Annotated in this window: 62 protein-coding genes (1 of these 62 cut by a window edge); 25 read left to right on the forward strand and 37 right to left on the reverse strand. The window is 41.1% G+C overall.

Annotation, left to right across the window (positions count from 1 at the left end):
- Positions 1-117: 117 nt before the first annotated feature.
- From MKO06_RS02860 to MKO06_RS02900, 9 genes are all read right to left on the reverse strand, one after another.
- Complete coding sequence (locus MKO06_RS02860) at positions 118-531, reverse strand: hypothetical protein (RefSeq protein ID WP_241550831.1); 414 nt, start codon at positions 529-531, stop codon at positions 118-120.
- 79 nt (positions 532-610) lie between these two features.
- Positions 611-1,393: an Fpg/Nei family DNA glycosylase gene (locus MKO06_RS02865; RefSeq protein ID WP_241550832.1), complete on the reverse strand. Its 783-nt coding sequence runs from the start codon at positions 1,391-1,393 to the stop codon at positions 611-613.
- A gap of 75 nt (positions 1,394-1,468) precedes the next feature.
- Positions 1,469-1,936 carry a hypothetical protein gene (locus tag MKO06_RS02870; protein WP_241550833.1) on the reverse strand — a complete coding sequence of 156 codons (468 nt, stop codon included), beginning with the start codon at positions 1,934-1,936 and terminating at the stop codon, positions 1,469-1,471.
- A 112-nt stretch (positions 1,937-2,048) separates the two neighbouring features.
- Entirely contained in the window at positions 2,049-2,348 is a 300-nt protein-coding gene (locus MKO06_RS02875) for a DUF1905 domain-containing protein (RefSeq protein ID WP_241550834.1), read from the reverse strand.
- Between the two features lies 1 nt (position 2,349).
- The gene (locus MKO06_RS02880; RefSeq protein ID WP_241550835.1) at positions 2,350-2,853 is read right to left on the reverse strand and encodes a GNAT family N-acetyltransferase; all 504 of its coding nucleotides are present in this window, start codon (positions 2,851-2,853) and stop codon (positions 2,350-2,352) included.
- A 262-nt stretch (positions 2,854-3,115) separates the two neighbouring features.
- Positions 3,116-3,580, reverse strand: a complete 465-nt coding sequence (locus MKO06_RS02885; RefSeq protein WP_241550836.1) for a 2-dehydro-3-deoxyphosphooctonate aldolase — start codon at positions 3,578-3,580, stop codon at positions 3,116-3,118.
- A 121-nt stretch (positions 3,581-3,701) separates the two neighbouring features.
- The gene (locus MKO06_RS02890; protein WP_241550837.1) at positions 3,702-4,307 is read right to left on the reverse strand and encodes a hypothetical protein; all 606 of its coding nucleotides are present in this window, start codon (positions 4,305-4,307) and stop codon (positions 3,702-3,704) included.
- A gap of 104 nt (positions 4,308-4,411) precedes the next feature.
- Entirely contained in the window at positions 4,412-5,140 is a 729-nt protein-coding gene (locus tag MKO06_RS02895) for an ankyrin repeat domain-containing protein (protein WP_241550838.1), read from the reverse strand.
- Positions 5,141-5,333: 193 nt separating this feature from the next.
- Positions 5,334-5,852 carry a hypothetical protein gene (locus tag MKO06_RS02900; RefSeq protein ID WP_241550839.1) on the reverse strand — a complete coding sequence of 173 codons (519 nt, stop codon included), beginning with the start codon at positions 5,850-5,852 and terminating at the stop codon, positions 5,334-5,336.
- Positions 5,853-6,127: 275 nt separating this feature from the next.
- On the opposite strand from MKO06_RS02900, the gene MKO06_RS02905 reads away from it, so the two are divergent.
- The 8 genes from MKO06_RS02905 (at position 6,128) to MKO06_RS02940 (ending at position 15,655) form a co-directional block, all read left to right on the forward strand.
- Positions 6,128-6,808 (forward strand): class I SAM-dependent methyltransferase, encoded by a 681-nt coding sequence (locus MKO06_RS02905; RefSeq protein ID WP_241550840.1) that lies wholly within the window; start codon positions 6,128-6,130, stop codon positions 6,806-6,808.
- Positions 6,809-7,097: 289 nt separating this feature from the next.
- Entirely contained in the window at positions 7,098-9,392 is a 2,295-nt protein-coding gene (locus MKO06_RS02910) for a TonB-dependent receptor (RefSeq protein WP_256946149.1), read from the forward strand.
- 9 nt (positions 9,393-9,401) lie between these two features.
- Positions 9,402-10,637, forward strand: a complete 1,236-nt coding sequence (locus MKO06_RS02915; RefSeq protein ID WP_241550842.1) for a DUF4374 domain-containing protein — start codon at positions 9,402-9,404, stop codon at positions 10,635-10,637.
- Positions 10,638-10,685: 48 nt separating this feature from the next.
- Entirely contained in the window at positions 10,686-11,864 is a 1,179-nt protein-coding gene (locus tag MKO06_RS02920) for a PepSY-associated TM helix domain-containing protein (protein WP_241550843.1), read from the forward strand.
- 139 nt (positions 11,865-12,003) lie between these two features.
- Positions 12,004-12,345, forward strand: coding sequence for a hypothetical protein (locus MKO06_RS02925; protein ID WP_241550844.1), 342 nt, complete (start codon positions 12,004-12,006; stop codon positions 12,343-12,345).
- Positions 12,346-12,412: 67 nt separating this feature from the next.
- Positions 12,413-14,794 carry a TonB-dependent receptor gene (locus MKO06_RS02930; RefSeq protein ID WP_241550845.1) on the forward strand — a complete coding sequence of 794 codons (2,382 nt, stop codon included), beginning with the start codon at positions 12,413-12,415 and terminating at the stop codon, positions 14,792-14,794.
- Positions 14,791-15,120 carry a hypothetical protein gene (locus MKO06_RS02935; protein ID WP_241550846.1) on the forward strand — a complete coding sequence of 110 codons (330 nt, stop codon included), beginning with the start codon at positions 14,791-14,793 and terminating at the stop codon, positions 15,118-15,120. The genes MKO06_RS02930 and MKO06_RS02935 overlap by 4 nt, the downstream gene beginning before the upstream one ends.
- A gap of 52 nt (positions 15,121-15,172) precedes the next feature.
- Positions 15,173-15,655, forward strand: coding sequence for a DUF4625 domain-containing protein (locus MKO06_RS02940; protein ID WP_241550847.1), 483 nt, complete (start codon positions 15,173-15,175; stop codon positions 15,653-15,655).
- A 72-nt stretch (positions 15,656-15,727) separates the two neighbouring features.
- Here the strand turns inward: MKO06_RS02940 and MKO06_RS02945 are convergent, their stop codons facing one another.
- From MKO06_RS02945 to MKO06_RS02990, 10 genes are all read right to left on the reverse strand, one after another.
- Positions 15,728-16,366 carry a hypothetical protein gene (locus MKO06_RS02945; RefSeq protein ID WP_241550848.1) on the reverse strand — a complete coding sequence of 213 codons (639 nt, stop codon included), beginning with the start codon at positions 16,364-16,366 and terminating at the stop codon, positions 15,728-15,730.
- Between the two features lie 14 nt (positions 16,367-16,380).
- Positions 16,381-17,073: a DUF6624 domain-containing protein gene (locus MKO06_RS02950; RefSeq protein WP_241550849.1), complete on the reverse strand. Its 693-nt coding sequence runs from the start codon at positions 17,071-17,073 to the stop codon at positions 16,381-16,383.
- A gap of 14 nt (positions 17,074-17,087) precedes the next feature.
- Complete coding sequence (locus MKO06_RS02955) at positions 17,088-17,873, reverse strand: TlpA family protein disulfide reductase (RefSeq protein ID WP_241550850.1); 786 nt, start codon at positions 17,871-17,873, stop codon at positions 17,088-17,090.
- 39 nt (positions 17,874-17,912) lie between these two features.
- A complete protein-coding gene (locus MKO06_RS02960) occupies positions 17,913-19,286 on the reverse strand; it encodes a hypothetical protein (protein WP_241550851.1) in 1,374 nt (457 codons plus the stop codon).
- Between the two features lie 260 nt (positions 19,287-19,546).
- The gene (locus tag MKO06_RS02965) at positions 19,547-20,284 is read right to left on the reverse strand and encodes a carboxypeptidase-like regulatory domain-containing protein (protein WP_241550852.1); all 738 of its coding nucleotides are present in this window, start codon (positions 20,282-20,284) and stop codon (positions 19,547-19,549) included.
- Positions 20,285-20,324: 40 nt separating this feature from the next.
- On the reverse strand, positions 20,325-20,624 hold the full coding sequence (locus MKO06_RS02970; protein ID WP_241550853.1) for a hypothetical protein: 300 nt from the start codon (positions 20,622-20,624) through the stop codon (positions 20,325-20,327).
- A 209-nt stretch (positions 20,625-20,833) separates the two neighbouring features.
- Complete coding sequence (locus MKO06_RS02975) at positions 20,834-21,637, reverse strand: hypothetical protein (protein ID WP_241550854.1); 804 nt, start codon at positions 21,635-21,637, stop codon at positions 20,834-20,836.
- The gene (locus MKO06_RS02980) at positions 21,567-22,559 is read right to left on the reverse strand and encodes a TlpA disulfide reductase family protein (protein WP_241550855.1); all 993 of its coding nucleotides are present in this window, start codon (positions 22,557-22,559) and stop codon (positions 21,567-21,569) included. The genes MKO06_RS02975 and MKO06_RS02980 overlap by 71 nt, the downstream gene beginning before the upstream one ends.
- Positions 22,560-22,740: 181 nt before the next feature.
- On the reverse strand, positions 22,741-23,586 hold the full coding sequence (locus MKO06_RS02985; RefSeq protein WP_241550856.1) for an alpha/beta hydrolase: 846 nt from the start codon (positions 23,584-23,586) through the stop codon (positions 22,741-22,743).
- 197 nt (positions 23,587-23,783) lie between these two features.
- Entirely contained in the window at positions 23,784-24,134 is a 351-nt protein-coding gene (locus MKO06_RS02990) for a winged helix-turn-helix transcriptional regulator (RefSeq protein ID WP_241550857.1), read from the reverse strand.
- 97 nt (positions 24,135-24,231) lie between these two features.
- On the opposite strand from MKO06_RS02990, the gene MKO06_RS02995 reads away from it, so the two are divergent.
- The gene (locus tag MKO06_RS02995; RefSeq protein WP_241550858.1) at positions 24,232-24,978 is read left to right on the forward strand and encodes an NADPH-dependent F420 reductase; all 747 of its coding nucleotides are present in this window, start codon (positions 24,232-24,234) and stop codon (positions 24,976-24,978) included.
- Positions 24,979-25,225: 247 nt separating this feature from the next.
- Here the strand turns inward: MKO06_RS02995 and MKO06_RS03000 are convergent, their stop codons facing one another.
- Entirely contained in the window at positions 25,226-26,764 is a 1,539-nt protein-coding gene (locus tag MKO06_RS03000) for a rhomboid family intramembrane serine protease (RefSeq protein ID WP_241550859.1), read from the reverse strand.
- 86 nt (positions 26,765-26,850) lie between these two features.
- Positions 26,851-27,864 (reverse strand): tetratricopeptide repeat protein, encoded by a 1,014-nt coding sequence (locus MKO06_RS03005; RefSeq protein WP_241550860.1) that lies wholly within the window; start codon positions 27,862-27,864, stop codon positions 26,851-26,853.
- A gap of 285 nt (positions 27,865-28,149) precedes the next feature.
- On the opposite strand from MKO06_RS03005, the gene MKO06_RS03010 reads away from it, so the two are divergent.
- Positions 28,150-28,635, forward strand: coding sequence for a hypothetical protein (locus MKO06_RS03010; RefSeq protein WP_241550861.1), 486 nt, complete (start codon positions 28,150-28,152; stop codon positions 28,633-28,635).
- 89 nt (positions 28,636-28,724) lie between these two features.
- Positions 28,725-29,441 (forward strand): TerC family protein, encoded by a 717-nt coding sequence (locus MKO06_RS03015; RefSeq protein ID WP_241550862.1) that lies wholly within the window; start codon positions 28,725-28,727, stop codon positions 29,439-29,441.
- Here MKO06_RS03015 and MKO06_RS03020 read toward each other — a convergent pair.
- From MKO06_RS03020 to gntA, 6 genes are read right to left on the reverse strand one after another with little or no spacing between them, the layout of a single operon-like run.
- Positions 29,438-30,019, reverse strand: coding sequence for a DUF1989 domain-containing protein (locus tag MKO06_RS03020; RefSeq protein ID WP_241550863.1), 582 nt, complete (start codon positions 30,017-30,019; stop codon positions 29,438-29,440). The genes MKO06_RS03015 and MKO06_RS03020 overlap by 4 nt on opposite strands.
- Complete coding sequence (ligD, locus tag MKO06_RS03025; RefSeq protein WP_241550864.1) at positions 30,016-30,948, reverse strand: non-homologous end-joining DNA ligase; 933 nt, start codon at positions 30,946-30,948, stop codon at positions 30,016-30,018. Before ligD (MKO06_RS03025) ends, MKO06_RS03020 begins: the two co-directional genes overlap by 4 nt.
- On the reverse strand, positions 30,945-31,943 hold the full coding sequence (gene ligD, locus MKO06_RS03030; protein ID WP_241550865.1) for a non-homologous end-joining DNA ligase: 999 nt from the start codon (positions 31,941-31,943) through the stop codon (positions 30,945-30,947). The genes ligD (MKO06_RS03025) and ligD (MKO06_RS03030) overlap by 4 nt, the downstream gene beginning before the upstream one ends.
- Positions 31,936-32,544 (reverse strand): DNA polymerase ligase N-terminal domain-containing protein, encoded by a 609-nt coding sequence (locus MKO06_RS03035; RefSeq protein WP_241550866.1) that lies wholly within the window; start codon positions 32,542-32,544, stop codon positions 31,936-31,938. Before MKO06_RS03035 ends, ligD (MKO06_RS03030) begins: the two co-directional genes overlap by 8 nt.
- A 3-nt stretch (positions 32,545-32,547) precedes the next feature.
- A complete protein-coding gene (locus MKO06_RS03040; protein ID WP_241550867.1) occupies positions 32,548-33,159 on the reverse strand; it encodes an FMN-binding negative transcriptional regulator in 612 nt (203 codons plus the stop codon).
- Positions 33,159-33,824 (reverse strand): guanitoxin biosynthesis heme-dependent pre-guanitoxin N-hydroxylase GntA, encoded by a 666-nt coding sequence (gntA, locus tag MKO06_RS03045; RefSeq protein ID WP_241550868.1) that lies wholly within the window; start codon positions 33,822-33,824, stop codon positions 33,159-33,161. Before gntA ends, MKO06_RS03040 begins: the two co-directional genes overlap by 1 nt.
- Before the next feature lie 88 nt (positions 33,825-33,912).
- Here gntA and MKO06_RS03050 point away from each other — a divergent pair, with 88 nt between their 5' ends.
- Positions 33,913-34,344, forward strand: coding sequence for a hypothetical protein (locus tag MKO06_RS03050; RefSeq protein ID WP_241550869.1), 432 nt, complete (start codon positions 33,913-33,915; stop codon positions 34,342-34,344).
- Here MKO06_RS03050 and MKO06_RS03055 read toward each other — a convergent pair whose 3' ends face one another.
- Genes MKO06_RS03055 through MKO06_RS03065 form a run of 3 tightly spaced genes read right to left on the reverse strand, consistent with a single transcriptional unit; the run spans position 34,345 to position 35,996 of the window.
- A complete protein-coding gene (locus MKO06_RS03055; RefSeq protein WP_241550870.1) occupies positions 34,345-34,611 on the reverse strand; it encodes a SemiSWEET family sugar transporter in 267 nt (88 codons plus the stop codon).
- Between the two features lie 5 nt (positions 34,612-34,616).
- Complete coding sequence (locus MKO06_RS03060; RefSeq protein WP_241550871.1) at positions 34,617-35,138, reverse strand: DUF421 domain-containing protein; 522 nt, start codon at positions 35,136-35,138, stop codon at positions 34,617-34,619.
- Positions 35,139-35,147: 9 nt separating this feature from the next.
- Entirely contained in the window at positions 35,148-35,996 is an 849-nt protein-coding gene (locus tag MKO06_RS03065; protein WP_241550872.1) for an SDR family oxidoreductase, read from the reverse strand.
- A 146-nt stretch (positions 35,997-36,142) separates the two neighbouring features.
- Here MKO06_RS03065 and MKO06_RS03070 point away from each other — a divergent pair, with 146 nt between their 5' ends.
- Both MKO06_RS03070 and MKO06_RS03075 read left to right on the forward strand, forming a co-directional pair.
- On the forward strand, positions 36,143-36,856 hold the full coding sequence (locus MKO06_RS03070) for a glycerophosphodiester phosphodiesterase (RefSeq protein ID WP_241550873.1): 714 nt from the start codon (positions 36,143-36,145) through the stop codon (positions 36,854-36,856).
- Positions 36,857-36,909: 53 nt separating this feature from the next.
- On the forward strand, positions 36,910-38,139 hold the full coding sequence (locus MKO06_RS03075) for a BaiN/RdsA family NAD(P)/FAD-dependent oxidoreductase (RefSeq protein WP_241550874.1): 1,230 nt from the start codon (positions 36,910-36,912) through the stop codon (positions 38,137-38,139).
- On the opposite strand, the gene MKO06_RS03080 is transcribed toward MKO06_RS03075, so the two are convergent.
- Positions 38,108-38,587 carry a TspO/MBR family protein gene (locus tag MKO06_RS03080; protein ID WP_241550875.1) on the reverse strand — a complete coding sequence of 160 codons (480 nt, stop codon included), beginning with the start codon at positions 38,585-38,587 and terminating at the stop codon, positions 38,108-38,110. The genes MKO06_RS03075 and MKO06_RS03080 overlap by 32 nt on opposite strands.
- Before the next feature lie 97 nt (positions 38,588-38,684).
- On the opposite strand from MKO06_RS03080, the gene mvaD reads away from it, so the two are divergent.
- From mvaD to MKO06_RS03125, 9 genes are all read left to right on the forward strand, one after another.
- Positions 38,685-39,785, forward strand: coding sequence for a diphosphomevalonate decarboxylase (gene mvaD / locus MKO06_RS03085; RefSeq protein ID WP_241550876.1), 1,101 nt, complete (start codon positions 38,685-38,687; stop codon positions 39,783-39,785).
- 9 nt (positions 39,786-39,794) lie between these two features.
- Positions 39,795-40,148, forward strand: a complete 354-nt coding sequence (locus tag MKO06_RS03090; protein ID WP_241550877.1) for a four helix bundle protein — start codon at positions 39,795-39,797, stop codon at positions 40,146-40,148.
- A gap of 38 nt (positions 40,149-40,186) precedes the next feature.
- The gene (locus MKO06_RS03095; protein WP_241550878.1) at positions 40,187-41,125 is read left to right on the forward strand and encodes a mevalonate kinase family protein; all 939 of its coding nucleotides are present in this window, start codon (positions 40,187-40,189) and stop codon (positions 41,123-41,125) included.
- Between the two features lie 9 nt (positions 41,126-41,134).
- The gene (locus MKO06_RS03100) at positions 41,135-42,040 is read left to right on the forward strand and encodes a geranylgeranylglycerol-phosphate geranylgeranyltransferase (protein WP_241550879.1); all 906 of its coding nucleotides are present in this window, start codon (positions 41,135-41,137) and stop codon (positions 42,038-42,040) included.
- Positions 42,041-42,118: 78 nt separating this feature from the next.
- Positions 42,119-43,006 carry a pseudouridine synthase gene (locus MKO06_RS03105; protein WP_241550880.1) on the forward strand — a complete coding sequence of 296 codons (888 nt, stop codon included), beginning with the start codon at positions 42,119-42,121 and terminating at the stop codon, positions 43,004-43,006.
- Between the two features lie 275 nt (positions 43,007-43,281).
- Entirely contained in the window at positions 43,282-44,685 is a 1,404-nt protein-coding gene (locus tag MKO06_RS03110; protein WP_241550881.1) for an arginine decarboxylase, read from the forward strand.
- Positions 44,686-44,722: 37 nt separating this feature from the next.
- Positions 44,723-45,598, forward strand: coding sequence for an agmatinase (gene speB / locus MKO06_RS03115; protein ID WP_241550882.1), 876 nt, complete (start codon positions 44,723-44,725; stop codon positions 45,596-45,598).
- The gene (locus tag MKO06_RS03120) at positions 45,591-46,562 is read left to right on the forward strand and encodes a deoxyhypusine synthase family protein (protein ID WP_241550883.1); all 972 of its coding nucleotides are present in this window, start codon (positions 45,591-45,593) and stop codon (positions 46,560-46,562) included. The genes speB and MKO06_RS03120 overlap by 8 nt, the downstream gene beginning before the upstream one ends.
- A 44-nt stretch (positions 46,563-46,606) precedes the next feature.
- A complete protein-coding gene (locus tag MKO06_RS03125) occupies positions 46,607-47,284 on the forward strand; it encodes a lipid-A-disaccharide synthase N-terminal domain-containing protein (RefSeq protein ID WP_341849942.1) in 678 nt (225 codons plus the stop codon).
- 43 nt (positions 47,285-47,327) lie between these two features.
- Here the strand turns inward: MKO06_RS03125 and MKO06_RS03130 are convergent, their stop codons facing one another.
- The 6 genes from MKO06_RS03130 to MKO06_RS03155 form a co-directional block, all read right to left on the reverse strand.
- On the reverse strand, positions 47,328-48,902 hold the full coding sequence (locus MKO06_RS03130; RefSeq protein ID WP_241550885.1) for an MptA/MptB family glycosyltransferase: 1,575 nt from the start codon (positions 48,900-48,902) through the stop codon (positions 47,328-47,330).
- Between the two features lie 28 nt (positions 48,903-48,930).
- The gene (locus MKO06_RS03135; protein WP_241550886.1) at positions 48,931-50,403 is read right to left on the reverse strand and encodes a cellulose synthase family protein; all 1,473 of its coding nucleotides are present in this window, start codon (positions 50,401-50,403) and stop codon (positions 48,931-48,933) included.
- The gene (locus MKO06_RS03140; RefSeq protein ID WP_241550887.1) at positions 50,400-51,092 is read right to left on the reverse strand and encodes a glycosyltransferase family 2 protein; all 693 of its coding nucleotides are present in this window, start codon (positions 51,090-51,092) and stop codon (positions 50,400-50,402) included. Before MKO06_RS03140 ends, MKO06_RS03135 begins: the two co-directional genes overlap by 4 nt.
- A 48-nt stretch (positions 51,093-51,140) precedes the next feature.
- The gene (locus tag MKO06_RS03145) at positions 51,141-52,724 is read right to left on the reverse strand and encodes a 4Fe-4S binding protein (protein WP_241550888.1); all 1,584 of its coding nucleotides are present in this window, start codon (positions 52,722-52,724) and stop codon (positions 51,141-51,143) included.
- Between the two features lie 69 nt (positions 52,725-52,793).
- Positions 52,794-53,354 (reverse strand): transposase, encoded by a 561-nt coding sequence (locus MKO06_RS03150; protein WP_241550889.1) that lies wholly within the window; start codon positions 53,352-53,354, stop codon positions 52,794-52,796.
- 54 nt (positions 53,355-53,408) lie between these two features.
- Positions 53,409-54,695 carry an NAD(P)/FAD-dependent oxidoreductase gene (locus tag MKO06_RS03155; RefSeq protein WP_241550890.1) on the reverse strand — a complete coding sequence of 429 codons (1,287 nt, stop codon included), beginning with the start codon at positions 54,693-54,695 and terminating at the stop codon, positions 53,409-53,411.
- Between the two features lie 238 nt (positions 54,696-54,933).
- On the opposite strand from MKO06_RS03155, the gene MKO06_RS03160 reads away from it, so the two are divergent.
- Both MKO06_RS03160 and MKO06_RS03165 read left to right on the forward strand, forming a co-directional pair.
- Positions 54,934-55,872, forward strand: a complete 939-nt coding sequence (locus MKO06_RS03160) for a sterol desaturase family protein (RefSeq protein ID WP_241550891.1) — start codon at positions 54,934-54,936, stop codon at positions 55,870-55,872.
- A 92-nt stretch (positions 55,873-55,964) separates the two neighbouring features.
- On the forward strand, positions 55,965-56,762 hold the 5' portion of the coding sequence (locus tag MKO06_RS03165) for a glycoside hydrolase family 113 (RefSeq protein ID WP_241550892.1). Its footprint extends 228 nt past the window's final position; only the first 798 of its 1,026 coding nucleotides appear in the window; its start codon is at positions 55,965-55,967; its stop codon lies beyond the right edge, outside the window.

Raw genomic sequence — 56,762 nt, forward strand, 5'->3', positions numbered from 1 at the left:
AATGATTTTCAACAAATTAAAAATCACTTAAAATTACGCAAATAGAGGATTCCCTCTCAGGAGGGAAAACAATAAATTTTCACCTTAAAGAGTTGGATTTTGAAGATTTAGATCGATTTATAAACTATAGATCATTGCGGCAGCGAAAGGCAAAGTGATCAGGGCCGAAATGAGCGCGGGCTTATGCCAGCTTTTCTTTTCGAATTCGGTTTCCCGGCCTATATAACGGTTCCAGAAAAATTCGTTCAGAATTACACCTCCCAGGATATTTAAGGGTATTCCTAAATTGGTTTGAAGCTCTACCGTATTCAATGTAATCGCGGTCCCTATAGTAAAGATGATTCCAAAAACAAGCACCTCTATCCTGGCCTTCTTCTCCCCCAGCTGCTTGAGGTTGCTCATCAGGATCACAGTCCCGAAGATGGTTGAAAACATCACCGAAAAGATATAGATAACTCTTTTTGAATATAGCCTGGGCAGGTTTTCCTGTGCCGATCTTTGCTCTGATACCTGGGATTGGTTTTCTGTCATCTTCGATCAAAATTTGAGGATGCAAAAATACTCTTTTTAAAAGGAACTTTCAATCCACCCCATTAGAGAAATAAAGGAACTATTTTTCCTTCTGGCAGGCCGGGCAAAAATAGGTGCTTCTACCAGATATCTTCATCATTTCGATCTTCCCGTTAGCCTTTGGACAATTGGCTCCAGGTTCGCGATGACCGGTTAGGTAATTCTCAGGCAGGCTTTCACCTGAGGCCCTGCGATCGCTAACCGTTTCCAGAACCTCGATCATTTTAGCATAGAGTTTATCCACTTCATCTTCTGAAAGATCGGACGGACTCGTTTTTGGATGTATCTCTGCCTGGAACAGCATTTCATCGGCGTACATATTCCCAATACCCGCTATAAGACTTTGATTAGTAAGCGCTCCCTTGATACTTCCCCGTTTTTTATCCAGAAGTTTTCGGAATTCAGCTTTGCTGAAGGCTAGTGCATCCTTCCCGATGGAATGTTCTTCTAGAAAATCATCCATGCTATCGGTTAGATATATCTTACCTAGTTTACGTGCACAGATAAAGAACAACTTGGCAGCATCCTCGAACATCAGGTAAAAGGCCGTGTATTCTGGCGGATCATCTTCATGCGAAAAATCGAATTTCCCGGTCATTCCGAAATGAAAAACCAGGAATTTGCCATTTTTCATTTCCAGGAAAAGATATTTCCCGTGCCGAATGGCCTGGGAAATTTCGGTACCTATAAGTTGTTTTTCTGCTTCGCTGGCCGAAACCTCTAGCAATTTTGGTACTGGCACGTGTACAGACCTGATCTTATTATGAAGAGCGGTGCCATCTACATATTTCTTATAATAGGATATTTCTGGTAATTCCGGCATGATGGTTCTTTTTTCCAATTTAGTAAGATGCCGTGAGAAATTCTTTTAAGGCTTTATTAAAAAAGAGAATCCAATTTAGCTTTTGATCTCCTGGTTTAACTGCCGGGCTTCCTGCCGGGCTTTTTTATCCTTTTCAGTCCCAATTGCAATACCAATGCCCATCCCAATTGGAATTCCAATTCCTATAAATGCAGTATTACCCAGGAAAGAAGAAAAAGCGACACCCAAAGGCAATCCAAAGACCGACATCCCTAGTGCCAGCCACATGTTCCGGTAATAGTTCACCGGCACCAGTTTGGCTTGCCTTTCCAGCAATTTCAAAATAGCATGTTTTTGTTTATTTAGGAATTTTAACTCCTTTCTATTGGTTTCAAATTTCGCATCATTCAATTGATCGATATGATTGTTCAACTGTGAGACCAGGTTTCCAGGAAGTTTACGTTCTTCCAGTTCATCGATAAGGCGAGAAAGCTGAAAATATTCAGCCTCAATTTTTGTTTTTGGTTCGTCATTGATAGGCCTCCTTATCTTATTTAACTTCATGGCTACAGGCTTTTGAAATTGAAATTTAATGAAAAGGTAAACAAATCAAACATTAGATAACAGGGGAATAGTCCCGGGAACCAAAGCCAGAAGAGTCCTTGATCCTTAGTAACTAGATCCAAATGCTCAAATCAAGCACCTCACCTTCCTGCAATCCGGCGCGTGAGCGGATATCGGCTTTAATGGGCAGCAGGTAAGTTTGTATTTTCGTATCGAACCAGATCGCGGTCTCCCACCTAAACCTGTCCAGGCCGGCGGTCACCTTCATTCTACCCCAGCCTTCTTCCTGCCATTTCAGGTTATTCCTGATCTCTTCTGAAATTTCCTTCGGAAGGGACACAAAGAACCAGCCGCCTTTGCCTTCATATTTCCATAAAGTTGCTGAAAATTCATATTTGATCTGTGCCTGCACCTTATTTTGATATACTGAAAGTCTTTTCGAGCACATAATCATCCATCACAAAACCATTACCAATATCCTGTACTATGGCATCCACCTGGACAAATCCCATTTTTTCATAAGCCCTTATGGAATTCGAATTATACTTGTTAACCGTAAGTTTTATTTTCTGAATACCTGAAATGCCGGCCTGTTCCTTTAGGAACTCGAGAGCCTTTTTACCAATCCCCTTGCCTCTTTGAGATTTCAATACATAAATCTTGCTTAGGAAAAGGTGATCCTTTTCAAGTCTGTACGAAAGGTAGCCTACAGGCTCCTCGTCCTGCTCCAGGAGAAAATACTTTACAGCCTGATCCAGTTGTTGCCTGATCGCAGTTGCCGACTGGAATTTATCAAGCATATAATCAACCTGGTCTTTTCCGATTATAGGAGTATAATGCTCGGTCCATATTTCCCTGGCGAGGCGAGCTACCGGCTCGATAGTTTTGGTGCCGGTAACGGGTATTATTCTGAACATGGGTTTTAGAGAGATTAAAAATATTGTACCTGGTATTTCTAGTATTGGAAAGTTACTCAAATATTACATAAAATTATCCTGATTTCTTGATTAGGTCGTAGGAAAGCTAAATTGGCCAGATCACCGGCAGACTGCAGGCGATGCGGCGCGGACAGCATCCAGGTTATCGGAGATAAATGGTAAAAGAACAGAAAAACCAGCCACTTCAGCCTTAGATTTTCCAGGTAGGTTTTAAAATTTTGGATTGGACCAGCGGACTAATTTATTCCTTAATCTTAAACCCATAGGGCGCCTTCAATTTCCCGGAATCGTACATATTTATATAGATCGAGATGGTATCGCTGGAATTTTCCCAGTATACCAGGTATATATCCAGAATAGCCTTTCCCATGATCCCATTTTTACTGTTCACAGGACAGCAGCTTCCGGCACGGTGATAGGCAATTTGCTCCCCGTTGGGTCCTGAAAGAGCATTCAGATATCTTCTTTCGTTAAGCGGACCTTCAGAATATTTCGCTCCTCCCACTTCAACCGGGTTATCGGGGCTAAATCCATAGGTTTTATCGCTAGAAACATCGGTTAAGCGAAAGGTTTCTGAATCCTTCAAGATTTGAGGTTCGTTCTTTGACGTCACCCCATTTGAAGCAGTTTTTTCCGGAACCTGTTTTTTAGTCCCGCAGGAGATAAGCAAAAAAATGAAGGTTAGAAGTAGTAAAAGGTTTCTCATCTTTTAATATTGAAAATGAAGTCTTGGGACTATCAGCATTAATAATTCAGGGGTTATATCTCTTTTTTAATTCAGCTTTGTTATCTCAAAATTCGCGATTCTTATCAAGGATTGAGAAATTCTATTTTAGAGTTAGGCTATCCCACATCATAGAGATTAGTTTTTGGCCTTCTGCACTTAAATTCGCATCCATGGACATGGTGATCACCATTATACCTTCGTCTTTTTTACCAATGGACATGATTTCATAAATATTTGTTTCATCCTTGTAGGTTAGCACAGCCTTATCCACATTGACCTCCATCCCGTCATTCAGCTTTTTTACATAATCCTGGCGTTCCAGTTTAAAACCATAATTAATACTCTCTTTAGTGAGTTCATTAAGCATAATTTCATTTAACATCGAGGGACTCATATTGGTATACTCCTGGATCATATATCCAGATCCTTCTCCATTTATCACCATAAATTGAAAAACACCATCGCCCAAATCGATCCTGGAAATTTTATAATCCTTGGGATATGAAAAACTAAAAATCTCACTTTCCAAAGTAAGCGTATCTTTAGTCCTTACATTAAATTTCACCTCTTCCCCATTAATGTTAATACTGTATTCCCTTTCCAGCTCAATATCGAGAACCTCCTCGCCAATAGAGATCGTATAGTCCTGTGCATATGAACTAAAAGTCGATAAGAACATCAAAATCAGGAATAAGTGTCTATTCATTTTCTATAATTTAATTGGTTGTGGTTTAGAGTTAGTCCTAATGGCAATTTTCTTTTTTAATTCCAGGGCATCTTAGGCTGACTTCCTGGAAACCCAAACCTTCTTTACATATATTCCTTGATCAGTTTTGCGGCTTTTCTTTGTCCTCTTTCCTTTGCCAGGGTATACGCATTTTTATTATCGGCGTTTTTCAGGTTTAGATCAGCATTATTCTCTATCAGGAGATCAATGATATCAAGGTATCCATATTTTGCAGCCTCACCTATAGGAAAATCTCCTTCTTCGTCCACATTATTCACATTCGCGCCCTGTTGCACCAAAAACTTCACCACCTCAAAGTGACCTTTAGAAGCGGCGTGTTCCAGTGGTGTTGCGCCATCCATTGCCCTCGCATCAATGTTGGCTCCACTGGCAGCGAGGAACTTCACTATTTCTAAATTATCGTTCATGGCGGCAATACGTATGGGTGTAAAACCACGGAAACCTACATGATTTACATCTGCACCATTTTCAACCAGGAGCTTAACGATCTCGAAATAACCTTCCTGGCATGGAATTTCTATAGGTGTGGAAGTTGAAGGAGGCACATTAATTTCCTGGTTCACATCTGCTCCATGAGCAATCAATAATTTTGAAATTTCATAATTATTGTCAGCTGTTGCCCTCCAGAGCGGAAAAAGCCCGGTGCTGGAATATTCCAGGGGGTCATTTTCCTGTTCCAGCAGTGATTTTACTTTTTCATAATCTTCATTATCAACAGCCTCAAAAAGTTCCTGGGAAAAAGTGCTTATTGTAACTAAAAGGAAAACTAAGAGGGAAAGTCTTTTTTTCATATTGGATGGTTTAAGTTCTAATTTAATGTTTTGGAATTCACAAGGAATAATTACTCTTGCCTGCCTCCAAGGCTCAATTCCGCTGGTCAAGATAACTAAATTTCTTTATAACGGTAAGGTTTGTTAATTACTTGATCATTTTATTTTTAAAATTGACTAGTAGATCATTCCTGATTTACCAGGGTCAAATTATTTATCTCCTTGGTTTTTTCCCAAACTCTGAATTTACTATCTCGTAATAATAATCTCCGTTAGGCCTGATGATGATATAATATCCATATTTCAGGCCGTAGGGCGAAAAAACTTCGGGTATCATTCCTTGCTTATCCTGCTTCCAGTCGATCTTATTCGAATGAAAGTATTTCAGTTTTTCTTTGGGTAATGTGGAGATCCAGTATTGTGAAACATCAGCGACCTTCTTCAGCTTTCTAATATAATTACCTTCAAAGATATTCCAGGAAGAACGTGCATTCCTGTTTTGTTCTTCTAAGGTAACGCCGGTTAAAAAATTGATTACTATCAGGTCATCCTCCCCAATTTTTTCCGCATTCATACTATTAAGATAAAGCCTTAAAGCATTGAAAGTTGAATCCTCCAGGCGTCCATATTTCTCCTTTTGAACCCTGATTCCAACTGTTATCGAATCCTTTTCGATATATACTGCAAGGTATTCATTATTCCCAGGTGGCTCGTAGAATTCATTCCTACTCAATTCTTCGCCTTTCTCGGTATAGAATTTATCAATTTTTTCCTGGCTGAAAACTGAGGAAGAAATAAAAATTAAGCAAAAAATTCTTAATATGGGACTCTTCAAAGGCTTTATATTAAAGTGATTCGGAAAATAGACACTCGAAAATTTGAAACAATATAGTATTTTTATACCTAAGGGTGAAATAACTTTTCATGATGCTGAAGCCTTAAACCCACTTTCCTATTTAAGCCTGAATTACCGATATTCGTAAAATCATTTCCATCGAAGGATTAGCGATGAAAAACGACAAACATAAACCCGCTAAAAGAACCAAGAAACCCTGGCCTACTAAAGATGCAATGGAGCAGGTTTATGAACTCAAACTCTGGGGAGGTGACGAAACAGAATTTTATTCGGGTTCCGGCTCTCATGACCCATACCTTATAAACCCTTATGTCAAGGTGGTTTCCAGTTTTTTAGATTCCTTTGATGAGCCTCCGGTAGTATGTGACCTGGGCTGTGGTGATTTTAATGTGGGCAGGGAACTAGTAAAACACTCCGACAGATATATTGGCGTGGATATCGTAGAACCGCTAATAAACTTTAATAAAGCAAGTTTTCGATTTGAAAAGCTGGAATTCCAATGTTTGGATATCGCGAAGGATGCATTACCTTCTGCCGATATTGTTATTTTAAGACAGGTGCTTCAACATTTATCCAATTCTGAAGTACGGTCTATCCTTGAAAAACTGTATGATTATAAATATCTAATATTAACAGAACATATTCCCAGCGGAGATTTTATTCCGAATATAGATATCATTTCGGGGCAGGGAACCCGGCTAAAAAAACAAAGCGGACTGGATCTTACGGCATCTCCATTTAATTTTAAGGCTAAAGAAAAAGAAATCCTTCTCAGCCTGACTTCAGCCGATCACAAAGGGCTTATTGAAACCAGTGTTTTTAGAATTCAATAAGAACAATCCAGGCTGGCGAACATCTAAGCTCAACCTTCTAATACAATGCACAAAAACAGTCTTTTAACAGGGAAAGAGTTCACCTGTCTAAAACTGGAAATTTTATAGTGCTACCTCACTCTGGCTGTACGATCCAAATTAATTCTGAATTTTTATTAAAAATGATTCTAAATAAATTTGAATGAAAAAACATTTCCTATTATCTTCGTGCCTTTATTTAGACTAATTCTAAATGGGGTCATCGGGAAAATTTATAATTCTTTCACTACTTACTTTTTTAAGTAAGGGCTTGTTCGCTCAAGGCAATGAGCTTTCTGGTATTATCTTCGATGAAAACAACGAGCCCGTAATGGGCATCAATGTCTTTTTTCCTGAGATTGGAAAAGGAGCAATTTCAGATGAATCCGGCCAATATGTAATCAGGAATATCCCAAATGGCCGTTACCGCCTAATGATTGAAGGCATGGGATTCAAAGGTCTTGTTAGAAATCTTGAATTTAAAGGGGATGAAAATTTTAAAATCGATTTCGTTCTTCAGGAAAGTTCAGAGAACTTAGGAGAGATACAGATCATTGCCAAAACCGAAGCCGAGAATATTCGAGAGACAGCTTTTGAAGTTTCAGTGATTGAAACTACTCAATACAAGAACCTATCTGGAGACATCAATACACTTCTAAGAACATCTCCCGGTATTAATATTCGTGAGACCGGAGGCCTGGGTTCCGATTTTTCCCTGTCGTTAAACGGACTTTCCGGGAATCAGGTGAGATTCTTTATAGATGGGATCCCAATGGAAAACTTTGGATCTTCACTTAGCCTAAATAATTTTCCCATTAACCTGGTGGAGAACATACAGGTTTATAAAGGTGTGGTACCTATCAACCTGGGAGCCGATGCGCTGGGAGGAGCTGTAAATATCACTACCAGCTCCAGGAAGAACTCCTTCCTGGATGCCTCTTATACTTCTGGCTCGTTCAATACTCATCGAGTAGCACTAAATGGACAGTATTCCAATGAAGAGGCCAGGTATTACCTTAGGTTTCTTTCTTTTTTTAATCATTCAGACAATGATTACGAGATGAAAGCGGTACCGCTTTATGACCTGGAACTAGGTAATTATTTTGGGGAAATAAGCACAGACCGGTTCCATAGTGAATACACTTCAGGAATGGGAAAACTCCAATTTGGGCTTTTTGATAGAACCTGGGCCGATGAGATCGCTATTTCGGCCACATTCTCAAAGAACCGGAACAACCAGCAACATCCCTCGAATAATATTATTCGTGTTTTTGGCGACTTTCATACCCGGGCCGAAAATAAGCTCATAGATGTTCGTTACCTGAAGGAATGGGATAAATTAAGGCTAAGTGCCTATGCTCTCTACGGCGAGATCGAGCAACAAACCATTGACACTTCAAAATATCGATATAACTGGGAAGGCGACCGAATCTTACGTTCAGCGCAGGATATGCGGGGAGAACTTTTTAACAGGCGCTCTCATATTTTCCTGGATGATGAAATCATCCGAAGCAATTTACAGGCAGGATATGACCTCACTGAAAATCATAACCTGGACGCTTCTATCACACAAAATTCGGTAAACCGGGAAGGTTATGACCCGGTTAATGAATTTAATACGGCTATTGAATTTCCGAATGCCCTGAACAAATACATTCTTGGACTTGGTTATAATTTTAGGTCGAATAACCAAAAATGGAATGCCAGCCTGTTTACCAAACAGTATCTTTTTGATGCTGATATCTCTACCAACGATTTTGAGGATAATGTATTGACGAATACAACCGATCTTAGCAGAACAGGTTTTGGTGTTGCTGCTACTTACTTTATCAATACTAATTTCCAGGTCAAGACGTCTTATGAGAATGCGGTAAGACTGCCGGAGACCTATGAAATTCTTGGGGATGGTATCTATACCAATCCTAACCCAACTCTGGAACCTGAACTGAGTGATAATTTCAACCTGGGCTTGAGGTATCGATCATCTCAAAATACGATCAGGTATCGAACTGAAGCCAATTTCTTCCTGCGAAATTCAACCGATTTTATCCGTTTTCGACCAGTTGGACCGTTTGGACAGTTTGAGAATTTATCCAGCGTAAGATCTCTTGGAGGAGAATTTAGCGGGGGAATTGATTATTCCAAAGTGAGCCTGGACCTTAATGCTACCTACCAGCATATTACAGATCAAACCAAAACAGATGAGGGGCTTCCAAATGTGAATTATCAGTCACGCGTGCCTAATATTCCCTATTTTTTCGGAAACCTGAGAGCGGGCTACGAGATCTTCGAAAATGACAACACGGGAACCTTCCAGCTTTACTGGAATACTCATTACGTACATGAATTTTTCCTGAACTGGGAAAACCTGGGAAGTGCTGACACCAAACCAATTATTCCTGCACAATTCGCCAATGACCTGGAAGCCGAGTTCAGTTCGGTTTCAGGAAAATATAATATAAGCTTCAGCCTCATGAATATTTTTGATGAGGAGCTTTATGATAATTTCAGAATACAGAAACCTGGAAGAGCTTTTTACTTAAAACTTAGATATAATTTAAATTAATAATTACCAATGAGAACATTTAATAGACTGGTATGGTTAAGTTGCTTTGCACTTGTATTCAATGCATGTAGTACAGATGATGATGGAGGAAATCTAAACCCCGATCCGGAACCTCAAACATCAGATATCACCATGTCTTTCAAAACTACCGGTGACCCGGAAACTGAATTCATCATCACCCAGGAAAGTATCATGGAAGGAACTATTTCTGCCCAGGGTACCGGGATCGAGCAAACCGGCTGGAGATTCTACTATCCTGTAGGCAAAACACTCTTTGCTTCAGGATATAGCGAGGATAACAGGGCTACAGCTTATGCCAAGAACGAGGATGGCGAAGTGGTGGCAAAGGGACAGTTCACCTTTGACAATGCACTGGAAATGTTTGGTCATAGCAACGATGATGAAACCTTACTGGCATTTGAAATTCCAAGAAGCGGGTATGCTCCCAAGAAACTTTACTTTGTAGATGTAGATGATGTTCAGGTAGAAAAGGTAGTGGAAACCTCAATTTTCGAATCTGAAGAAGAAGGTTTAATAGCATGGCCTTCAGCAATTGAGGTAAGAGGAGGAAACCTTTTCGTTCCTTTCCACAAACTGGACGCCCAAGGGTATTTTACCACCCCGGAAGCCAACGAAGCATTTGTAGCGGTTTATTCCTATCCAGAGGTAGAATCGGAGCCAATTAAGATCATTTCAGATTCAAGAACCTCTAATATCGGAGTTAATGGAGCAACTACCGGGATGATTGAAGCCGATAATGGAGATATTTACAGCTTTTCTTCAGGAGCCGAGATGGCAGGTTTTGCACCGGCTTCAACCAAACCATCAGGAATTCTTCGTATTCAGAATGGAGAAACAGAATTCGACCAGGATTACTTCTTTAATATTGAAGTAGCTACAGGAGGAGAAAAACTATTCTGGTTCGATTATGTAGGAAACGGAAAGGCAATTGCTAGACTTCTTACCAGCGACGATGGTGGCGCTTGGGGAGCTTTCGGAAGAACTTCATTCAACCAAAGACTGGTTATTCTTGACCTGGAAGCACAAACAGTGACCGAAGTTGCGAATGTTCCTTTACATGCCAAACGATATTCTTCTCCTGTTATGGTAGAGGATGGAAAGCTGTATATGAGTATTGAGACAGCAAGTGAGGCTTATGTCTACCAGATTGATGTAGAAAATGCTACAGGTACCAGAGGAGCTCGAATAGAAGGAAAAACCATTAAAGGTTTCTACAGACTTTAATAAATTTGCCGCCCGGTTCGTGTTGCCGGGCGGTTTTTTCAAATATCTATGGGTAAGAAAAAAACAAAAAATACTACCAGAAAGCTAATTAGGAAAATCCATTTGTACCTGGGTCTTGCCACAGGTCTGGTGGTTTTTATTGTTTCTATTACCGGGTGTCTGTGGGTATTTCAGGAAGAGATCAATGCATTAACAACTGAGGTGCCTCAGGTAACTCCACAGTCTAAGGAACAACTGGATCCTTTGGAAGCAAAGGAAATTGCCCAGAATGTCTTTCCCGGCAAACATGTTCACGGTACTCTTTATGAAGGTGGAACTTCTCCCATTCAGGTCATATTCTACGAGGAGGAACCAGAATTCTATAGTTCTGTTTTCCTGCATCCATGGTCTGGAGAAGTGCTTCACACAGAAGATCATCTAAGTGGTTTCTTCCATTTTATACTTGACGGACATATGCATCTATGGCTGCCCGAAGTTATAGGCAGCGAAATTGTTGCCTGGAGTACGGTAATCTTCTTTTTGATGATGGTTTCAGGAATCATTCTCTGGTGGCCTAAAAACAAAAAGGTGAGAGACCAGAGAACCTGGTTTCGCTGGAAATCGAACACCAAATGGAAAAGAAAGAATTATGATCTTCACCAGATCATAGGTTTTTATGCCAGTTTTATCGCGGTTTTCTTTATTCTCACCGGCCTTGTCATGACCTTCGATGCCTTTAGAGCCGGTTTTTATAAAAGCATAGGCGGTAAGAAAGACGTGGAATTCCTGGTTCCTATGAACAACTCCGGTGTGCTTACAGCAGCTAAAGGTGAAGAGCCCATAAGAGAATTGATGCCATTGCTGAAGCAAAAATTCCCTGATGCTGAAGACTATGAAATTCACTATCCTTATGATGAAAATTACAGTATCTATGTAGAAGTAGGTAATTCTGAAGGGGTATACTACGATTCAGATTACAGGTTCTTTGACCAGAATGACCTTTCTGAAGTTTCCACGACCAGTATTTATGGCGTTTATGAAGAGGCAGGAGTATCAGATATGATCCTGAGAATGAATTATGATATCCACGTAGGTGCAATTGGAGGCCTTCCCGGAAAGATACTGGCATTTTTTATAAGCCTATTCTGTGCTTCCCTTCCGGTTACCGGATTCTTGTTATGGTATGGAAGGACCTATAAGAAAACAGAAAAAGTTAAGCCACGACGAGTTCTGGCTTACCAACGATAACACAATGGTAAGGACAAGCCTGGCCCTGGAGATTATCAAATTTCCAGGGCTTTTTTATTCAGAATAGATTTTAGAATGACACCTAACTTTTCCAAAATTTGGCTTGAAAATTGTTTGCTACTTATTACATTTGCGAATCATGCAAAAAGCATCAGGATATACCTCTTTAATTACAGCGTTAGTTTTAACGTTTGCATTGCTGTATCCCTCTGTTCATATTTTTCAACATGCTTTTTCAGGAAATTCAGCATTAGAACATCTCGATCAATCTACCAGTTCAGATCAAAATATAGTGGACTCCAATATAGATTGTGATATTTGTGACTTTAATTTATCGGGCTACGACTGTCCTGAATTTCATTCTTACGATGTTTATGTTCCTGTCAAGGAAACCCTTTACTCACTTTCACTAACTCAAACCGCCTGGAGCTCTCCAGACCTCTACTTCTCTCTAAGAGCACCACCGGCTTCTCGTATTTAAACAATTGTTTTTTTCGCCTGATTGATTCCTGATCAGGATTATTACACATTTTTTATTTACGAATTTTATGAAGTTTTTTTGGATAGGTTTATTCTTATCCCTGTTTGGTTACCAATCTTTTTCCCAGAATACCGATAAAAACACTTTATCTGGTACCGTAGAATCTGAAACAGGGGATGCTCTTGAAGGTGCTTACGTTAAAATTAACGGTAAGTTCTTCTGGACATCTTCTAATGGAAAATATACTGCGCAATTGATCGATGGTCTCCATGAGGTTCACGTAACCATGATAGGTTATGAATCTGTAGATACCGTGGTTAAACTTGACCAGGACCTCCAACTGGATTTTAAACTCAGCCCCTCTGTTACCGGGCTGGAAGAAGTTTTACTGGAAGGTCACGAACATAAAAAAACGAGTCAGCAGGTATTATATGTTGACAATGAATTTATCGAAAACCAGTTTAGCGGTTCCCTGGCTTCCACCCTGGAAAGGATGCCGGGTTTTAACGCCATGCAAATAGGCTCCGGGGCCTCGAAACCCATCATTCGCGGGCTGGGTCTCAACCGCGTGGCTGTAGCCGAAAACGGGATCAAACAGGAAGGACAGCAATGGGGTGCCGATCACGGCCTCGAAATAGATGCTTTACAGGTAGAGAACCTCGAGATCGTCAAAGGTGTAGGTTCTATCGCTTACGGCAGTGATGCCATAGGCGGCGTGGTTCGCATCAAGAACAATACAACGCCCAGCGAAGGATTTTCGGGGAATGTTTACAGCTTTGCCCAGAGCGTGAACAACAGCCTGGGGAGTTCGGTTAAATTGAGCTATTCGCAAGATGACTGGTTCATAAAAGGAAAATTCACGGGGATCTCATTTGGTGACTATAGCCTGCCTGCAGAAGAGATCTCCTATCTCAATTTCAATATCCCCATCTATGATGAAAAACTGAAGAATACCGCCGGGAAAGAACTGGACTGGTATGGACAGGCAGGGATCATAAAGGATAACTTTTCATCCAGTTTGAGCATTAGCAAAGTCTATCAAAAATCTGGATTTTTCCCAGGCTCGCATGGCATCCCCGATATAAGCCGGGTGCAGCCTGATGGAGACGCGAGAAATATTGAAGAGCCCTTTCAGCGGGTTACCCACTTCAAGGTTATTAGTAATTCAAACTTCATCTATGAAAATGGGGAGCTGGATCTTGATATCGCCTACCAACGCAATCACAGGCAGGAATGGAGTTTATTCCACACCCATTATTCTGGCCAGGAACCGCCGGAAGTAAACCCTAATCTGGAGCTGGATTTCGATCTGCATACCTATTCTACCAGGGCTATCTATCATCATAATTTCAACAGGGATCATGAAACTCAGGTAGGGGTGGATTTACAATGGAAGGATAATGATATAAGCGGTTTCAATTTCCTGCTTCCTGAATACCAGGCCGGAAATTATGCGCTGTTCGCCATTCATGAATATAAAGCTTCAGCGAACAATCTTTGGAGCTTTGGACTTCGATTCGATTACGGAATCATTGATATGGAGGGTTACTATGATCCTAATTTATATGAATACTTAATTGGAAGAAACCAACCTGAAGAGACCGCCAGGGCCTATGCACAGCGAAGCGAGGATCTGAACCGGGATTTCAGCAGCCTTAACGCCAGGATGGGCTGGGATCACAGTTTTAATAAAAACTGGAGCACCAAGATAAATGTTGGAACAGCATTTCGACTGCCAACAGCAATCGAGCTGGGAGCCAATGGGATTCATCACGGGTCTTTCAGGCACGAGCAGGGAGATCCCAACCTGGATCCTGAGCAGGGCTTTATGGCCGATCTTAACCTGAGTTTTGTGAAAGATTCTTGGAATATCAGCATTAGTCCATACGCCTATTTCTTCAGCAATTATATTTTCCTTAAGCCTACAGGAACCTTTTCGGTACTTCCTCACTCCGGACAGTTATTTAAATACACCGAATCTGAAGCTATTCTAACCGGGTTGGAACTTGCGGTAGATAAAGAGTTTGGTCGCTGGCATTTCAGCCTTGCAGGAGAATATTTGTATAACCAGCAATTGACTTCAGACAGGTCCCGCAATTTTCCTTTGCCGTTCACACCGGCCAACAACCTGTTCACCGAAGTAGGCTATAAATTGTTCCAGGATTCCGGTGTTTTCAATCTTTCAGAATTGAGCATTAATAACCGGCTAATGATGGAACAGGATCGCATCGCCCAGGGCGAAGAGATCACAACAGGTTATGCGTTATGGGGCTTAGGCTGGCAAAACAGACTGAACATTAATGGGTTTAAGGCAAGCGTCAACCTCAGGGTAGACAACCTGCTGAATGAGCGATATTTCAACCATACCAGTTTTTACAGGAGGCTACAGATACCTGAAATGGGAAGAAACATTCAGCTAAACATCAAAATTCCATTTGGCGGCTCATGAAAGATTCAATCTTAAAACATAGTAGCCTGTTCTTATTGATCCTGCTCGCTGCAGGACCAATAGCCTGGACGACCCACCTCGTCCTGGAAGAGCACGCCAATATCTATGAATTAGATGAACTGAAAATTAGCAAAAAGACAATACCTCACTGGGGAGATCACTTTTTGCATGCACAATATAAAGGAATACTTCCAAAGATTTTGAAGGGAGAACTCACCGGGTTATTTCCTTCCTCCAAAAAAGACTTTTTACATGTTGGAATTAGCCATTCAACATTTAATCACCTGAGATTTTATGTAAGAGGACCGCCGGAAGGAACTGCTTAAAACCGAAATCCAATATCTAAACCAAATGATTTAAAAATTTAAAATATAGAAAATGAAAGATTATTTAAAAATTTTAGTTGTATTGCTAACTGTGAGTGTATTTACAGCATGTAGCGATGATGATGACGCGCTGGACAGCGAGAAACCAACCATTATGTTGAACGAACCTGAAAACGGTGAGGAATTCGAAATTGGCGGTGAACTGCATTTCGACATTGAGCTTGCCGATAACCAGGGCCTTGCTTCTTACAAAGTAGAGGTACACAGCAACTCAGATGGTCACACTCACTCCGTTGTTAAGCAACAGGAAGAGACGCCATGGTCTTACGACCAGACTTTCCAGATCACCGGAAATCCGTTAACCTACGATGCACATGAGCACATCGATATTCCAGAAGGTATCGCTGAAGGTGAATACCACCTGGGGATCATCGTTGTAGATGCAGCCGGAAACCAGGAAGAAGCATTCGTAGAGATTATGCTAGGTCACCATGGTGATGATCACGACGATCATGATCATGATCACGATCACTAGAGGTTAGCTGAAAAGATCAACTTCTAATTATCTTATAAATGAAAAAGAGGCGCCAAATAGGCGCCTCTTTTTTCATTCGACCTTTTTCCCAGGCATTTTGTAAGGCTTTTTTGGCGTTCCGTAAAGTACCATTTCATCCTGTGTAACTTTTTCGATTGGAAAAACGCTACTTCTTTTACCCGATCTGTAAATAGAAACGAAATAGGTAGCATCGATCTTTTCAAGTCGGATTTTGGTCAGCTCCTTCTTCCCCATTATTTCCATCACCCTGGGATTACCCAATTCCTTATTGAAGATAAGCCTGAATTTTTCATCATTCCAGTTAAAGTTGAACGATAGTTTCTGAATCTCTTCTGGGCTTAGATTCGTTTGGGTTTCTTTTAACCTCACGAATTCTGTAACCACCAGCGAGTCCCTTCCATTTGTTTCCGCCTCACTACGTATTCGTATCCGGTCTTCATTGACGAACTCTACCAGATCTACCTTATTATCGGCCATGAGGATCCTGTTCTTCTCAATATTTACAGGAAACGAAGTATACAATTCATCAAAGTTATAGTACTTCAGGGAATCGGTCTTTATTTCCATCAGCAGGTTTTCAGGAATGGTATAGGTATCGCCTTCTTTGGTCATCAGCCATTTACCCTCCAGTTTCTGAGCGAAGGCGGCATTCATGACCAGGCAAAAGCATATTAAGCTACTTACTTTCATCGAATTGATTATTGTTACCAGGATCCGGACTCATAGAACTTAGGTTCCGTGATCCCTTTTTGCTGGTACATTTTCTTGTTCATCTCAAAATGCATCTCGGTCATCTGGTTGAGATAAGATTCTATAGGAGGCAGTCCTACCGCTTTCCTTCTTTCATTCACCGCAGAACTATCTGCCAAAGGTTTTGGATAGGCCTGGCCAGTCTCAAAATTGTAAGTGACCTGGGTTCCATAGACCTGCTTCTCCCCTGTATTGATCTTTACACGGTCTACCAATAGGCCATAATTGGAAGGAATGGCATTCCCTTTATCTACTTCGATCTTCATCTTTTCCAGTACTTCTTTCTGAAATTCGGGTTTGTGGTCTGAATGCTGTACCATCAGCCAGAAGTTTAATGAACCCTGTCTTCCGGCCAGGTCGAAACCTACAAAGCCATGCTTCTCGAAGATCTCTTCCAGCCTAAGCTGGTGCGTACTGAAAACACTGTCTTTAAAAGCTTTCCACTCTTCCTGGCTCAAGGCCCTATATTTGCCCTGTGGAATGGATGCTGCCACCTGGTCTACCTCGGCCATTCCTGCCAGTTCATCGGCCAGTTCCTGGTTGAATTCCACTTCCTTTTCCTTTATTTCAGCTTTATCAGGTTTGGTCTCATTTTTACAGCCAAACAAAGCCAGGACCATCATTATAAACACAAATGTCTTTTTCATTTTAAGGTTCCGAATTAATCAACAAAATCTTTCAACCGCCTTCTAAGGTGTTTCATATCATTGGTAACAGATACAATCTTTCCTTCCTCATTCAGTAATAAATGAGTGGGATAATATTTGATCCCGATGCTATCAGAAATATAATTTTGAGATACCGAAATCGTTGGTATTTTGTACTCTTTATCCTCAAAAAACTCATTGAGCTCATCAGGATCATCAAATGCCATGCTGATGAAATTAACATCAAGGTTTTGATATTTATTCTTTACGAATTCAAACTCGGGCATTTCAGCCACACAGGGTTTGCAGTTGATAAACCAGTATTTAATGACCAGGTGTTTTCCCGATAATTGCTTACTGTCATAGGTATTCCCTTCAATGTCCTGAAAGGAAAAACGCGGATAATTTTTGCCAAGATGCCCGGCATTCACGAATTGCATTGAAGCCAAACTTCGCATGGAGGTGCTTATTTGCTTTTGTGATTTTTCGTCGATTGGAAATAATTTGTAATAAAGACTACTTTTAGCAGCGTTCATTTTAATTGGAATGAATTTTCCTGAAGTGAGCTTTTCTAAAAAATCGATTTTTGAAATATCATTGGAATGCTCGTCCAAGGCAGAAAAATTGGCCGTAAGGTCGATATATCTATATTGGTAATTATACCATTTATTATAATCACCTTTAAGTTCGTCTACAGCGACATTAGGAGGACCGTACTTTTTTTCTTCTGCACAAGCCAGTATGAACAAGGCCAGGAATAGGCTAGTTATGATCTGAATTGCTTTAGGTCTTATTGGCATTTAATATGAATTTTGAAGGTTAAACAAGGCTAGTTTATTTTAGAAATTTGGAACCCGTACCGTTTCTCCTATCCAGCATCCTACCTTGATCGCATCGCCAGACTTGTACGAAGACTGGAATACTTCCGATTTCTGGGGCGCAAGACCTTTATAGGCAGCTGCCGCCTGGTTTGCATCGCTTGCTAATGAGGGGTCAACCCTTGCTGCCATTTCCGCATAGTCTGCCGCCAGCCAGTAAACCGCACGTTTTGAAAATGGATCAGACCCACAATCATTAACGCTTTTAGAATACATATTCGCGATATGTAAATAGGCAATCCCTAAGGAAGGTTTAGCAGAAAGCGCTTTCTTATAAAAAGTTCGGGCCTGGCCCAGATTACCCTGGTCCCTATAGTTGTTCGCAATTTTGTAAAATATCTTTGCCTTATCAGCTTTATTGGTTTCAAGCTCTGCCGCTTCGTTATAATAATTAAGTGCCTTAAGCCGGTCGCCTTCCGCTTCAGCTAACTGCCCGAGCGAATAAGCCGACCTTGCTGAGGGCTCTAATTTATGAAGTGCTTCAGAAACCTTGAAAAACAACGGATCCTTAGTACAGTTCTTAGCTGAAAGCCTTGCATTGGCCTTTTGCAACCAATCTACTTCAGAACTATTAGACGTAAAGTCTTTGTTATACAGCGCGATCAAATTATCACAATCGGCTCTCTGACCTAACTTCCCATTGATACTCTTTTTTACGGTACTGTAGGCTTCCAGGTTGGTTTCAGCAGATTTCAGGATATTTTTTTCCTCTGTGGTCAAGGTTTTGCCAGATTCCTGCTTTTCGATCAAACTGGCAAGACTCTCTGCCAGTTCATTCTCCTCTTCCTCTACTTTGGCAATCACCTCATCATATTTTTCAAAAACATCTTCCAGGGAGCGTTCACCTGCATCCTGCAGGTCAACCAGCAAAGAGAAGTAGGCATACAAGCCTACAGGACTTGTAAAGTTTTCTCTGTCTTCATTAAAGGCTTTATCGAAAGCCTTGTATTGCTCAGCTTTAGAACCAATTTTATTTTTATACTTCAGCTTGGCTTCTTCAGAATAAATATCACCCTTACTGGTTTTATTTGGATATAGCTCTAATCTAGCCTTCCAGATTTCAGATAATTCATCGATCAATTCCTCTTTATCCCCATCTTCAGCATTCTCTAGTTTTTTCCTTATGGCTTTTTCAAGATAGATATAGGTATTAAGGCTGTACTCCGGGCATTCCTCCCATAATTCCAGTAATGCGGGATAGGCAGCATCGTAATTCTCGGCTTTCGCATCATCATAGGCCAAAGCTCCCATGGTAATGCAATCATTGGATTGAGCGCTTATAGTTCCCACACACATTGTGGTTAATGCAAACAAAATTAAAGGTCGTATTTTCATTTTTCGATGTTTGAGGGATTGATCATTTTCAGAAACTCCTGTTAATTTCAGTTCTCTTATTATTTATTCAATCTTTAAAATTTTCAACCAGTATGCATTTAATATTCAGCTGAAAATCTACCTGCTTAAGATCCCCATACCCCAGAAAGGCAGAATAAGAATTCTAATTTCGCAGCTTCAAGATATAATTTTTTTGATGCTCTGTCTGTCAAGTTAAGTTTTTTCTTTCTAACGGTGCCGCTTATTAGCATCCGGATTTTTTAGCTACAGGTCTTATGATTCGAAAACAACTTATGAAAAAAATTACCCACCTTATCAAAAAGGTTGCGTTCCTGGACCAAAGCGATCCCACCAAGTGGCGTATTATCTTCGGTTAGTTGGATATTGAAATACCTGTTTTTTCTATAAAATCTTACCTCCTCTGTTTTAAAGCCTATGAAGGAAATTATCAAATAATTTTTGTCCTTAATTTTTTCAACTGGGATTTTGAATATAAACTCTCCTTTTAGATTGCTTTGTGTTCCTATTCTCGAGTCTTTGAGGATCACATTAGTCCCAGGGATCGCTTCACCATTTAAATCAGTGATTTTACCCTTGACAGTAATGGAATCATTAATGGTTTTCACAGGTAATACGCTTTGCCAGTTCGCTTTGTCCAACTGTTCCAGCTTATAAGAATTGGGTTTGGCAATTACAGGTTCAGTTAGGCCAATCATAGAACCAAAGCCAATAAAGAATGTAATTTTAGAAAGTGTTTGTTTAGAAATTGTGTGGTTCCTTTTCCTATTTCTCGCGCTTAGTCCTTGTATTTGAGAGGGATTCAGTTTTCCACAAACTGCCCCGGAAACTTTGAGTTTTTCAATAATTTCTTTTTTCCTAACTCCAGTGAAATCAATGACCTGTTTTTGACATTTATCACAAAACTTATTTTCTCCAAGACTTTTCATTGCATTCCAGTCCTGGTCGCAAGCGTTTATTAATTCAATTCTATTTCGCATATATTTTTTTAATTCCGGCGAATGTTGGTTCCTAATTTATTTAAACCGCAAATCTTTGGTCGAGATAATCTTTTAGAAAAATCATGATCCCAATAGTTATGAATATGGAGATGGCCAGCATTTTGAACTGTTTGAATAATTCTCTTTTTGCGTTTGCCTTGATTTGGGCAATTACTTTTTCTAAATGATCTTCTTCAATTTTTTCAAACAAAATACCATCTGTTCTTATTTTATCAACGTGAATAGTATCTCTTATATCTTCCTTGAATTTTGGCCTGTTTGAATACAAAAGCGACTTATTATGCTCGTGAAGACTTTTTGGACCTCTTTCAACAGACATATCTTGAAATAATTTATTATTAATTGAAAATTAGAATGATAATGCGATTCCTAAAGTTAAATAATTTTTATTTAGGGCAATCTTATCAATTTATAAACAAGCTTTATGCTTGGCGAGTTTATAACTTTAAATCCTTATCTGAGGTCTGTTAAAGTCGTATTCTTTTAACGATCGCTTGCAGGCAACCTGTTCCAGCGCAATTATATAGCCTATTCATCCATTTCAAGCATCATCAAATATTCTTCAGCCAGGTCATTTATTTGTTGGATCAGATCCAGGCGTTTTGATTCGTCTAATAAATCATAATTCAATGATTTAGATTCCAAATAGTCAAAAAATAAATTATAGCGGTTTTCAGGAATCTGCAACCTAGCTTTTAAATACTCATAATTCAAGGTTTCGCCCGAGGCGAATAATTCCTGAAAATCCCTTAACTCTATAATTCGAATTTCAGGTTCTTTCGGGAATAATTTATTGAAGATCGAAACCAGTCCATCATACAAATTCCCTTTGGAATTGGGAATTTCATAAAGAAACCAGTTCCTTTCCCGATCTGAAACAAATTCTTTTTTAAGTGCTGTGTTCTCCCTTTCCGCATTGAACTCCCCGCTGGAAGAGCTGATATTCACCTGGTCCAGGGCATTAATGCTTTTCTTTAGTTCAACTACGATGGTTTCCTGTAAATGTCTTGGCTCAACGATGAGTAGTTGTTTTTCATACTGAATCGAATTGAAAACCAGGCTGTCTCCCACTTCGGCTTGAATTGCAAAAAAACCTTCTACACCAGTGGCAGATTGAACGCCCGTATTTTGATTCACAATTTCAAAATCTGCAACTCTTCCTTCAGAATCGTACAGGATACCTTTCACTTCCTGCGCAGAAACATGTGTGATACAGAATAGCAATATGATTATAAGTATTCTCAGGCTCTCTATTAAATGATTATCGCAGTATTTCCTGTAGTTTTTTATCCAGTTCTTCCCCTCTAAGATTTCGGCCGACGATTTTGCCATTTTCTGCGATCAAAAAATTGTCGGGTATTCCATTTAATCCGTAGATCAAAGCTGCTTTATTTTCATTTCCTTTCAGATCGCTAACGTGATCCCATACCAGCCCATCATCATTGATCGCCTTTAACCAGAAATCTTTATCAGAGTCTAAAGAAACCGCAAAGATCTCGAAACCTTTAGGGTGAAAATTTTTATAGGTCTTAACAAGATTGGGGTTTTCTTCCCGGCAGGGGCCACACCATGCAGCCCAAAATTCAAGTAAAACCACCTTATTTTCGAATCCGGATAGTTTCCTCATCTCTCCCGTGGTATCCTCCATTTCGAAATCTGCATATCGGTCACCGATCTTCAGATCTTGGTTTAATTCTATAAAATTGGCGATCTTTTTCCCGTATTGATTCTTCTTATTCTCTTCTGAAAAGTTCTCAAATAATTCAATACTTTTTTCTTTGCCCCAGGTTGAAGAATAAACCGAAAGGATATAGGAACTATGAATACTCTCCGGATGATCTTTGACGAATTCCCTGGTCAATTCGAGTTGTTTACTTCTTGGCAGGGAGTCTATTTTAGCGTTTAATTCCTGGCTCAGGTTTTCTTCGTAGGAGCCAGATACAAGGGCATTTCTAAAATCTGAACCGGAGGCGTCGAAAGTCATTGAGCTGTCTTCTAACCATAAAAACCGGTATTCTGAAAAATCCTTGGTGCGCAGTATTACCTGGGTTGGAGATTCAGGCAGTGCTGTAGAGAACGAAAATGAATTATTTTGAATTTTGGCTGAATCCAGGATCGAATCATCGGCATCCAGGTATAGTACAGTTCCATCCTTCATGCCCTGTGTTTTTCCTTCTAAAGAAAACTCTTTCGGCTCTTCCTGTTTGCAGGAACTTATGAATATCAACAGTAGTACGAATGCTAATTTTTTCATATTATTTTGAATTTATACTTATTGCAACCGGTCCCTGGTATTGTTACCTGAACATTGGGAGGCCAGGCAACGGACTCCTAAGCTTTATGAGTAGCTTTAGTATGGTTTGTTGATCAATTTACTTATTTTCTTTCTAACGGTGGCGGATATTGGTAATAAACCGTTGTTATCGTATTATTCATTATTCTTCCTTCATCACAAAGTCACTTATCAGCTTTGCAACCATATCGTCGTCATCTAGAATTGCAGAAAGTAGAGTCATGTGATTTCTATTGGGCACTTCTTTCGTAAATACATTAACATTTCCCGCAGCTCTCATCGCCGTAGCAAATCGTTCGTTCTGTTCTTTTCTCCAATCATCATCTCCGTCAGCATAGATAAGTAAAATGTTATCACGATTAGGTAGAATATGAGGTGTTACAGAGGCCTGTTTCCAACTTTGCGGTTCATTTCCCCAAATCGTCTTGTAGATGGAGTCTCTTTCGATGCGGACTTTTGCTGTTTCCTCTACAAAAAGAAACGGACTAATTAATATAGCTCCTTTGATCTTAGACTGCTCGATATTTTGGGCTTTCAACACCGATAAATCAATTGCAAGTAGTGCAGCCAGGTAAGCTCCGGCAGAATGGCCGGCAACGTAGACCTTTTGGGGATTTCCACCATATGCTTCTATGTTATTGATTACCCATGCGGTAGCAGCCGCTGCATCATTTAAATGGGCTGGATGTTTGACATCAGGAGATAACCGATAGTTGGCACTAACCAGACCAATTCCGGACTCAGCAACTTTATAACCGAAATCCTTATCCATATCTTTATTTCCAACTAAAAGAGCTCCTCCATGAAAATAAACGATAACAGGGACATCTTTTTTTCCTTCAGGCATGTAGATATCCAACAAATCCTTGTTGTCATCGTAGACAGAATCAGAAATATAATCTATGTCTGTAGTGACCGTGACTTGTGCATTCACAAGGACTGAACTTAAAATAATGAGTAGTGAAGCAGTGTAAGATATCCGGATCATAATTACCTTGATTTTAATTTGTGACACCTAACGCCCTCAATTAACGCAAGTCACGGATAGAAACCGGTCCCCAAGCTTCGGGATGTAGGCTTACCGTTTTTCTTTATTGGTATTCTAAATTACACTTTTTCCACAATATCCGGAATTTGAGATGAATCCTTGTTGACGGTGGTTTTTAGTTAGGCTTCTCCAATCCTTCACTCTTTGTTAAATATTTTCTTTTTGTGATTGATCCCCCAATCTTTAAGCGCAAAGATTATTGGGTTCAAGGTATCTGCATATGGGGTTAATCTATACGATATTTTTACTGGATAATCCTCTATAATAATTCTTTTGATAAGCTGGTGTTGTTCCAAATCTTTAAGCTCTTTTGCTAATACTTTTGGTGTTAAGCCATCAATACTATCTTGAATATCAGTAAATCTTTCGTTACCAATACCTACTGAAATAATGATTGGTAATTTCCATTTGCCATTGATCACCTCTAAGGTATCCCTCACGGGTCTCACCGTATCCAGGCAATTATTGTATCCCTTTTTTACAGCCATAGGTTTTCTTTTATATCGCTTTCCTTTAGGAAAGTACTTTACAAAGGAAAGTGAAAAACCCTAACTTTGCAATTAAGTTTTAATAAATAATAATGATATGAAAATAGGAGTTTTAGGAGTAGGTAGTATTGGTAAAACATTAGCCTTAAAACTACCCAAGGCTGGACACGAAGTAGAAGTAGCCAATTCAAGAGGTCCGGAATATATAGACGAAACTACACTTGTTACAGGGGCAAAGCCTGTTACCGCTGAGCAAGCTGTAGAGGGCAAAGATGTAATTATCTTATCGATTCCCTTAAACAGGGTTCCAGAGATCAAACCGCTTCTTGCCAAAGTACCACAAGATGTAACCGTAATAGACACCTCTAACTATTATCCGTCACGCGATAACAAAATTGCAGCTATTGATGATGGCCAGGTAGAAAGTTTGTGGGTAAGCGAACAACTTGGGCGACCTATTGCTAAAGCCTGGAATGCAATTGGTTATATTTCTTTTGAAAAAAGTGGAAAGCCAGCCGGAAGTCCGGATCGTATTGCCATCCCAATTGCTGCAGATCGTGAACAGGATCGTAAAATCGCAATGCAGTTAGTGAACGACACCGGATTCGATGCTTTCTATGCAGGTTCACTCGCTGATTCTTGGAGACAGCAACCAGGCTCTCCTGTTTATTGTACAGATCTTTCCCTGCAAGAAATAGAAGAATTAATTGACACTGCGGAAAGAGAACGCCTTCCTAAACGAAGAGATTTGGCTGTTGCAGCAGTCGTAGAGCGATTAAATGGTAAACCAGAGGCCTTGAATAATGAATTCCTGGTAGGTTTAAACAGGATATTGTATATGTAAATTTTATTTGAGTTGAAAACCTAATTTTCAAAGCTAATTCTATAAAGGATATTGATTGTTATTCATTCAATATCCTTTTTTTTATGAAGGGGTCAATTATGAAATTACCGCCAACGGCCTCAATTATCGCAAGTCGCGGGAGTGAGGACGCGGCGCCGAAGCTTCGGGAGGTCGGCTTAGTATTAGTTTATTGATCAAGTTAAAGATTTTCTGACTAAGGATGGTGGATATACCAAATTTACGACTGCTATCTTGCGTTTAATATTAAATTTTCTTTATTAAGTAGGATCAATGTGCCACCTATAATGAATCCACTGATTAAGCCCGTAATATGGGCTGCATTGTCTATACCCCCAAACAGGCCTAATATTAGGCTTATTCCAGCATAAATTCCCAAAAGCGACAAGGTTGTTTTACGCATCGTTTTAGAATAGATATTAAAAACTGAAAATGCTAATATTATTCCATAAAGTCCGAAAATAGCCCCGGAAGCTCCTACACTTATTGTGTGATCATGCCAATAAATACTACCTATACTAGCCAGAATCCCTGAAATTATATATGTAATGATTAATTTCTTAGATCCAAGTATATATTCTAGAAGGACACTACCAATTCCAAGCCCAACTAAATTCATTAACAAATGTAGTATTCCACCATGAATGAACATAGCAGTAAATAATCTCCAATAATCACCTGTTAATACTTCAAATCTTCTAACACCTCCAATTCCAAGTAATTCTTGTGAAGTTGGAGAGACAATATTTAGGCCTTGAAATACCATAACGATAAAAACTAGAATATTAAGAACCATTAGAATTGCCGTGCCTTTATTTTCTCCTTTTGGATTCAGAAAATCTAGAATAGCTTCTAACTCTTCATTCTTTGCTGGTCTTTTTTCTTTAAAGTTTTTAAATTCCTTTTCGTCAATTTTTGGAATCACAACCATAAATAGAACAACTAAACTTCCAATACCAAATGAACCAAAAATCCACGGTAATAAATTTCCAAGTCTATTCTCAAAAACCTCTGTTTTTGGCACTAGAATAATTTGCTCATTTTCATTTATTTCTGGATATTTATTTTTTATCGCTTCAAGGAATCCATCCCTGTCATCAGAATATCCAAGTTTTTCAAAATATCTCAAGTTTTGGAAATCGTATTCATTAAAATCTCGTTCCGACATTTTTATAAAACTTCTGTATTCCGAATCTTTAATATTATCACTACTTCGATTACCTATACTTTTTTGAAAATCTACTCCATACCAGACAGAAATATTTTTTTCAAAGGGACAGGCGAAATATAAATAGTAGTTTAAACGATCGTTATTTCGACCTGAGGTTCTTGCTGTTATATAGGGAAGACTTGAACTATGATCAATGTTAAAAGAACTTATTTTAAAATACTTCTCATTTTTATGATCACCTATATCCGATACTGTGGATATTTTTTGTAAGTCAAATGAACTCTTTTCAATATAATTTTGGCTTACCATTATTGGAATCGCAATGGCAGCAACCATAACAAATTGGTAAAAAAAATATTTATTTTCACTCTTCCCATCTACTTTTAATATCTTAATTCTTTTACTTAACCAAAGAAAAACAGGTATCCAGGGTAGCGCAAAAGGAATCCAAAAATTCAGTAGATCATCTTTTAAAGGCAGAATGCCAAGCTTAAAATCTAAAATCCAGCGAAGCGTATTGTACAATAGAATTGTTCCAATCGCTATTATTATAAATGGAATATATACTTCTTGAAGTTTTGTTCGAATGTTTTTCAATTTTCAAATACTTTTTTTTTAAATGCCAGCTGACGATTATGGCTGTCAATTGTGATTAGCATTTGGCGTAGGCAGTTATCTTTAGATTAATCAGAAACTTTTTGCATTTCATCTATCATGACGTGCTCCACGCCATTCATGGTAGCCTTAAATCTCATATTGTCTTCTGAAGTTCCGATAATACTAACATTTAATTCCTTACCAATATATTCATCCATTTCAGGATTCGTACTTTCAGTATATTTAAGAATGTAACTACAATCATCTATCCATTCAATTTTCATCGTAGTCACTGAATTATCTTTGACACTTGTTTCAATTTGGATATTATCTGTCCTTTCAATTAGAACCAATCTTCTACCGTTCGTTCCACCCATTTTAAATTTGCCAGTTTTAAAATCAGAACAGTTTTTTTCCGGTTCTTTACGTTCAACTAGTTTACTCCTTGTAAACTCTCTAAATAGCATTAATTCTATCCTCCCCTTCTCTGTGTACAACTCGTCATAAATTTTTACAGCTTTATCTATTTCCTTCTCTTCCTCATATATCCAGGCTAGGAGAACTTTGAATCTTTCATTATCAGTATTTAGTTTTAGACCTTCGTTAATTGCATTTTTAGCTTCTTGATAATTCCTGTCAGCAAAAAGCATAGAGGCCTTCATATATTGAAAGCGATTATCTCGCTGCGATTCGTTTAAATTGTTTAAGGAATCTAGTTTATTTCCTACGTCATTTGCTCTCAATTCCGATATAGCATCAGACTTCATTTTGTCTATAAAATTGTAATAAACCGGACATTCTTTAAATAATTTCGCTTGCATTCCCATCAATAGATCTGCAACAAATCTATCATTTTGTTGTTGAGCAATTTGGGTTGTGTCATTTGAAAAGAATTGATTCATTTCATTCTCGTATTTCTGAAGGTTTGCACCAAAACAATCTCCAAATTTTTCTTCAAATTCAAGCATATCATATTCTTCTAAACAGCCACAAAACTCTGGAACTACCTTATTTGATAGTTTTTGAATTTCACTGTTTATTTCCTGAGATAGTGAAATAACTGGAATTAATAATCCTAGAAAAATTAATTTATTTTTCATCTGCTTGTTTTAGATAATTGGCTCAACTCCCTATAACCCGATTTATCTTCTCCTGACCATCCCTCAGCCGGATAAAAGGAACACCCCTAAACTACCAATTCTCCCCATATCTAACGCTCTGCCTTATAATTTTTTATCAACCACTTCTTAACCTAAGTTTTAGAAAGGAGTTGTATTTATATACTATCTTCATAGGTCGCTACCAGCCAGCAACTTAAACCATCAGGAAATTGAAAACATGACAAAGCCCGGTCAGTTTTATGTACCGGTATAGCCCGGTAAACCATGAAATGGACCTGTATCTTAGCGCTGCTCCTGCTTCCCGCACAAATCTTCGGGCAAATGTGGCTTAGCCGGGAAGACACCTATTTCTTTGCGGCAACGGGAGTGGATATTCGCAACGCCACCATTGGCGGCACGGTGAACGATGCCAGTTATGATGGCACCTTTAGCCTGGGCTACCGAAATGTAAATTTCAGCATTCTCGCTTATTACGAAACCTTTAAAGGCATTCGCTACGAGTCTCTGGGGATCAACCCCGGTTTCCTGCTACGTCCCGGCAAAAAGTTAATTCCGGCCGCCGACCTTTCCCTGTCCATCATCCGCCGTCCCTGGAAAACCTATCCCTCGCTGGCCGCCAACACGCGAATCGAGTATCACTTCGACCGCTTCTTCGTCTATTGCCGGGGAGAATACCGCTGGCGTACCGACTATGATTTCTTCCAGGTTTCGGTATATGGCGGGATCGCGATCAAATTCGGATTCAATTGAGGTTCCTGAAACCTCCACATTTGATTTGCAAAATTTTAACCCTAAAGGCTGAAATTTTATATAATTTTGAGCCGTTCAACTAATTAACCATGGAAATATTCTTACAACCCGACACCTGGGTAGCCCTGCTTACGCTTACCTTCCTGGAGATCGTACTCGGGATAGATAACATCATTTTCATTTCTATTGTCGCCTCAAAGGTTCCTAAAGAAAGCCAGAAAAAAGCCCGTTTGGGCGGACTTGCACTCGCGATGATCATGCGTGTACTTCTGCTTTTAAGTATCACCTGGATCATCGGCCTTACCGAACCCGTAGTGACTGTTTGGGACTTCGAGATTAGCTGGCGTGATCTTATCCTTTTTGCAGGAGGGATTTTCCTACTGGTAAAATCAACGCTGGAGATACATCATAAGGTAGAAGGCCAGCATGACGAGGAAAAATACGGAAACAAACCTAAGGTGATGAGCTTTAGCACGGCAATTATACAGATCGTACTGCTGGACCTGGTTTTCTCTTTCGATTCTATTCTGACCGCCGTGGGTCTTACAGACCAGGTCATCCTGATGATCATCGCGGTAGTTGTCGCGATCCTGGTGATGATGGCTTTTGCAAAACCGGTGGGCGAATTCGTAAACAGGAACCCAACCATACAGATCCTGGCACTGTCTTTCCTAATTTTGATCGGGGTGATGCTTATCGTGGAAGCTGCGCATTATCATGTTCCGAAGGGCTATATCTATTTCGCGGTCTTCTTCTCGCTGGCCATCGAAATGCTGAATATGCGCTACCGAAAGAAGAACGCCTAGTCGAGGATTTCGTAATGGATAGGCTTGAAACTGCCGCCATTACTGTCCTCGGCCGAACAGGCCGTAAGGCCAACGAACAGGTCCATTTTAGCTTCAAAAAGCACGTGATCTCCAGCCTTGCTCAAAGGCGGGTCTACGCTTAGTTTGCCATTCTCATCGAACTGAACGTTCATAAAAATGTTGAATGCGGTTGGGATATCATCGGGCTCAATATCGAATTTCTCCAGGTTCGTGTACAGGTTTTCGAAACAGCTGGGATGGTAGTCGCTGTTGCCATACATGATCTTAAAGGTCTCCGGGCTGCACGGCGCCAGCAGGAAATCGTTGCGGCCATTGGTATCTTCCAGGATCTCCATCATCTTATTGCTGCGGTTGCTCCATAGAAAATCACCTTTGGTGATCAGGATACTTTCCTCGAAATCCAGTGTTTTCCCGCTGCTGATCTTTTCCCTTTTATCGTTGGCATTGAACAGCACCATATCGCTAACCTGCTGTCCTTTTGGGTCGATCACCTTTAATTTCTGTCCTTTTTTTAAGCGGAAAGCGGCTCCGCTCTGGATGGGTATCTCCTGTATCATGTATCTTCTGAAGTTTTTTCGATTAGTTTTTCCAGTTTCTTTTTGGCTTCGGAAAGGTTCACCTTATGTTTCTCTATATCTTTCCAGGGATCATCCTTACTACCCAGTCTTCGGAAAATATTTTTTATGGTATAGCTCTGTGCCGAAAGATCCGGCTTTTTCAGTTCAACCCAGTCGATCGGCGTTGCCACCGGTGCTCCCTCGATTGGTCGAACCGCGTAAGGCGCCACACTGGTCTGTGCCGAAGCATTCCTGGCCACATCCAGGAAAAGCCGGTCTTCCCGTTTTTCCTTTCTTGCCGCAGTGGTCATGGTTTCCGGATACTTTTGCTCCAGGTATTTGGACGCCTGCTGGGCGAATTCCCTAACCTCATCAAAACTGTGATCTCGCTTAAGCGGAACCACCAGATGAAGTCCGCGTGAACCGGTGGTCATCAAAAACACCGGCAGCCCCAGTTCTTCTACCAGCAATTCCCTGATCGAGAAGGCCGCTTCCTTCACCGCATCAAAACCTTTCTTCGATGGATCCAGGTCAAAGATCATCCGGTCCGGCTTATCAGGTTGGTCCTGCCTGCTCAGCCAGATATGCGGAGTAACACAGGCCTGGTTGGCAAGATACACAAGCGTAGCCTGGTCGTTACAAATCACATAATTAGTGCTGCCTCCCTCCTTCTTATCAAAGCTCCTTTTCTCGATCCATTCCGGAAAATAATCGGGCGCATCCTTCTGAAAGAATCGCTTATCCTCTATCCCGTTGGGAAAACGGATCATGGTAAGCGGCCGGCCTTCGATATGCGGCAGCATGATATCAGCGATCTTTTCGTAATAATCAACCAGGTCGCCTTTTGTAAAGCCGCTATCCGGAAAAAAGACCTTGTCAAGATTGCTTAATTCCACTTCTGTTTTTCCGTATGTTCTTTTTTCGCTCATGCCTCTTTTACTACCTCCTTCGGTTTTTTATCGCGCCTTAGGCCCAGGTAGCGCGGATGTCTTAGTTTATCTGTAGAAGTCCATTCGGTAAAAGCAACCTCGGCCACCATTTTAGGTTTCAGCCAGTACACGTCTTTTGATGGGAGCTTACTTCCGCTTACGGCGGGTTCTTCTACCTCTATTTCCTGGAATTGAGCATGCAGATCTTCCAGCATCTGGTCGGTATAACCGGTGCCCACTTTACCTGCATATTTTAGTTGATCATCCTTATAAAAACCGATCAGGATAGCGCCAAAACCTTTGCGCTCCCCTTGCGGTTTGGTGTAGCCCACGATCACGAATTCCTGCTGGTTCTCGCATTTGAACTTCAACCAGTTCGAGGAGCGGCTGTGAGCATAGTTACTATTGGCCTTTTTAGCGATAAGACCTTCCCAGTGTTTTTTACAGGCTTCCTGGTAGTATTCCTTTCCATTTTCGTTGCGATGAGGCGTATACCTGATTGGATCTTCAAAATCGAGCAGGTCCCGCAACATTTTTTTTCGTTCGGTTAGCTTAAGTTCATCCAGCTCAAAGCCATCGTGGTACATCAGGTCAAAAACATAGATATACACCTTTACTTTGGAGCTGGCGATCTCTGCTGAATCTTTAAGGTGCATCCTTTTTTGAAGCTTTCTAAAGCTGGTCACATTGCCGTCAAATGCCACGATCTCGGCATCGGCGATAAAATTATCGGCTTTTTGAGATTCGAGCGCTTTCACCAGTTCGGGATATGTATTATTGAGTTCCTTCTGGTTGCGCGACATCAGTTCCACTCTCCCGTTCTTCTTAAAAACAAGGCAGCGTTCCCCATCCAGTTTTCGTTCAAAGATCCAGTTGGCATCAGAAAAGACATCATGGGTAAGTTTGGCGAGCATGGGAGACATCCAGCCTGGCTGCTTCTTTTCCTTCAGTTTTTGCTGAAGCTCCTCCGGGATGCTTTTCAACAGATCATTCATCTTTTTTCGCTTCCTTTTCGATCTGTTTCATGGTCCTGCCTGTTAACACCGATTTATTTTCGGTATTTACCGGTTTCCTCCGGGCGTCGGCATCCTCATCGTCTACCTTCTTCAAAAACCATTTTTCATCGTCGCCTTTGGATGTGCGGATAAGTGTATAACCTCCCTTCAGTTTTTTTCCGTTTAAGATAAAGGTGGAATGGCCCTTTTCAAGCTGTTTTTCCATCGGGATCAGCTTGCCGTCATCATCCCGTTTATCATTTTCATAAGTTCCCGCATCCCAGACCATCACCGTACCGCCTCCATACTGGTCTTCAGGGATCACCCCTTCAAAATCGGCATATTCAACCGGGTGATCTTCCGTAGGGATGGCAAGGCGTTTCACATCGGGATTGGTAGACGGCCCTTTGGGTACGGCCCAGCTTTTGAGAACTCCATCTACCAGTATGCGAAAATCGTAGTGAAGGTTGGTAGCCTCGTGTTTCTGAATAACGAAGATCTGCTTTTCACTATCCTTCTTATTTTTTTCATCTCCAAATGGCTCCGATGAAATATCAAAATCCCGCTTTTCATGATATTTGTCTAAAAAACCTTTTGCCATGACTCAAAGATTGGTGTTTTTGATATCCTCGCTCAACTGCTTTTTCGTACTGTCCCCGGAATTTTCCAGGTGGCTGATCACCGATGAGACATCGGCTTTTGAATAATTCTGGTGCAGTTTCGCGATGCCTTCGACCTTAAAGGGCTCCAACCAGAAACCGGTGATCAGATGCAAATGATCCAGAAGCATCTGTTTTGGGATATCCCTGTAATACAAGGGATCCTCCTGCTGCTTTTCAAATTTGTACACCAGCTTTTCCAGGCTTTCCTCCAACTCCTCTTTACTTTGCAGCCTGATGCGGGCATTCACATGAACCGCCGAATAATCCCAGGTACTGATATCCTTTTCCTGGTACCAGCTCGAGGAAATATAGGCGTGCGGCCCATGAAAGATGAGCAGGGCTTCAGCTCCATCTTTCAGAAAGGCGAGCTGTTCATTATGATTGGCGATATGAGAGTAAAGCCTCCATTCCTCTTTTTCGCCCTCCCGCAATACGGGAATATGTGTTGCAAGTAATCGATCCCCCCTGGTTATAAAGCTCGCAAATGGGTTTTGGTCGATGAATTGAAGAATGAATTCCTCATCGTCTTTCCGATATTTTAAAGGTCTGTACATTATTGTTTTTTGCTATGATGGAATGGGCATTTCCATTTCTCTCCAACCGCTCGACCACTGTACTGCCTGGCTTCACTGTTTTTTCCAAAATCTTCCAGCATTGGATTGATATTGCCCTGCAATTCCCGGTCACGGTCTCGAATCTTATTCCTGACCGTTTGGTAAGTCCCCATCGCTCTTAATTTTTCGAACTGCCAGTGCAGGTTAAATGCAATGGAAAAATAAGGACTTCGCCTGGCTTTCCTGGAGGCTCCCGGGTGCATTCCCACGATATAAAATGCCTTCCCGCAAAGACTAAAGCTAAAATGCTCATCTTCAGGATCTGGACTTACCTCCTTATCCCATGCGCAATGATCGAATTTCTTCAGGTTACCCAATAGTTCCCATAATTTAGTTTCGAATTCAAGTTCGGAATATTTCGGCGAATTGGGAAATACCGCGATAAAGGTTTTGAAATCGTTCGATTCGAAATCATAACCTGAAACATAGTTTTCCAGGTCTTTCAGCAATTCCTTTGCAGAATCCAGACTAGCGGTATCCCTGTATGCATGTAATTCTACTGCATCCATACTAAAAACACTTTGCGCCATTACGCATGGGTGATCCTTCTCGAGAATGAAATCTTCAAAATCCTCCTTCAAATTGGCTGTTATCATTCTCTCCATTGTTTCCATCTTGGGGAAATCCCTCTTCTTTAACAACATGACTATTATTGGTTTAAGTTTTTTAATATTTAATCTATCTTTATATGGCATGGAACTTATTCTGGTCATAATAGCGGGAATTACTGGTACGGTCCTAATGACCGGTTTCAGCCTTTTGCTTTCCAGACTAAGATCAAAACAGTTCAGGGAACCAAGGTTGTTGAACATTATTCTTAGGCGTTCTACGCATGAACCAATGAATCCATCCAATGACTCCATTCTAGGCTGGGTGGTACATTTTTCTATTGGCGTGATTCTTATGACCTTATTTTATATGTTCCATATAATCTTTTTATTCTCCATCTCTTCTCTTTCCATTATTATTTTTGGCCTTATTACCGGCGGACTGGCTATCATCAGCTGGCAATTGATGTTCTATATTTCCCGGAGGCCTCCAGAAATTGATTTCAGAGAATTTTATGTTCAAATTTTTATCGCCCATCTCATTTTTGCCATGGGTGCATTTGTTTTGATGATCTAGTTAGTTTTTTCCGTATTTCAGCATTAGATAAAGCATAAAACTGTTCAGGCCCAGTGAAATCCCATTGGTAGCAATAATGGGGAGATCGTTCTGGGTAAAGCCGTAGACCACCCATAATAAGACTCCCAATAGCAAAATGGAAAACATCCCCGGTGAAACATCATTAACTTTTTTTGTCTTGTAGGACCTATGGATCTGCGGAATAACTGCAATGGTCGTACAGATACCGGCAACCAGACCTAATATTTGCTCCCATCCAAATTCCATCTTTCCTATCTTTCCACATCTTCCAGTAACCAGTCTTCCAGTTCTTCATTATCATCTTCGGTATGTAAGACCGAAATATCACCGGTAGCTTCAAAAATCACCGCACGCACCTCTTTAAGCCGTATCACGTTAGCCTCCCGCAATTTAGACCGGAGGTCTTCTTCGGTCACCCTGGCTTTTTTAAGATTATCATACAGGATGTTTTGACCATCCATGAGAAGCAGGGGTTCATTATCTACCGTTTTCTTTATGATTTTGAATCTTCGCAGGATGGCTACCAGCATTTGTAACAGGTAAACCAAACCTATACCCAGTACGCCATCCCACAGACTTACGCTTTTTGAAAGCACGGTGGTAGCGATCATCGAACCAACGGCCACGGTCATGGCAAAATCGAAGCTCGACATTTTTGAAAAACTGCGTTTGCCCGCTAGCCTCGTAAAAATGATGGTTGCCAGGTAAATACCCAGCGCGGTGAGTATAATAGCCAGTATGGATGTTTCCTCTATTTTAAACCATTTTTCCATAAGAATTAGTTAACTCCCAATTATTTCTCCCCCATTAATATGAATGACCTGCCCGGTTATATAACTGCTGTCTTTGCCGGCCAGGAACACGTAGGCCGGCCCTACCTCACTGGGCTGCCCAGGTCTTCCCATTGGCACTTTTTTACCAAATTCTGAAACATCGTCAAAGGTAGAAGGGATCAACGGGGTCCAGATGGGACCCGGAGCCACGGCATTTACCCTGATCTTTCTATCTACCAGCATCTTGGACAGGGATCTGGTAAAGCTAACTATAGCTCCTTTGGTACTGGAATAATCCAGCAAATGAGAACTACCCCGGTATGCGGTAACAGATGTGGTATTGATGATCACTGAATCTTCCTTAAGATGTTCCAGCGCTTTTTTTACGATATAGAAATAAGGATACAGATTGGTTTGAAAGGTCTTTCGGAATTGCTCCGAAGAAATATCCTCAACTTCACCAGTAGGAAACTGCATGGCAGCGTTATTCACAAGTACATCAAGCTTCCCGAATTTTTCCAGAACCCTGTCTATAACTTCGGTACAAAAGGATTCCTCCTTCAGGTCACCGGCGATGATCAAACATTCCTGCCCTTCTTTTTCGACCAGCTTTTTGGTTTCAAGGGCATCTTCTTTTTCTTCCAGATAAACTATGGCAAGGCTGGCTCCTTCCCTGGCAAAATGCACCGCGGCACTCCTGCCAATGCCGCTATCGCCCCCGGTTATGAGGGCTACTTTATCTTTTAATTTTCCGCTTCCCTTATAATCATACCTGATGATCTCAGGTTCAGGTTGCATTTTATATTCATCACCTGGCTGCGACTGGTCCTGTTGCGGCACATCCACTGGTTTACTCATAAGGCTGATAATTAGGTTGTTCAACTAAATTACAAAGCCCTTCACCAAAATAAATGTTAAGCTATCTTAAGCCTTTGTAAATATTGAGAAAATGGTCCGATTGAGTTAAAAATGAGTTCGAATTGATTAATTCTCTACATTTGAGTATGAAGGATTTTTTAAAGATCGGTCATCGGGGCGCGAAAGGTCATATTGCCGAAAATACCCTGGAAAGCATTCAGAAAGCCCTGGAAATAGGAGTGGATCTAATCGAGATCGATGTGCATAAATGCGCTTCCGAAGAGATCTGGGTTATTCATGATTTCACGCTGGACCGAACCACCAACGGCAGTGGCGAGATCGCCAAACGCGAAGCTTCCGAATTAAAGAAATTAAAGGTAGAAGCTAAATATAAGATCCCGCTTTTATCTGAAGTACTTGACCTTATCGAAGGAAAATGCGACATCAATATTGAACTGAAAGGTTTGAATACGGCCCAACCGGTTTGCCGGGAGATCTGGCAGCGAATTGAATCGGGGAAATGGAAATATTCGAATTTCCTGGTCTCCAGTTTTCAGAAGAACGAACTTTTCGAGGTTAGAAAATTAGACCAGCAGGTTCCACTTGGCATCCTGAGCAAGGCCAGTGTACCCGAAGCCATCGAACTGGGAAAACGCCTGAATGCTTACGCCATACACCCTTCACTGGGAATCATCACAAGGGATAATACCAAATTGAGCCAGGAGGCCGGTTTTAAAGTAAATGTCTGGACGGTGAATGAACGGGAAGATATTTTACGAATGCTGGAATTTGGTGTGGATGGCATCATTTCAGACTTTCCTAACCGGCTTCACAATCCGTTACTGCATTTAAATCCTTAGGCCGTTTCCACTTCCGTTCCAATCTCTGTACTTTTGCAATAAATCCCTAAAATTTGGATACTTACGATATCATCATAGTTGGCGGTGGAGCAGCCGGTTTCTTTACGGCCATCAATGCTGCCGAGATCGATCCTTCACTACGGATACTCATCCTGGAGCGTGGTAAGGAAGTGCTTTCCAAGGTCAAGATCTCTGGCGGTGGCCGTTGCAATGTGACCCATGCCGAATTCATCCCTTCTGAACTGGTTAAAAGATATCCACGCGGCGATAAGGAATTACGAGGCCCATTTCACAGTTTTATGACCGGAGACACCATGGAATGGTTCGAAAAAAGGGGCATCGAGCTCAAGATCGAGGAAGACGGAAGGATCTTCCCGGTAAGCGATAGTTCGCAAAGCATCATCGACTGTTTTAATTCGGAATGCAGGAGACTGAACATTTCGGTATTGAAGGGACATAGTCTGAAAAATTTCAGCAGGAAAGATGAAAACTGGCATTTAGAGACCAGCCAGGGCGAGTTCAGCACCAATAAACTGATGCTTGCCACGGGAAGTAACCCCAAGGTATGGGACCTGCTCGAAAAAATGGGCCATCAGATAATTTCCCCTGTCCCTTCGCTGTTCACCTTTAATATACAGGATCACCGCATCGACGGTTTGGCGGGAATTTCTACCGAAGCCGAGGTAAAAGTAGAAAGTACTAAACTGGAAAGTTCAGGTCCGCTTTTGATCACCCACTGGGGAATGAGCGGCCCGGCCATCCTGAAACTCTCTGCCTGGGGAGCACGAGAATTGAATGAATTAGGTTACCACTTCAGCATACGGGTGAACTGGCTACCTGGCCGGACTTCACAGCATATCCTGGCTGAACTCAAACAATTGAAAACCGAATTCCCAAAGCAACTGGTCTTAAAACGAGCCCAGTTCGAGCTGCCAAAACGACTTTGGCAAAAGATCGCGATCGCTGCCGGGATTGGTTCAGAAGATAACTGGGCCAGCCTAAACAAGGAACAACTACTAAAACTTAGTACCCAACTTACCTCGGCTAGCTTCAGTGTAAATGGTAAAAGTACCTTTAAAGAAGAATTCGTAACTGCCGGGGGGATCAACCTAAAAGAAGTGGATTTTAAAAGCTTTGAAAGCAAACTGTATCCCGATCTCTATTTTGCTGGTGAAATCCTGAATATCGACGCGATCACCGGCGGATTCAATTTTCAAAATGCATGGACGGGTGGTTTCCTGGCGGCACAGGCTATGAGTTCAGGCGCCAGATCTCAAAATTAAAAGCGATGTTAAAGGCAACCCAGATCGCATAAGGTATCAAAAGATACGCTGCTGTTGGGCTTACAATGCGAAACCATTTAATGGTAAAAATGATCACGACAAAAAGTGCAATCAAATCCAGCAAGGCAATTAATGGTTGTTCGAGCGCAAAGAACAGCAAAAACCAGAAACCGTTCAAAAACAGCTGAAATCCAAAATGATAGAGCCCGGTTTTGACCCATTTGTGATAAAAGCCTTTGCTCCAAACGATCCCGGCAGCTATTCCCATTAGAAGATACATCAGGATCCAGATGCCACTGAATAGATCTTCGTTCAAATGAAACCAGGGCTTTTCAAGGCTCGGGTACCATTCTGCAACACCAGCCTGGGTAGCGACAGTTCCCATAAATCCGAATATAAAACATATCAGAACCCCTATAGAACTCCTTATGAACAGTTTTTTAGTCATCTTTGGCCGGTTGAATTCACTAAAATAGGAATTTATTTGGATTGTCTTCAAGGGATTCCAACTCATAAAAGTTTAACTTTGGCAAAAATTTTTCAGGATGGTAAATCAGGATTTTGTTCCTAAACAAAAGGCTCAGGAAATTGAAAATGGCGAGGTAAGCTGGCAGGCTCCAAGCAATATCGCCCTGGTGAAATACTGGGGAAAAAAGGAGAACCAGATCCCGGCCAACCCCTCCATCAGTTTTACGCTGAACGACTGCAGGACCACTACCCGACTGAGCTATTCAAAGAAGGAAAGCCCATCTGATAGTGGGAATTTCGACTTCAGTTTCTATTTTGAAGGCAAGCCGAAGGAAGATTTCAAGCCTAAGATCCAGAGCTTTTTTGAAAGGATTCAACAATATTGCCCTTACCTGAAAGATTTCAGTTTCGAGATCCACAGTGAGAACAGTTTTCCGCACAGCAGCGGGATCGCTTCTTCCGCAAGCGGCATGAGCGCACTGGCCCTTTGCGTGATGGAGATCGAGAAAAAAATGTATCCCGATATGAATCCAGATTTTTTCAATCAAAAAGCATCTTTCCTGGCACGTTTAGGCTCTGGAAGTGCCTGCCGCAGCATAGACGGCGGACTCGTGGTTTGGGGAGAACATGAGAAGATCGAAAATTCATCAGATCTCTTTGGAGTAAGCTATCCATACGAGGTTCATGATATTTTTAAGACCTACCGTGATACCATTCTCCTGGTGGATAAAGGTGAAAAGCAGGTAAGCAGCAGCGTTGGTCATGGCTTGATGCACGGGCATCCTTTTGCAGAAAGCCGTTTTGAACAGGCCCATAAAAATCTGCAACGCCTCATCCCTGTTTTAAAAAACGGGAATCTGGAAGAATTCATAAAAATAGTGGAAAGCGAGGCCTTAAGTCTTCATGCGATGATGATGAGCAGTGAGCCGTATTTCATTTTGATGAAACCCAACACCCTGGAGATCATCAATAAGATCTGGTCTTTCAGGGAAGAAATGAAGGTCCCGGTTTGCTTTACCCTGGATGCCGGCGCCAATGTTCATGTGTTATACCCACAGGACTATGAATCAAAAGTTTTAGAATTCATTAATAATGAGCTGGTTGCATATTGTCAAAACGAGCAGTATATTTGCGACCGTGTTGGCAAAGGCGCTAGGCAATTGACAATTAAAAATTGACAATTGACAATGAGTAAGGAGAACATCATAAAGTCCAAGAGTTTTCTTTTCTCAGTTAAAGTTGTTAAATTGTACAAGTATCTAAGTTCTGAAAAGAAGGAATTTGTAATGTCCAGGCAATTTTTAAGATCTGGAACGGCGATCGGAGCCTTAGTAAGAGAAGCCGAACAAGCCGAAAGTAAAGCAGATTTCGTACACAAATTGTCAATAGCCCTAAAAGAAGCTAACGAAACTGAATACTGGATTGACCTGCTTAATGCCTCAGATTATTTGGAGGATGCTCGCTTCCAGGATTTCAAAAAAGATATTAAGGAAATATTGAAATTACTAGTCTCTATAATAAAGACTTCAGAACAAAGTTAATTGTCAATTTTCCATTATCAATTGTCAATTATTGACCTATGAAAGGACCCTTATTTTATTCGAAAATCCTTCTGTTTGGGGAGTATGGGATCATTAAAGATTCCAAAGGTTTATCAATTCCTTATAACTTTTATAATGGTGCTTTAAAGCTGGATGAGAATCCTTCTGAAGACGCTATCAAGTCAAATACGAACCTGAGAAGGTTTGCAGATTACCTGAAAACGCTTCAGGAAAAGCAGCCTAAACTGGTTCAGTTCGATTTTGAAAGCCTGGAAAAGGATATCGAAAAGGGAATGTATTTCGATTCAAGCATTCCGCAGGGTTACGGGGTTGGTAGTAGTGGTGCACTGGTTGCCGCTATCTATGACAAATATGCCCAGGACAAGATCACGGTGCTTGAAAATCTTACCCGTGACAAATTATTAAAACTGAAAAAGATCTTCGGGGAAATGGAGTCTTTTTTCCACGGAAAATCTTCAGGTCTGGATCCGCTTAACTCTTATTTGAGCATTCCTATCCTTATCAATTCCAAGGAAAATATAGAGCCAGCCGGAATTCCTTCTCAAACCGAAAATGGTACCGGTGCCGTATTTTTACTGGACAGTGGTATCATAGGAGAAACAGGCCCTATGGTAAATATCTTTATGGAGAACATGAAGCAGGAGCCTTTCCGAAGAATGCTGAAAGAGCAATTCGTTTCCCAAACCGATGCCTGTGTAGATGATTTCCTGAAAGGTGATGTAAAATCCCTTTTCAAAAATGTGAAGAAACTGTCTCACACCGTATTAGACAACTTCAAACCAATGATCCCGGCACAGTTTCATAAACTGTGGAAAAAAGGAATTGAAACCAACGACTACTACCTCAAACTTTGCGGTTCAGGCGGTGGCGGTTATATTCTTGGATTTACCGAAGACATTGAAAAAGCCCGAAAAGCACTTAAAGGTTATAAATTAGAAGTGGTTTATAACTTTTAAGATCCCTTCATGCCGGACATAGCTAACAAGCGTTTACTGCTGAAAATACTAAGCCTTTTTTCGGTGGTAAGAGGTTATAATATACTGGTGGTCGTAATTGCCCAGTATCTTACTTCAGCTTTTATCCTGGCTCACGATCGTCCCGTTCGCGAAGTCCTTTTTGATCCCAACCTGTTCTTTTTGATCCTGGCATCTGCCAGCGTGATCGCGGGTGGTTATATCATTAATAACTTTTACGACAGCGAAAAGGACCTTATCAACAGGCCCAAGAAAACCATGCTGGACCGGGTGGTTAGTCAGCGTACCAAACTTTCGGTGTATTTTATCCTGAACTTCGCCGGAATTTTCTTTGCCAGTTATGTCTCCTTCAGGGCAGTGGTCTTCTTTTCGATCTATATTTTCGCCATCTGGCTCTACTCCCACCGACTCAAAAAGATCCTGTTCTTAGGAAACCTGGTAGCTTCCATCCTTACCATTACGCCTTTCTTCGTGATCTTCGTGTATTACAAGAATTTCGAAACAGTCATCTTTATTCACGCCACTTTTCTATACCTGATGATCGTGATGAGAGAACTCGTAAAAGACCTGGAGAACATGCAGGGTGATTTGGTACAAAATTATCACACCATCCCGCTGGTGTATGGTGAAAACTGGAGTAAATTCTTCCTTGGCGTATGTGCCGTTCTGGCCTTGATCCCTATTTTTCTGCTCATCAGGTATTTCGAGATCGGGTATATGGACTACTTTTTTTACGCCTGCGTGGTGCTGTTGGTCATCTTTATGCTTTTGCTTTATTTCAGCAAGGCCAAATGGCAGTACCTGCTGTTGCATAACATTCTGAAATTCATCATTGTGGCCGGGGTTTTCAGCATTTTGCTGATCGATCTTGACGAAGTCCTGAAACGCGTATTTTAGCCCGTTGAAAATCTAAAACTTTTACCAATTACTTGGCATCCTCGACAGTGAAATCCTATCTTTGCTAAAAATTTGGCAATGAGCAGACACGATAGATCTTCAGGCAGGAAAAACAGTAAGAATACCGGTAGCAGAGGCGACCGTTCTTCCGGAGGAAAACAAAGTGGGCGCCAGGGTGGTGGTATGAGAAACAAATCACAATCCCGGGGCAATGCTCCTATTAAGCCGAAAATGGAAAAAAGTCCGTTTTCGAATACCGAAGGTATCAGGCTCAATAAGTATATTGCCAATTCAGGGATCTGTTCCCGTCGTGAAGCCGATATCTATATAGCCGCCGGAAATGTGACCGTAAACGGCGATACCATTACCGAAATGGGATACCGTGTGAAGCTGGAAGATGATGTACGTTTTGACGGAAGACGTTTGAATCCTGAAAAACCGGAATATATCCTGTTAAATAAACCTGCAGGCTTCTTTGTGACCGGAAACCCGGAAAAAGGTGGAAGAACCGTACTGGAACTTATTTCCAAAGCTACGAAAGCCAGGGTTAGCCCGGTTGGAAAACTGGATAACCAGGCTAAAGGTCTACTCCTGTTCACAAACGATGGAACCCTTGCCAAAAAGCTGGCGAAACCCAAGAACGGAATTCGCCAGATCTACCAGGTTAGCCTCAACAAAAACCTGAGTAAGGAGGACATGGAAAACATGAAAGAGGGAGTGTATATCGAAGGTTCTAAAGTACAGATCACCGATGTAAGCTATATTGATGATAAACCGCATAACGAGGTTGGCATCGAAATTAGAAGTATCAAAGAGCATATCGTCACCCGAATCTTCAAGAGTTTAGGTTATGAAGTAGAAAGCCTGGACAGGGTTGTTTTTGGTGGTTTGACCAAAAAAGATCTGCCCCGAGGAAGACATCGCCAACTCACTGAACAGGAAGTGATTAACCTGGGCATGCTTTAGAAATATTTTTGGTCTACTCCTATTATTTTTTTAATACATTTACTGCGTCAAAAAGAAGTCGATACTTGTAAAGGCTTCCTAGGATTCTTATGTAATTGAAAAAAAATTCATTTCTATGGCCTGAGGTGTATTCAGGCTGCGTTACTTCGACCTATCTACCAGAATTAGCCAATTCAACAGGCTTCATTTGCATATTCTTAACATTAATTTACCAGTCGATTTTTTTGACCCTTTAAATTATTCTCTAATTTTTAGCTCTTAAATTTTATCAAAAATTGAATACCAAGTACAGCGATCTAATAGACCAGACCTACTACTTCCCTCAGGAAGAATTTTCATTAGAAGGCACTCAGTTAAAATTTCATGATATCAACCTTATGGAACTTGTGAAGGAATACGGTGCACCCTTAAAGTTCACTTACCTTCCCAGGATCTCCGAAAATATCAGCCGTGCCAAAGGCTGGTTTAAACATGCTATGGAAAAGCATGATTATCCCGGGACTTATAATTATTGCTATTGCACCAAAAGTTCCCATTTTGAGCATGTACTAAATGAAGCTTTAAAAAATGATATCCATATCGAAACCTCTTCGGCCTTCGATATCAATATCGTGGAAGAATTGAAGAAGTCTGGAAAGATCACCAATGATACCTGGGTATTGTGCAATGGTTTTAAACGCGACCAGTATATTGCTAATATTAGCAAGCTGCTAAACGGCGGACACAGAAACTGCATTCCAATTATCGATAACTACGAGGAACTGGACCTGTTATCAGAGAATATCGATGGAAAGTTCGAGGTAGGTATCCGTATCGCTTCAGAAGAAGAGCCAAAATTCGAATTCTATACTTCAAGACTGGGCATAGGGTATAAAAATATTGTTCCGTTTTACAAGAAACAGCTGGAAGACAATGAGCAGGTTGACCTTAGAATGCTTCATTTCTTTATCAATACCGGCATTAGGGATACAGCCTATTACTGGAACGAATTAAGCAAATGTCTTAAAGTGTATATCAGCCTGAAGAAGATCTGCCCTACGCTGGACAGTCTGAATATCGGCGGTGGATTCCCTATCAAGAATTCGCTGGCATTCGATTATGACTATCAATATATGGTAGACGAGATCATCAACCAGATCAAGCTTGCCTGTGAAGAAGCCGAGGTAGAGCCTCCACATATCTTTACTGAATTTGGGAGTTTCACGGTTGGAGAAAGCGGCGGTGCGATCTATGAAGTACTTTACCAAAAACAACAGAATGACAGGGAGAAGTGGAATATGATCAATTCATCTTTTATCACCACCCTTCCCGACACCTGGGCCATTAGCAAAAAATTCGTGATGCTTGCCATCAATCGCTGGAACGATGAATATGAACGCGTTCTTTTGGGCGGTTTAACCTGCGATAGTGATGATTACTATAACTCTGAACAGCATACCAACGCGATTTATTTGCCTAAATTCAAGAGAGATAAACCACTGTATATAGGATTTTTTAATACGGGAGCTTACCAGGATACCATAGGTGGTTTTGGAGGTTTACAGCATTGCCTGATTCCGCAGCCACGACACATTCTCCTGGACAGGGATAAGGATGGAAAACTCACCTCAAAGTTGTTCAGCGAGCAACAGGAGGCCAGCGAAATGCTGGACATACTGGGCTATAACTCAAAAAATTAATGTTTTACTATAAATTAACTAATCAATTTAATTAGCCATGAGCAAAAAGAATTATGCCGGGATACCCGATAAATATGCTCGAATAGACGAAGCAAAGGTGGTATTGATTCCTGTGCCATATGATGGCACCAGTACCTGGCAAAAAGGAGCCGATAAAGGACCCGATGCATTTCTCGAAGCTTCAGAGAATATGGAGCTTTTCGACATTGAAACCCGAAGCGAGGTTTACAAAAAAGGAGTCTACCTGGCTCCTCCTGTAACTGAAAACAGCTCTCCTGAAAAAATGGTCGAGGCCGTTTACAAAACCACCAAGAACTATATTAAACAGGAAAAGTTCGTAACCCTTTTTGGGGGAGAACACTCTATTTCTATAGGTAGCATCAGGGCTTTCAATGAATCCTTTGAAGATCTCACCGTGGTGCAGATCGATGCTCATGCCGATTTAAGACCGGAATATGAAGGTTCCAAATGCAATCATGCATGTGCGCTTCATGAGGCCAGTAAAACCACTAATTTGATACAGGTTGGAATTCGTTCCATGGACATTTCAGAGATGGACCATATGGATGAAAACCATGTGTATTTTGCTCATGACCTGTACGAAGACTGGCAGGATGATGCGATTGGGCAAATGACTCCAAATGTGTTTATCACGATAGACCTGGATGCTTTTGATCCCAGTATCATGCCATCTACCGGCACCCCTGAACCAGGAGGACTATTCTGGTATGAGACCCTGGAATTCCTGAAGATGATGTTCAAGAAAAAGAACGTGGTTGGTTTCGATATCGTGGAACTTTGCCCTAACGAAAACGAACGATCTTCAGATTTCCTCGCAGCCAAGCTTTATTACAAGATGTTGAGCTACAAATTCAAATATCAAAACTATAACGAAGAAGACGACGATGAGTAAAGGAAGTATCTCCCAATTCATAGAAAAATATTATTTGCATTTCAATGCTGCCGCCCTCGTGGATGCCGCAAAGGATTACGAGAAGCAGCTGGACGGAGGCGCTAAAATGCTGGTTTCCCTTGCCGGAGCCATGAGTACCGCCGAACTTGGAAAGATCTTTGCTGAAATGATCCGCCAGGACAAGGTTCACATCATTTCCTGTACAGGCGCTAACCTGGAGGAAGACGTGATGAACCTCGTAGCACATTCTCATTATAAGAGAGTTCCTAATTACAGAGATCTTACTCCGCAGGAAGAATGGGACCTTTTAGAAAAAGGTTTGAACCGGGTTACTGATACCTGTATCCCTGAAGAGGAAGCTTTCAGGAGAATACAGGAGCATATTTTTAAGATCTGGAAAGATGCCGAAGAAAAAGGCGAGCGCTATTTCCCGCACGAATTCCTGCACAAGCTTTTATTAAGCGGGGTGATGGAAGAGCATTACGAAATAGATATCAAGGATTCCTGGATGTATGCTGCTGCCGAAAAGAATTTGCCGATGGTAGTTCCCGGGTGGGAAGACTCTACGCTTGGTAATATTTTCGCTTCCTACGTACTCAAAGGAGAATTAAAGGCAAGCACCATGAAATCTGGGATCGAATACATGACCTTCCTGGCCGACTGGTATACTGAAAACTCGAAGAACGGGATTGGATTTTTCCAGATTGGTGGAGGAATCGCCGGAGATTTCCCAATTTGCGTGGTGCCAATGTTGTACCAGGACATGGAACGAACCGATACACCTTTCTGGAGCTATTTCTGCCAGATCTCAGACTCTACCACGAGTTACGGGTCTTATTCCGGGGCGGTTCCAAATGAGAAAATCACCTGGGGTAAACTGGATATCAACACCCCAAAACATATTATTGAAAGTGACGCAACCATAGTCGCTCCCCTGGTTTTTGCATATCTGCTGGATATGTAATTAACAAACAATTACGGGTAGTTAAAGCTGTTCGGTATTAATTATTGATTAATATTGAACAGCTTTACTATTTTATGGAGAACTGGCCAATTTACGCGATAGGATTTTTAGCGCAGCTGTTATTTTCGGCCAGGCTCATAAGTCAGTGGTTTTTGTCTGAAAAGGCAAAAAAGATCGAAACACCGGTTCTTTTCTGGAAATTAAGCCTGCTGGGAGCTATTCTCTTATTCCTTTATGGATATCTACGCGAAGACCTCGCGATCATGCTTGGGCAATTCCTCATTTACGGGATCTACTGGCGTAACCTGAAACTACAGGAGGAATGGAAAAACAGGAAACTGATCTTTAAAACCTTAGTAGTAAGCTTCCCCATAGGAATCGCGGCATATATAATATTTCTTGGAAGCCTTACCTGGAGTGACCTTTTTAAACCGGAAAATATTTCAGGATGGCTCATAGGTTTAGGCGTTCTTGGGCAGATCATTTATACATCCCGCTTCTTTTACCAGTGGTATTATTCTGAAAAGGCCAGCGAGTCTTCGTTACCTATTGGTTTCTGGGTTTTAAGCCTTATAGGCTCCTCCATACTTTTCACCTACGGAATATTCAGGGATGATCCCGTTCTTATCGCCGCTCATTTTTTTGGTGGATTGATCTATATCCGGAACATCTACCTGGACAAAAAATCAAATCCGAAGCCTGAAAAGAAATTAGAATATTAATTCCTGTTTATGCTGAACCTTAGAATCAGCCAGAAACTATTGCTTATAATTTAAGTGGCCTTCCTTTAAAAAGTTCCCATCCCATATATCCGAATACAATCAGGTATTCCAGCGTCACCAGCCAGAGATTTTCCTGGTATTCGGGATTGGAATAGGCATAATAGCTTAGAAAAACCACGGCCGACCAGGCGATCATATACCTGAATTGAGTAAAAACCGAAAGTATTAGCGGAACAGCTAGATACCATGGATGAACAGTTGTAGACAGGAAAAGATATGCTGTAATTGCGAACAGCATACTTGTTATAAGTTGCTTTGTGGTTTGGTTTTTCCTGAAAAAGCTCAGGCCAAGAATGATGAGTAAAGTAATGAGGGGCAGGATTTTTCCTGCTGAACCAATAATATTGTAACCCTTGATCCAGAAACCGAATTCTCTAACCACATAATAGATACTGGCATTGAATTCGAATTTCCCGAACCAAAGTCCGATGCTTTGGGTAAAATTTCGAATTACTTCAGAATTGAAAAATGGAAAAAATGATAGTATTACTACTGCAAATACGAGCAAATAGTAAACAATTAACTTACTAAAAGCTATGACCCCTCGACTCCGCTCGGGGTGACTGATAGATTTTCCTCGACTCCGCTCGGAGTGACTGATGGATTGTCCTCGACTCCGCTCGGGGTGACGCGTCGAAATATTTAGTTCAGGTGATCGAGATTTATCTTTTTGCGGATGCTTTTCCTTTAGACCATTTTTCTTCTTTCCGGAAAAATTCTCATTTGCCTGGCTGAACGCAGCCGAAGCTTTTGAAATTCCGGGAAAAGAAAAGCCAGTAAAATATCTGAAAAGCAAAGGCAAAAACATCAGTGGAAGCAATTTTACCGAAACAGAAATTCCGAAGACTATAGCGCTCCAAATCCATTTTCTTTTGTGCAACAAGTAGAGCGCCCAAACCAGGAAGAAGACCATCACCCCTTCAAAATGCAGGTTTCCGGTAAGTTCTATGATGATAAATGGGTTCAGCATATACCAGAAGATTCGGTGATCGGGAAGTTTAAGTGACCTCAACAATTGGGTGCCAAAATAAAGCGTCCCAAAATCGGCAGCGATGATAACGATCCGCATCAGGATCACTGAAAAAATGATATTATTTCCAGCCAGCCCGCCCGCAAAAAGGAACACCAGCTGGTTTACAGGAGCATAATTGGTATAATTAGCTGCGCTTAAACCTCCCATTCCATCTATCAACTGCCTGGCCTGGGATACCGGTAGCGTTGGATCTGCAACAAGCTCTGCAGGCAAATATTCGTACGGGTTAAAGCCATTTGCCAGCAACCTCCCATCCCAGATAAACCTGAAATAATCCTGGGAAAGCATAGGTATTGCAACAATAAATAAGAGTCGGAATACCAGGGAAAGTGATATCAACACCCAGTAATTATGCTTCTGGAATTGGATGAGCTTAAAGCTCAAAAAGAACAAAGCTCCGTATAGGCTTATCAGCTTAAAAAAATCGCTACGCTCCAGGTCATAGGCAAATGCGAGGTACAGCGCAGTGCAGCTAAGGCTGAAGATGATGGGATATTTATAAAGGCTTAATTTCTGGAAGTCCATTTCATAGCTTGACTTCCCGCTAATTTAATCAAACTTCGGCTTTAAGGCTTTTGAAAACTACAAATCCGAATCCTGCGAACAACATCAGGTGAAAAATAAGCAATCCAAATTCATTTAAGCGGAAGGCACTAAAGATGGCAAATCCGAAATACAGAAATAAAAGAGCTTCGATCACCAGGTTTCCTGAAATATGATTTTTCAGGTACCTGTTCCCTTTCCAGCTATCGGTAAGCGAGTTGATATTGAATTTTGGCGTACGTATGAACTCCGATTTCTTTCCAAAATGTCCTTCCAGAACAGCCAGTGAATTGTGAACCGAGAAGCCCATGGCAACTGAAAAGAAGGTAAAGAACATGCCCACGAATTTGAAAAAACTCCTGGCCCCACCACCATGAATACGGCGGTAGGCCACATAATAGCAGGCAAAAAAGATCAGGCTGCTTACGGCAAAACCGGCCAGCACATTGAAATACGAGCTGAAATCAGGATTATTATTTTTAATGAACAAAACCGGCACACTCAGTACGGCCAGCAAAAGAACAACCAGGAACATACTGGAATTGAGTAAGTGGAAAAAGCCATGAAATTTCGTGCTCCAGGAAATCGACGGATCTTGGAGCAATTTCCCGTAATTCTTTCTGAAATTTTCTGCAGCTCCCTTGTTCCAGCGAAATTGCTGACTCCTTGCTGCACTGATCACCACCGGTAGCTCGGCCGGGGTTTCTACATCCTCCAGGTATTTAAAATCCCATTTTTTCATTTGTGCGCGATAGCTCAGGTCAAGGTCTTCAGTTAAAGTATCCCCGCTCCAGTTGCCTGCATCCAGGATACATTCCTTTCGCCAGATCCCTGCGGTTCCGTTGAAATTGATGAAATTCTTTCCGAAGTTCCTTCCGGTTTGTTCGAGGATAAAATGAAAGTCGAGCGCGAAGGCCTGAATGCGGGTAAGCAACGAATAATCCCGGTTAAGATGCCCCCAGCGAGTTTGCACCACTCCTATTTTCGGATTTTTGAAATAAGGAAGCGTTTGCATTAGCCAGTTCTTTCCCGGAACAAAATCTGAATCAAATACGGCTACATAGTCACCTTTGGCAATTTTCAGCCCTTCCTTCAGGGCTCCTGCTTTAAATCCTACCCGGTTTTCCCGACGAATATGCTGAATGTCCAACCCTGTATCTTGAAGTTCCCTGATAATTTCAGCGGTTTTCTGAACGGAATGATCGGTAGAATCATCCAAAACCTGTATCTCCAGTTTGGATTTGGGGTAATTGATCCTGGCAATATTCTGCAACAGCCTTTCAATCACATAATATTCGTTGTAAAGCGGCAATTGTATGGTGACAGGAGGAAGCTGGTCTTTTGAAAAATCGAACTTTTCAGCAGTATCGGTGACCTTCGCAGCCTTCAGGTAATTCAGTAACAATTGAAGCTGGGACAGGCTGTAAATGAAGATAACGAGTAAAGCGAGCGTATAAATTATGATTACCGTAAGATCGATCATTTAAAACTGTATTTAAAAATCCAGCCGAGGATTTTTATTCCCGCAAAGATAGCACCTTTCACAGTTCCTGAAACTTTTGACTCTCCAATCCGGTTCTTATAGTGAACAGGCACCTCGACATAGCTCAGGTTTTGTCGTAAAGCCTTTAACTGCATTTCAACCGTCCAGCCATAAGTTTTGTCCTGCATGTTCAATTGAAGTAATTTCTCGTATTTGATCGCACGAAAAGGTCCTAGATCAGTGAAACGGGAACCAAAGAATAATTTCATCAAACTAGTCGCCAGCCAGTTTCCGAAGATCTGCGGAAAGGTCATTGAGCCTTTTTCCCTCCACTCCTTCACCCGGGCACCAACCACGAAATCTTTATTTTCCTTCAGAATAGGTTTCAGAATCTTATCCATTTCTGCGGGATAATCTGAATAATCTCCATCCAGGAACACGATAATATCGGGTTTCTGGCTATTCTCAGAAATATGCCGCATGCCCTTCAGGCAGGCATAACCATATCCTTTCCTGTTTTCGGTAAGCACAGTAGCATCTGCCTGTTGCGCATTCTTTTCGGTATCATCGGTAGAATTATTGCTCACCACGATCACCTCATCAACATATGCAGGGATCTCGCGGATGACATGGCCTATGGATTCCTCTTCGTTGAATGCGGGAATAATGACTTTGATGATTTGGGGCATCAGATAAATTTGGTAATTGGAAGGGCAAATTTAGGATATGCCGGGCACTTATTTGCTGCTCTGCTTGATTAAATCCATAAGATCCATATTATCCCCCATCACGCTTTCTTCGTTGTGAATTCTATTTTTTCTGGAACCATTTTCCAGCTTCAGCACACCACGCGGACATACTGCTGAACAGATCCCGCAGCCCACGCAGCTGGACCTGACGATATTTTCACCTTTTTGAGCATAGGCGCGAACGTCAATTCCCATTTCGCAATAGACCGAGCAGTTCCCGCAGGAAATACACTGACCTCCATTGGTAGTAATTCTGAATTTAGAAAATAATCGCTGCTGCATTCCGAGGATAGCCGCCATGGGGCAACCAAAACGACACCAGACACGGCTTCCAAAGATGGGGTAAAAACCAACCCCAATTACCCCTGAAAAAGCAGCTCCAATAAGGAATCCATACCATTGCCGCAGCTGGTATCCATCAAAAAAGAAGATCTTATAGTTCCCGCTGAAATAGTTGATCCCGATGATAGCCATGATGATTGCGAAATAAGAGATCGCACCATATTTGGCATCCTTGGCCAGCTCATCCCTCTTAAAGATCATAATTAGCGCGAAAACGATCGTAAGCAACAGAGCACTGGCCCATAGAAATACGTCTTTAGTTAACCAGTAGCTTTGGGAATCGTCACCCAGGAATGAATAGACCACGGCGATCGTCATGACCGTTACAAAGACCAGGACGCTATGGATCACCCAGCGTTCCACTTTCCATGCGAACAGGGATTTATCGGAAAGATGCCGGTACGGATCGCCAGCGGTTTCGGCCAGTCCACCGCAACCACAAACCCAGGAGCAATACCACCTCTTCCCATATTTGTAGGTGAGGATAGGTGTGATCACGAAAATGGAAAGCACTCCAAAGATGAGCATGAACATTCCCAGGTTACCGGCAGAAAGAAACTCCTGGATCTTATAACCTGCAAACAGATCATAGTTCAAAGGCCAGATATTTTTAAAATCGTAGTAGGGTTTATTCAGCCTTATGAGGATCTCCGGGATCAGGAAAGCAAAACCAAGCTGGAAGAACATCACCGAAAAGGTTCTGAGCACCTCATACCGATTATGGCGATATTTTAAAATGAACTTATACCCAAATATCAGGATCGCCAACGTATAAAGTGTTCCATATACAAACCACTGACTGGCCGGCCCTCCGTTGATCAACCTGCTAAGGGGGTCGAATAAAGCAATGATGCCGGTATTCGCGCCATCCGGGTTTAGTCCCAAATATTGTGGATACCAGTAAAGCACCACGTAGAAAAGAGTGAGTGCGATTCCCGCTACCCATCCCCACAGACCGCGATTAGTGGTGGATTTAAACCAGACCCCGTTATTATTGATGCCCTGATGCTTACCAAGATAGGCGTCGTTTGCAAATATTATGGTTCCAATCGTAATAAGTCCTAAAGCCAGTGACAGGAATAAGGTCTTATTGGGAAAGTTCACATTGAACAGCGCCAGTGCCAGTATAAAAAGGCCACTTAAGCCCAGGCCGGTGGCAAGTTTCTGCTTTCCTGAAATCGACGCCGGTGAATCACCGGTCATCGCCATGTTGTGTTCTATTCTGCTCATTCAGTTTTATTTATTCCTTCACAGGTGGATTTTAGACCTCACAGGTTTCCAAAACCTGTGAGGTCTTTGCTATTCAAAATTGAAATCTGAATCAATATTATTTTTAAACTGAGAATGTACGATTTCGAAATTCTCTTTACCATCAAATAAATTCAGGCAAGGATCTATTTTAACAAATGTATCATCTTGCTTTAAGTAGCTCCCAAAAGAAGAAAATTCATAATTTTTGAAACTTGAAACCACACCATGATTCTGAGGATTCTGATGAATATAAATAATTAAATTTCTAAGGTAAACTTCATTATCGATTTTCTTCCTTCTAAAACGATCCTGAAATAAGCTACCTGTCCTTTGATAGGCCTTATTTATTCCCTTGGCATAGGCGTTAAAGCAATTTGAAAAAGCTTGTGAAATGACCTTAGCTTGCATTTCTTCCTTGGTCTTAACTAAAAGATGGAAATGATTCGGCAACAAACTATAAGCATAGATATCACATAACGATAACAGATATTTTTCAAACAGCGATAACAGGTATCGATAATTTCTGGTTTCAAAGAATATAGCTTGTTTGTTATTACCACGATTAAATATGTGGTAATAGGAATCTGATATCATGGGTTCATATTGCACTATTTTTCAATTTATTTTCCTCACAGATTCTGGAAACCGGTGGGGATTTAATTCTTAAACCTTTTCAAGGTCCCTTTTAAAACTCTGGAAGATTTCTTTCTCATGTCGATCATAGAATTCCGGATCAAAATTGGCCTTTCTAAGGTTGGCCAGCACATGGCCTATTTTCCTTTCTTCAGCCAGCCACTGGTTAAATACTTCCTGTCTCATTCTTATTCCAAAGGTATTGATGCCAAGGAATTTTTCGGTTTCAGAATGATAGGCTATTGTAATGGCCTTAGGCTCATCACTATGTTGCCAGTGAAAATGGGCCACTCCGTCCTTCGGAATTGGCCACACCCAGCCATAGGTCTGGTATTCGATATCAAAGAATTTGGCTGAGTTAAACCAGAATCCAGGCTCATAATTAGCAGGTTCTCCGGTTAGGGTTCTTGCCAGGGTTTCACCCATGATCCTCCCGGTGTACCAAACTGCTTCAACATCTTTCCGCTCGCCTATTGTCTCCCGGTGCTGAACACAGTCGCCTATGGCATAAACATCCGGAATGCTGGTTTGAAGGTACCGGTTCACCAGGATCCCCTTATCGGTTTCCAGTTTCGTATCCTTTAAAAAATCGATATTAGGCCGCACTCCTGTACACAGGCCAACCAGGTCGCAGGCTATCGTTTCTCCACCTTTGGTAAGGATTGCTTTTACCCGGCCATTTTCATCAGGAATGATTTTATCGAGTTCTGTATTATGCCTTAGATCTACTCCATGTGATCGTATATGCTTCGAAATCATTTCGGCTTCTGGTAGCGGCAGCACATTATGCCAGAAAGCCTTTTCCCGAACCAGGAAAGTCACCTCGATATTCCGGGTTCGGAGCATTTCGGCAAATTCTACGCCTATGAGTCCGCCCCCAACGATCACTGCTTTTCGGGTATATTTTGTATTCTCTTCCAGCAGTTCCAGATCCTGCTTGCTTACCAGCCCCTGAACGCCGTCAAGGTCCTCCCCTTCCCAGCCAAACTTATTGTAAACCGAACCGGTTGCCAGCACCAGTTTATCATAATTCATTTTTTCACCTTCAGAAAATTGCAGTTGTTTCTGCTCAAAATCGATCTTTTGAACCCAGCCATTTTTAAGTTCGATACGGTTCTTTTCCCAGAACCAGTCTTCATAAGGCTTCAGGTGCTCCCATTTCATATGGCCCATATACACGTACATCAGGGCGGTTCTGGAGAAAAAATAATCTGATTCCGCTGAAATTACCGTGATCCTGTGATCCGACCTTTTGCGGATGTGCCTGGCGGCGGTGATTCCAGAGATCCCGTTTCCGATGATGACAATATGCTCCATTAATTATTATAAGCCGGCAGAAGGCCGAATAGTGATTTAGTAAATTAAGCAGAAAAATTAAGGAATAGCAAGATAGGCCGGTATTAATTAACCTCTCGAATTTAATTTAAAAAAGAACGGATTGATTCGGTCAGTCTCAAAAAATGAATTATTTTATAAGTATCCCAAAATGAAATATTTACGATCTGCTACTTCAAATTTAATTAATTGTAAACCTTAAATAAATCAAAGTAATTATATGGATTTTTCAAATCCTTTGGCTTATGGAGTCCCCTGTTTTATAGCGCTTATCTTACTGGAAATTGCTTACAGTCACCATAACAACCAAAAAGACTTATATGCCTGGAAAGATCTAATGGCCAGTGGATCCCTGGGTGTTGGCACTGCTATTTTATCACCTCTTCTTCAGGTAGTTTTTATGATCGTTTTATTTGAAGGTGTTTATGCCATTTTTAATCCGGTCATCAATGGTGAAAATATGAATATTTTCGGGTATGAGTCATTTGGGTATGAATGGTATATCTGGGCTCTTTGTATGCTTGGTGACGACTTTGCCTATTATTGGTATCACAGGGCAAATCATGAGATAAGGATTTTATGGGCTGCCCATATTGTACATCATTCTTCAGACCATTTTAATTTAGGAACAGGAGTTAGAAATGGATTTTTCACACATTTCTACAAACCTTTTTTTTATATCTGGTTACCTGCAGTAGGATTTCCGGTTGAAATGATCATGGTTTGTATAGGGATAGAATCCTTATGGCAATTCCAGCTACACTCACAGTACATTCCAAAAATGGGATTTCTGGAAAAATTCCTGAATACCCATACCATGCATCAGGTTCATCATTCACAGAACCTGGAATACATGGATAAAAATCATGGAGGTATTCTGAATATTTTCGACAGGATTTTTGGTACCTGGAAGGAACTAGATAATAAGATAGACACAAAGTATGGTGTTACTCATCCACCCAATTCTTACAACCCGGTGATCATCCTCACTCATGAATTTAAAGATATCTGGAAAGATGTAAGAAAGGCTAATTCCTTTAAAGAAAAGTTCATGTATATTTTCGGGCCGCCTGGCTGGAGTCACGACGGAAGCACCTTAACGGTAAAACAGCAGCAACGTTTATTGAAGAACAAGAAAGCCGGCCAGTTATCTAAATAAATTAGTGTTTAATGCCGTAACTTCGGTTTGATAAAAGTTATTTCAACAATTATTTTGTTCTAACCTTGTGATTAGGAACTTTTAAAATCCACATGACGCTAATTCGAATATTCAGGACTTTCTTGTTGATGTTCAGCTTTTTACTGCTGAATTCCTGTACGACTAGATCTGTAAATGCCAAATACAATGGTATTAGCCTTGTAGCCTCCCGGGACAGTCTGCATAGCCAGCATGTCGAGCCTATCATTCAGGTAAATGCTAATGCAGTGGCCCTAATGCCCTATGCTTTTATGGGTGATAAAGATAACCCCGAACTGATCTTTAACAACAACAGGCAATGGTTCGGGGAAAGAGAAGAAGGGATCGAACATGCGATCGCCATTTTGAAAAAGAAAAAATTGAAGCTGATGATGAAGCCTCATATCTGGCTTAGAAATGGAGAATTCACAGGGGATCTTTCCTTTAATTCGGAAAAGGAATGGAAGAAATTTGAAGATTCCTATCGCAACTATATCCTGTTTTACACCGAAATCGCCGAAAAGCATCATTTTGAACTAGTATGTATTGGAACCGAACTTTTCAATTTTGTTGATCAACGGCCGGAATTCTGGAAAAACCTGATCAAAGAAATTCGGAAGAAATACCATGGAAAACTGGTCTATGCCGAAAACTGGGATAAAGCCGATCAAACCGAAATCTGGCAACACCTGGACTACATAGGTGTGGATGCTTATTTTCCATTGAGCGAGGAGGAGGCTCCTTCAGAAGCCGAAATCATTGATGGCTGGGAAAAACATAGACTAATGCTGGAGAAACTTTCTTCAGAAAATGATCTGCCTGTACTGTTTACCGAGTACGGCTACCGAAGTGTGGACCATGCCCTGAAAGAG

It is taken from the genome of Christiangramia oceanisediminis, assembly GCF_022570735.2.
Taxonomy (GTDB): domain Bacteria; phylum Bacteroidota; class Bacteroidia; order Flavobacteriales; family Flavobacteriaceae; genus Christiangramia; species Christiangramia oceanisediminis.

Excerpts from the sequence above, each read along its gene's own strand:
- MKO06_RS02860 (WP_241550831.1), bottom strand. The coding sequence starts at position 531 with ATGACAGAAAACCAATCCCAGGTATCAGAGCAAAGATCGGCACAGGAA.
- MKO06_RS03040 (WP_241550867.1), bottom strand. The coding sequence starts at position 33,159 with ATGTACAGACCTTTAAAATATCGGAAAGACGATGAGGAATTCATTCTT.
- MKO06_RS02925 (WP_241550844.1), top strand. The coding sequence starts at position 12,004 with ATGCAAAAAGCATCAGGATATACCTCTTTAATTACAGCGTTAGTTTTA.
- MKO06_RS03020 (WP_241550863.1), bottom strand. The coding sequence starts at position 30,019 with ATGATACAGGAGATACCCATCCAGAGCGGAGCCGCTTTCCGCTTAAAA.
- MKO06_RS02905 (WP_241550840.1), top strand. The coding sequence starts at position 6,128 with ATGAAAAACGACAAACATAAACCCGCTAAAAGAACCAAGAAACCCTGG.
- MKO06_RS03090 (WP_241550877.1), top strand. The coding sequence starts at position 39,795 with ATGAGTAAGGAGAACATCATAAAGTCCAAGAGTTTTCTTTTCTCAGTT.
- MKO06_RS03105 (WP_241550880.1), top strand. The coding sequence starts at position 42,119 with ATGAGCAGACACGATAGATCTTCAGGCAGGAAAAACAGTAAGAATACC.
- MKO06_RS02965 (WP_241550852.1), bottom strand. The coding sequence starts at position 20,284 with ATGCGAAATAGAATTGAATTAATAAACGCTTGCGACCAGGACTGGAAT.
- MKO06_RS02920 (WP_241550843.1), top strand. The coding sequence starts at position 10,686 with ATGGGTAAGAAAAAAACAAAAAATACTACCAGAAAGCTAATTAGGAAA.
- MKO06_RS02870 (WP_241550833.1), bottom strand. The coding sequence starts at position 1,936 with ATGAAGTTAAATAAGATAAGGAGGCCTATCAATGACGAACCAAAAACA.
- MKO06_RS02935 (WP_241550846.1), top strand. The coding sequence starts at position 14,791 with ATGAAAGATTCAATCTTAAAACATAGTAGCCTGTTCTTATTGATCCTG.
- MKO06_RS02930 (WP_241550845.1), top strand. The coding sequence starts at position 12,413 with ATGAAGTTTTTTTGGATAGGTTTATTCTTATCCCTGTTTGGTTACCAA.
- mvaD (WP_241550876.1), top strand. The coding sequence starts at position 38,685 with ATGGTAAATCAGGATTTTGTTCCTAAACAAAAGGCTCAGGAAATTGAA.
- MKO06_RS03070 (WP_241550873.1), top strand. The coding sequence starts at position 36,143 with ATGAAGGATTTTTTAAAGATCGGTCATCGGGGCGCGAAAGGTCATATT.
- MKO06_RS02915 (WP_241550842.1), top strand. The coding sequence starts at position 9,402 with ATGAGAACATTTAATAGACTGGTATGGTTAAGTTGCTTTGCACTTGTA.
- MKO06_RS02975 (WP_241550854.1), bottom strand. The coding sequence starts at position 21,637 with ATGGCAAAATCGTCGGCCGAAATCTTAGAGGGGAAGAACTGGATAAAA.
- MKO06_RS03015 (WP_241550862.1), top strand. The coding sequence starts at position 28,725 with ATGGAAATATTCTTACAACCCGACACCTGGGTAGCCCTGCTTACGCTT.
- MKO06_RS03130 (WP_241550885.1), bottom strand. The coding sequence starts at position 48,902 with ATGGACTTCCAGAAATTAAGCCTTTATAAATATCCCATCATCTTCAGC.
- MKO06_RS03005 (WP_241550860.1), bottom strand. The coding sequence starts at position 27,864 with ATGAAAAATAAATTAATTTTTCTAGGATTATTAATTCCAGTTATTTCA.
- MKO06_RS02945 (WP_241550848.1), bottom strand. The coding sequence starts at position 16,366 with ATGAAAGTAAGTAGCTTAATATGCTTTTGCCTGGTCATGAATGCCGCC.
- MKO06_RS02985 (WP_241550856.1), bottom strand. The coding sequence starts at position 23,586 with ATGATCCGGATATCTTACACTGCTTCACTACTCATTATTTTAAGTTCA.
- MKO06_RS03160 (WP_241550891.1), top strand. The coding sequence starts at position 54,934 with ATGGATTTTTCAAATCCTTTGGCTTATGGAGTCCCCTGTTTTATAGCG.
- MKO06_RS02960 (WP_241550851.1), bottom strand. The coding sequence starts at position 19,286 with ATGAAAATACGACCTTTAATTTTGTTTGCATTAACCACAATGTGTGTG.
- MKO06_RS02955 (WP_241550850.1), bottom strand. The coding sequence starts at position 17,873 with ATGCCAATAAGACCTAAAGCAATTCAGATCATAACTAGCCTATTCCTG.
- MKO06_RS03010 (WP_241550861.1), top strand. The coding sequence starts at position 28,150 with ATGAAATGGACCTGTATCTTAGCGCTGCTCCTGCTTCCCGCACAAATC.
- MKO06_RS03140 (WP_241550887.1), bottom strand. The coding sequence starts at position 51,092 with ATGCCCCAAATCATCAAAGTCATTATTCCCGCATTCAACGAAGAGGAA.
- MKO06_RS02890 (WP_241550837.1), bottom strand. The coding sequence starts at position 4,307 with ATGAATAGACACTTATTCCTGATTTTGATGTTCTTATCGACTTTTAGT.
- MKO06_RS03145 (WP_241550888.1), bottom strand. The coding sequence starts at position 52,724 with ATGAGCAGAATAGAACACAACATGGCGATGACCGGTGATTCACCGGCG.
- MKO06_RS03065 (WP_241550872.1), bottom strand. The coding sequence starts at position 35,996 with ATGAGTAAACCAGTGGATGTGCCGCAACAGGACCAGTCGCAGCCAGGT.
- MKO06_RS02995 (WP_241550858.1), top strand. The coding sequence starts at position 24,232 with ATGAAAATAGGAGTTTTAGGAGTAGGTAGTATTGGTAAAACATTAGCC.
- MKO06_RS03035 (WP_241550866.1), bottom strand. The coding sequence starts at position 32,544 with ATGGCAAAAGGTTTTTTAGACAAATATCATGAAAAGCGGGATTTTGAT.
- ligD (WP_241550864.1), bottom strand. The coding sequence starts at position 30,948 with ATGAGCGAAAAAAGAACATACGGAAAAACAGAAGTGGAATTAAGCAAT.
- ligD (WP_241550865.1), bottom strand. The coding sequence starts at position 31,943 with ATGAATGATCTGTTGAAAAGCATCCCGGAGGAGCTTCAGCAAAAACTG.
- MKO06_RS02885 (WP_241550836.1), bottom strand. The coding sequence starts at position 3,580 with ATGAGAAACCTTTTACTACTTCTAACCTTCATTTTTTTGCTTATCTCC.
- MKO06_RS02980 (WP_241550855.1), bottom strand. The coding sequence starts at position 22,559 with ATGAAAAAATTAGCATTCGTACTACTGTTGATATTCATAAGTTCCTGC.
- MKO06_RS02880 (WP_241550835.1), bottom strand. The coding sequence starts at position 2,853 with ATGTTCAGAATAATACCCGTTACCGGCACCAAAACTATCGAGCCGGTA.
- MKO06_RS03095 (WP_241550878.1), top strand. The coding sequence starts at position 40,187 with ATGAAAGGACCCTTATTTTATTCGAAAATCCTTCTGTTTGGGGAGTAT.
- MKO06_RS02970 (WP_241550853.1), bottom strand. The coding sequence starts at position 20,624 with ATGTCTGTTGAAAGAGGTCCAAAAAGTCTTCACGAGCATAATAAGTCG.
- gntA (WP_241550868.1), bottom strand. The coding sequence starts at position 33,824 with ATGGAGAGAATGATAACAGCCAATTTGAAGGAGGATTTTGAAGATTTC.
- MKO06_RS02940 (WP_241550847.1), top strand. The coding sequence starts at position 15,173 with ATGAAAGATTATTTAAAAATTTTAGTTGTATTGCTAACTGTGAGTGTA.
- MKO06_RS02990 (WP_241550857.1), bottom strand. The coding sequence starts at position 24,134 with ATGGCTGTAAAAAAGGGATACAATAATTGCCTGGATACGGTGAGACCC.
- MKO06_RS03055 (WP_241550870.1), bottom strand. The coding sequence starts at position 34,611 with ATGGAATTTGGATGGGAGCAAATATTAGGTCTGGTTGCCGGTATCTGT.
- MKO06_RS02895 (WP_241550838.1), bottom strand. The coding sequence starts at position 5,140 with ATGAAAAAAAGACTTTCCCTCTTAGTTTTCCTTTTAGTTACAATAAGC.
- MKO06_RS03060 (WP_241550871.1), bottom strand. The coding sequence starts at position 35,138 with ATGGAAAAATGGTTTAAAATAGAGGAAACATCCATACTGGCTATTATA.
- MKO06_RS03080 (WP_241550875.1), bottom strand. The coding sequence starts at position 38,587 with ATGACTAAAAAACTGTTCATAAGGAGTTCTATAGGGGTTCTGATATGT.
- MKO06_RS02865 (WP_241550832.1), bottom strand. The coding sequence starts at position 1,393 with ATGCCGGAATTACCAGAAATATCCTATTATAAGAAATATGTAGATGGC.
- MKO06_RS03050 (WP_241550869.1), top strand. The coding sequence starts at position 33,913 with ATGGAACTTATTCTGGTCATAATAGCGGGAATTACTGGTACGGTCCTA.
- MKO06_RS03100 (WP_241550879.1), top strand. The coding sequence starts at position 41,135 with ATGCCGGACATAGCTAACAAGCGTTTACTGCTGAAAATACTAAGCCTT.
- MKO06_RS03120 (WP_241550883.1), top strand. The coding sequence starts at position 45,591 with ATGAGTAAAGGAAGTATCTCCCAATTCATAGAAAAATATTATTTGCAT.
- MKO06_RS03155 (WP_241550890.1), bottom strand. The coding sequence starts at position 54,695 with ATGGAGCATATTGTCATCATCGGAAACGGGATCTCTGGAATCACCGCC.
- MKO06_RS03135 (WP_241550886.1), bottom strand. The coding sequence starts at position 50,403 with ATGATCGATCTTACGGTAATCATAATTTATACGCTCGCTTTACTCGTT.
- speB (WP_241550882.1), top strand. The coding sequence starts at position 44,723 with ATGAGCAAAAAGAATTATGCCGGGATACCCGATAAATATGCTCGAATA.
- MKO06_RS02950 (WP_241550849.1), bottom strand. The coding sequence starts at position 17,073 with ATGAAAAAGACATTTGTGTTTATAATGATGGTCCTGGCTTTGTTTGGC.